This is a genomic window from Blautia glucerasea, assembly GCF_020537505.1.
Classification (GTDB): domain Bacteria; phylum Bacillota; class Clostridia; order Lachnospirales; family Lachnospiraceae; genus Blautia_A.
This window is the reverse complement of the sequence record NZ_JAJBMO010000023.1, coordinates 1-57,371: the sequence shown is the minus strand read 5'-3', so window position 1 is coordinate 57,371 and position 57,371 is coordinate 1. Positions and strand designations below refer to the sequence as shown.

Sequence of the window (57,371 nt, the reverse complement as noted above, 5' to 3'; positions counted from 1 at the left end):
ACAGACGGTATCAGGCCCAGGCTTTTCATAGTAAATGGAATTTTCCAGGAGAAACAGCATATAAGAAGTGTATGATACGGGGCGATGGGCGCCGCCGGAATGAAAGGGAGTAAGGCTATAATGGAAGAAAAGAAGAACTTACTAACCTATGCAGGACTTAAAAAACTGGAAGAAGAGCTGCATGATTTAAAGGTAGTAAAAAGAAAAGAAGTAGCAGGTAAGATCAAAGAAGCAAGAGAGCAGGGAGACCTGTCCGAGAATGCAGAGTACGATGCAGCTAAAGATGAGCAGAGAGATATCGAAGCACGTATTGAAGAGATCGAGAAGATCCTGAAGAACGCTGAGGTCGTAGTTGAGGACGAAGTAGACCTTGACAAGATCAGCGTAGGATGTAAAGTGAAAGTACATGACTTCGAATTTGAAGAAGATATGGAACTGAAGCTGGTTGGATCCTCCGAGGCAAACAGCCTGGAAGGTAAGATTTCCAACGAGTCTCCTGTAGGAAAGGCCCTGATCGGCGCACACACAGGCGATATCGTAGAAGTAGAGCTGCCAACCGGTATCATGAAGTACAAAGTGCTGGAAATCCAGCGTAATATCTAAGGGAGGCACAAAAGTGGCAGAGCAGAAGAATCAGGATCTGAATCAGCTGCTGAAGGTACGCCGTGATAAACTGGCAGAACTTCAGGCGAATGGCAAGGATCCATTTCAGATAACAAAATTTAACCAGACCCACCATTCACTGGAAGTAAAGAACATCTATGAAGCACATGAGGCTGAGCTTCTGAAAGACCGTAAAGAGCTGGATATAGCTGGTCTTGACGAGGAGCAGGCGAAGGAAGCTCTCAAGAAGGACTACGAAGAGAGAAGAGCCATCATGGACGCAAGCCCGGTTCACGTATCCATCGCTGGACGTATGATGTTCAAGCGTGTTATGGGTAAGGCTTCTTTCTGTAATATCCAGGATTTACAGGGAAATATTCAGGTATATGTAGCACGGGATGCCATCGGAGCAGATTCTTACGCAGATTTCAAGAAATCTGATATTGGCGATATTTTCGGCCTGGAAGGTTTTGCATTCAGGACCAGAACTGGAGAGATTTCCATCCATGCAGAGAAAATGACTCTTTTATCAAAGAGTTTACAGATCCTTCCAGAGAAATTCCACGGACTGACTGACACAGATATGCGTTATCGTCAGAGATATGTGGATCTGATCATGAATCAGGAGAGCAAGAACGTATTTGTCAAACGTTCCCAGATCCTCAAGGAGATCCGTAACTTCCTTGCTGGCCGTGATTTCATGGAAGTAGAGACTCCAATGCTGGTTTCCAATGCTGGTGGTGCAGCTGCCAGACCATTTGAGACACATTACAATGCACTGAATGAAGATGTTAAGCTTCGTATTTCCCTGGAGCTTTATCTGAAACGACTGATCGTAGGCGGACTTGAGAGAGTCTACGAGATCGGCCGTGTATTCCGTAATGAGGGCGTTGATACCCGCCATAATCCAGAGTTTACACTGATGGAGCTTTACCAGGCATATACAGATTATGAAGGAATGATGGAACTTACGGAATCCATGTTCCGTTACCTGGCAGAGAAGGTGTGCGGATCTGCGAAGATTTCCTATAATGGTATTGAGATTGACCTTAGCAAACCCTTCGAACGTCTGACTATGAACGATGCAATCAAGAAATATGCAGGAATCGACTTCGATCAGGTACCTGATGATGAAGCTGCCAAGAAGCTTGCTGCTGAGCATCATATTGAGTATGAGGAGCGTCACAAGAAAGGTGATATCATCAATCTCTTCTTCGAGGAATACTGCGAGAAAGAGCTGATCCAGCCAACATTCATTATGGATCATCCGATCGAGATTTCTCCTTTGACCAAGAAGAAACCTACTGATCCGAGCAAGGTAGAGCGTTTCGAGCTTTTCATCAACACATGGGAGATGTGTAACGCATACTCCGAGCTGAACGACCCGATCGATCAGCGCGAGCGTTTCAAAGCACAGGATGCTCTTGCAGACGCTGGTGACGAGGAAGCTAACCATACAGATGAAGACTTCCTGAATGCACTTGAGATTGGTATGCCGCCGACAGGTGGTATTGGATACGGAATCGACCGTCTGGTTATGCTTCTCACCGATAGCCAGGCCATCCGTGATGTACTGCTCTTCCCGACAATGAAGACCCTCGGTGGTGTAAAATCCGAAAATGGTGTAAAGGATAAAGAAGTTTCTACACCAAATTCAAAACCTGAAAAGATTGATTTTTCTAAGGTAAAGGTTGAGCCTTTATTTGAAGAAGATGTTGATTTTGATACATTCTCAAAGTCTGATTTCAGAGCTGTAAAGGTTAAAGAGTGTGTTGCAGTACCGAAGTCAAAGAAACTCCTTCAGTTCACTCTTGATGACGGAACAGGCACGGATAGAACCATTTTAAGCGGTATTCACGTATATTACGAGCCGGAAGAACTTGTTGGTAAGACACTTATCGCAATCACAAATCTTCCCCCAAGAGCAATGATGGGCATTGATTCTTGCGGTATGCTTCTGAGTGCAGTACACGAAGAAGAAGGCGAAGAAAAGCTCCATCTGCTTATGGTAGATGACCATATTCCGGCAGGTGCAAAGCTCTACTAAGAAGTACCGTTTTACCCTACAAAACGGGATGTACTTCATTTGTGAAAAAGCTCTGAAAATACACAAATACACCAAATTTACACCAAATGGTGCTTGAAACGGTGCAGAGCCTTAAAAATCGCATAATTTTCAAGATATATGGGCAGTTCCAATCGGGATTGCCCATTTTTTCGTTATAAACCGATGTTTGCACAGAAGATGGATAACAGTTAAGATGTTCCTGACGATACGATATTGTATGAGCTTAAAATCGGAGGAATAAGAAACAAGAAATGTATATGCGATTGACACCGAGAGAAAAAGAGATGGCAGATATGTTTGAGCAAATGAGCAAGGAAGAACAGGAAATAATGATTGAGTTTGCAAAAAGATTACGAACGGAAGACCCTAAAGAATTGGTAAAAGAAATAAATCAGCGATTACATATAGATGATGAGTAATCGGTCGTATGTTGCCCTTTGAGAGAAGAAAAATCTTTTCTTGATGGGCTTTTTTATTTTTACTGAGATTCGCAAACTACAAGAAAAAGCCGAAACTTCATATACTCTAATCACAGAGGAAGTGGAGGTTTTGATATGAGTAACAGTTTAGCGGCAGTACATCCCGAATTGATTGCCGAATGGTCGGATAGGAATTTACCGCTGACACCGGACAGCGTGACTTTCGGCTCGAATAAGAAAGTATGGTGGAAAGGTGCTTGCGGTCACGAATGGGAAACAAGTATAAAGGCTCGTTCCAGTGGCGAGAAATGCCCCATATGCTCCGGTGCGAGAGTGATTGAGGAAATTAACGATTTATGTACATTGAAGCCGGAATTGGCTTCGGAGTGGTCAGAGAAAAATGAAATCAAGCCGACAGAGGTATCTATCGGCTCACACAAGAAAGTGATATGGAAGTGTAAATTAGGACACGAATGGATAGCCACTGTAAAGAGCAGAACCATCAACAAAACAGGCTGTCCGTATTGCTCCCATAATAAAGTTCTTGCCGGATTTAATGACCTTGCAACCCTGTTCCCGGAAGTTGCAAATGAATGGTCGGACAAGAATGAAAAGAAGCCTACCGAAGTTATGGCGTTTGCAAACAGCAAGGCTTGGTGGAAGTGCAGAACCTGCGGTTATGAATGGAATACGCTTATCTCTACACGTTCAGGCGGCAGTAAATGTCCTTGTTGCAGTGGCTATACATTTATAAAAGGCAGGAATGACCTAAAAAGTACACACCCACAGATAGCCAAAGAATGGTCAGAGAAAAACTATCCTCTGCAACCGGATGAAGTCAATGCAAAGTCGAGGAAAAATGTATGGTGGCATTGCAGAAAATGTGGAAACGAGTGGAAATCAGTTATCAATGCCCGTGTGAAAGGAACGGTTTGCCCTGTCTGTGCAGAGCGAGAAGTGCTTGCCGGATACAATGATTTGGCTACGACAGATAAGCAGCTTTTGACAGAATGGAATTATGAATTAAATAAGTTGAAGCCGACGGAAGTTTCAAGAAATTCAGCAAAGAGAGCATGGTGGCAATGCAGATACGGTCATTCTTGGAGTATGAAGATAAACGAGCGTACTGTTCTCGTAAAAGGGTGCAGAATATGTGAGCAGGAGTATCTGTCATTGTTCCCGGCTCTTGTAATCAGTTATTATGCCAATTTGAAAGGATTGAAAGTTGAACTTGGCTCTGATAGGTTATTCGGCATTCCACTTGATGTATATATCCCACTGGAGCAGGTTGCCATTCAAGTGAATACGGACTCGGAGAAGATAGATATAATAAAGGAACATCTCTGTAAACAACGTGGAATCAAACTCATTAAGTTGCCGATGAAGTCAAACGAAGCGGAACCCGAATATGCACAGCGTATCAAAGCGGCATTTCAGAGCGTACATATATTTATATCTTCCGATACAGAAGAAGATGTTAAGATAATCAGGAAAATATTTAAGAACTGGAGGAACAGCCGATGAGAGAAAAGAAATATCACATTTATCTAACCGATGATGAGCAAAGCAGAGTGATACAGTCGCTTATCAATCTGAAAAACAACCTCATAGTACAAGGAAGATACACCGACGCAGTAGATGAAGTTCTTCTGAAAGTGCTGTCCGCAAGGAAAAAGAAACTGAAAATCAAATAATTTCAAGCATTTATGCCGTCTGTTTTTTAACCGAAACAGGCGGCTTTTTTGTTGTCAAAAATTTTTTGGATTTTTTTTCGGAAAAGCAGCGATTTTGGGTGTCCAAAATGAAGCCTTTTGTGCAATGAGTGAAGGGGTTATTTCCTGATGATGAAAACGGAAGCCTTTTCACCTGTTCTTTGACAACTGAATACACAGGTCGTTAAGACTTTAATTTTGATGATAGCCACTTTAGTGGGTACGCCAAAACTTCTGAAAATTTCAGAACAGCGAGAACTCCTGCTATGAGTATCGGATTGCAACCGATATGGCGATGACAGTCAGAAAGATAATGATACTTCTCTACGGAGCTGGCGGAGTACCCGGCAGAGGTTAGATTCCTATGATACAGATAAGCAGCCTGTTCCTTAACGACTTCCCGAAAGCGATATGCTTGGCAAGGGATATTGAGAATAAATATTGCCACGACCGTTTAGGAAATGAAACGGTCAAGTACATAGCCGTTTTTATTGGCTATGAATAAATCGAAAGGAGGACGCAAGAGGTGTCAAACTGCAAAACGATTGCCATATGCAATCAAAAAGGCGGAGTCGGAAAGACAACGACAACGGTTAATCTTGGCGTTGGGCTTGCAATGCAGGGTAAGAAAGTGTTGCTCATAGACGCAGACCCACAGGGAGATTTAACCACCTGTCTCGGCTGGAGAGATACAGACAATTTGGGTATCACGCTTGCAACGAAACTTACAGATGTGATTAGTGAAACGATGAATGACCCGACAGACGGTATCCTGCATCACGAGGAAGGCGTTGACCTTTTACCGGCGAACCTTGAACTTTCGGCGATGGAATATAACCTAATGAACGCTATGAGCAGAGAAACCACTTTGAGGAATTATTTAAGTCAGGTCAAAGACAGATATGATTTTGTTCTGATTGACTGTATGCCCTCACTGAGTATGGTAACACTCAATGCTTTATCTGCGGCAGACAGCGTGATTATTCCGGTGCAGGCACAGTATTTGCCGGCTAAGGGTATGACCCAGCTTGTGCAGACCATTTCAAAAGTCAAGAAGTATATCAATCAGGACATTAAGATAGACGGTATGCTTCTCACTTTGGTGGATAACCGCACAAACCTCGCCAAAAGTACGGTGGAAGCGTTGCGGGAGAATTTCGGAAATCAGATTAAACTGTATCGCACATCTATTCCGATTGCTGTAAAAGCCGCAGAAACTTCTTCCAAAGGAAAGAGCATTTTTGCTTATGAGCCAAACAGTACGGTGTCTAAGGCATACACCGAATTTACGAAGGAGGTGTTAGCTGATGGCAGGAAGAAAGAGCGACTTCACTCTCACGAAGCTCGATGATTTATTTACCACGCAGGCACAGAGAGATGAAGAACAGCTTTCAAAAATCCGAGATATTCCATTGGAGCTGATTGATGATTTTCCCGACCACCCGTTTAAGGTCAGGGACGATGAAGATATGATGCAGCTTGTGGAGAGTGTCAAGGAAAGAGGGGTTATTACTCCGGCAACGGTAAGGCAGAAAGAGGACGGCAGATACGAACTTGTTTCAGGACACAGACGAAAGCGAGCGTGTGAACTGGCAGGGTTTGAAACCCTGAGAAGTGAGATTGTAGACCTGAACAGAGATGAAGCGACCATTTTAATGGTTGAAAGTAATTTCCAGAGGTCAGAGATATTGCCGAGTGAAAAAGCCTTTGCGTATAAAATGCGTTTGGAAGCAATGAAAAGACAAGCAGGCAGACCAAGAAAAGAAAATGTGTCCCCAGTGGGGACGAATTTACGAACCGATGAACAAATTGCACAGGAAACAGGGGACAGCAGAAATCAGATACACCGATATGTGCGTCTGACAAACCTTGTTCCCGAACTGCTTGAATTTGTTGACGAGGGGCGTATTAAAATGCGTCCTGCCGTAGAACTTTCTTATCTCGATGAAGATTGCCAGCGTGATGTGGTTGACGAAATCGACCTGAATGACGCTACCCCGTCACACGACCAGACAATCCGTATGCGAAAGTTATTCAACGAGGGCAACCTTACAACCGAAGCAATCCACGCTGTTATGTCTGAGGAAAAGCCGAACCAAAAGGAAAAAATCGTGTTGAGGGGCGACAGAGTAAGACAGCTTATCCCGAAAAACATTCCCGTCAGTCAGACGGAGGATTTTGTCTGCAAAGCATTGGAGCATTACAACAAGTTTTTGCGTAATCGTGCAGAACGTGACAGCAGATAGCCTGAGTTACAGTTCCCCTTTCTCACACTCTAACCCCTTAGTTATACTTCTACCTACCGAAAATGATATATATTATCTCACTTGAATATAACTATCTCAAAGTATATGTCTATCTCTAAGGGGCAATCGCACAGTATGAACGGACTGGAGGTGTATGGTAAAATGAAAAATTAACGAAAAATCCGCATTTGTTTTTCGGCAGGTAAATCTTGTCGTAAGAGAAAATCCACAAAGGCACATCGTAGAGATACGGTGTGTTTTTCAATTTTTACAGGAGGAAACGCAATGATAAAGTCAAAATTCAAAAGAGTCACGTCGCTTTTCTTGGCGACCCTTATGTGTGTGACCACTTTTGCAGGCATTGGCTCGACAACAGCATATGCTGCTTCGGGAGAAAAAGCCGATGTTTATATGGTCGATTTCCCTCGTGATGGCGATGCTAATTACGATGGGGTATGGGGACACAGTAATTTGACCTTGAAAAATGGTTGGCATACCGGACGTTCCTATTTTACCAATCTTAAGGCTATTGGCTCATACTCAGGCAATGTTGCTTATTGTATTGAGCCGGGAATTTCGCTCAAGGTCGGTCAGACAATGAATAAGTATGACGAAAATTATTTTAATAACCTTGCATCCAATGGGGTTATTTCCGGAGATGAAATCCGTCTTTTCGTTGGTCGTATTTTACAGTATGGCTACCGTGGGACAATCTCGACATCTTGGAGGTCACAGAATGAAGCAGCAGCAAACAGCATTGCACAGGCTTATGCCACACAGCTTCTTATCTGGGAAACTGTTATCGGAGAGCGTGATGTGAACTTCAATCATGTAGCAGCCAGTGGTTGCAGCAATGTGAAAGATGTCATCAATGCAAAGCATCCGCTTCGCAATAAGATTTTCAGTTATTACAACAGTATGGTGCAGAGTGTACAGAACCATGCGACCATACCGAGTTTTTGTAATAAATCATCCGGTTCGGCAAAGACAATAGAACTTGAGTGGAACGGAAGCAAGTACACAACTACTCTGACAGATTCCAATAATGTGCTGTCCAAATATAATTTCAAGGCAAGTATCAGTGGAGTGAGCTTTTCAGTGAATGGTAACAAACTTACTGTTTCTATGGATACTGCACCGAGTAAGGAATTTACCATTACCGCAACGAAGAAAAATGCAGTCCGCAGAGGTGTGGTTGTATGGTCAGAGGGCAAACACGGTCAGAACTCCAGTGTGCAGGATGTTGTCAGCTATGCTCAGGAAGTAAGCGACAGTATCAACGGTTATGTGAAGATGAAAGTCAGCTATGGTTCTTGTCAGATTGTAAAGACCAGTGAGGACGGCAAGGTTGACGGTATCAACTTCACGATTACCGGAAACGGTATCAATCAGACAGTTACAACAGCTAATGGCGGTAAGTTCCAGATTGATAACCTTATGCCGGGTATCTATACTGTAACCGAGCAGTCATACGATAAGTACGAGCCGCAGGAAACACATAGAGTTACTGTTGTAGCAGGACAGATTGCAAAGGTCACTTTCAATAACAAATTGAAGCGTGGCGACCTTCAGGTAGTGAAGTCCTCAGAAGATAACCTTGTTGAAGGTGTGAAGTTCCATCTTTTCGGTACTTCTCTTTCCGGTGATGCTGTTGACCAGTATGCAGTTACAGACAAAAACGGTGTGGCAACTTTCAAAGATGTGCTTATCAGTGGTTCTGAACCATATACCCTTGAAGAAGTAGACACAGCTATCCGTTATGTCGTACCGAAAAATCAGACTGCACCAGTGAAGTGGAAAGAAGTAACCACAAGAAACTTCAATAACATTTTGAAGAAGTTTACTGTAACAGTCACAAAGAGCGACGCTGAGAAAGGCGAAGCACAGGGCAATGCCAAACTTTCGGGAGCAGTTTATGGTATCTATAAGGGCGAAACGCTTGTAGATAAGTATGTTACTGATGAAAACGGTCAGTTCACTACTAAAGAATATGTTTGTGATACCGACTGGACAATCCGAGAAATCACACCGTCAGAGGGATATTTGCTTGATAAGACTATCCATGAAGTAGGTGCAGACCCGAAACTTTATGAGGTGGAACACAACCTTACTTCCAATGATGTAACCGAGCAGGTAATCAAAGGCAATGTGGCTATCATCAAACATACCGATGACGGAGAAACAAAGATTGAAACACCTGAAAAGGGTGCTTCCTTTGAGATTTATCTGAAATCTGCCGGAAGCTATGATGCAGCAAATAAAGATGAGAGAGATACCATTGTTTGCGATGAAAATGGCTTCGGTCAGACAAAAGATATGCCGTATGGTATTTATACCGTACACCAGACTTCCGGTTGGGAAGGCAGAGAGATGATGGACGATTTTGATGTGTTCATTTCACAGAACGCACAGACCTACCGTTATCTTATCAATAACCGTAACTTTGAGAGCTTTGTCAATGTAGTCAAGGTGGACGCAGAAAGCGGAAAGAGTATTCCGTATGCAGGAGCAGGATTTAAGATTTACGACCCGCAGGGCAATCAGGTCAAAATGACATTTACTTATCCGACACCGACCACGATTGATGTGTTCTATACCGACGCAAATGGTTCTCTTGTCACACCTGAGAAACTGGATTACGGCAAGGGATATTCTATCGTAGAGGTACAAGCTCCATACGGATATGTACTTGATGATACTCCAGTATATTTTGATATTACCGAAGAAAATTCCACAGAGGAAGGCGGCGTAACTGTTGTGAAAGTCAATAAGCCGAATATGGCACAGAAAGGTACTATCACGGTTGAAAAGACCGGAGAAGTATTTAGTGGTGTCAATGTAAGTGGTTCTGAGGACAGTGATGTTATTTATCAGCCTGCTTATGAAGTGGCAGGACTTGAGGGTGCAGTTTATGAAGTCCGTGCTGCGGAAGATATTAGCACACCGGACGGTACACTCCGCTATTCAAAGGGCGAAGTGGTAGATACTATCACAACAAGCTCCGATGGATTTGTTAAGAGCAAAGAACTTTATCTCGGAAAATACGAGGTCAAGGAAATTACCGCACCTGATGGAATGGTAGTGAGTGGCGAAACACATACGGTTGAGCTTACTTATGCAGGTCAGAATATCTCTGTTACCGAAACTTCCACATCATTCTATAACGAAAGACAGAAAGTTCAGGTAAGCCTTGCAAAAGCCATTGAAAAGGATAAGACATTTGGTATTGGCGACAACGGAGAAATCAAAAACATCAGCTTTGGTCTTTATGCCGCAGAAGATATTGTATCTGCAAGCGGTACCGTTATTCCGGCTGATGGACTGATTGAGATTGTCAGCGTAAATGAAAATGGAACTGCTGTTATGAAGTCAGACCTTCCGTTTGGCAAATACTATGTCAAAGAGATTGCAACCGATGAGCATTATATTCTCTCTGATACGAAGTATCCGGTTGTATTTGAATACGCAGGTCAGGATACCGCAACGGTTGAAATTAAAGTGAATGACGGAAAAGAAATCAAGAATGAACTTATCTATGGTTCTGTATCAGGTAAGAAGATTGACGAGAATGGAGAAGCACTTGAGGGTGCTGTTATCGGTATCTTCAAAGCCGAAGAAACAGAATTTACAAAGGATACTGCACTTATGACGACTACCTCTGCAAAAGACGGTAGTTTTTCTTTTGCAAAAGTTCCTTATGGCAAATGGATTGTAAGAGAAATCGAGCAGCCAAAGGGATTTGTTCTTGATGAAAAAGCGTATGAGGTCAATATCAGCAAAGCCGAGCAGGTAGTTGAAATTGAGATTGTCAATGAGTATGTTCACGGCAATATCAGACTCACGAAGATGGACGCTGAATATCCAGATAACAAACTTACGGGTGCAACCTTTGAGGTATATAAGGACACCAATGAGAACGGAAAGATTGATGATGGCGATGAACTTATCGGAAATCTTGAAGAAACCGAAACCGGAATTTATGAGATGAAAGAGCTGCTTTACGGAAAATATATTGTCCGTGAAACAAAAGCACCAGAGGGCTTTCTGCTTGATAAGGGAGAATACTCTGTTTTCATTGAGAAAGACGAAACAACTTATTCCGTTGAGAATAAGGCTGGTGTTGGATTTATCAATGAAGCTATGCGTGGAACACTGAAAATCGTCAAGACATCTTCAGACGGTACTCAAAAGATGGGAGCAGGAACGAATGTGCAAGACAAACTTATCGCACTTCACGATGTGGATTGTCCGTGGCGACCTTCAGATTTGGAGCAGCGTTCCGGTAGAATTGTCCGTCAGGGCAATGAAAATCCGCAGGTAGATATTTACCGCTATGTAACAGAGCAGACCTTTGATGCATACCTCTATCAGCTTGTGGAAGGTAAGCAGAAGTTCGCAAGTCAGATTATGACGAGCAAATCTCCGGTCAGGTCGGCAGAGGATATTGATGAAACCGCACTGTCCTATGCGGAGATAAAAATGCTTGCAACAGGCAATCCGTATATCAAAGAAAAGATGGACTTAGACATTCAGGTACAGAAGCTAAAGATGTTAAAATCCAATTTTTTATCGGAGAAATATGGACTGGAGGATAAGGTCATCAAGTTCTACCCACAACAGATTGCTTACTTAAAATCCCGTGTAGAGGGACTTACCAAAGATGTTGAAACAGCAAAATCACACCCGAAACCGATAGACGAGCAGCCGCTTGGAATGATGGTATCGGGTGTTTCTTATTCCGAAAAAGCCGAAGCTGGTCAGGCAATCATCAATGCCTGCAAGTCAATGAACAGTCCCGATGCGATACCACTTGGCGAGTACCGTGGCTTTCAAATGGAACTGTATTTTGATACGGTGCAGCGTAATTATGTTGTGAAATTAAAAGGCGAAACAAGCAGAGATGTACCGCTTGGCGATGATGCTCATGGTAATATCGTGAGAATAGATAACGGCATAGAACGCTTTGAGGAAGCACTTGCTGATACGAAAAACAGCCTTGAAAATACGGAGAAACAGTTTGAAACAGCGAAGCAGGAAATCGAAAAGCCGTTTGCAAAGGAGGAAGAATTGAGGGCAAAAACTGCCCGACTTGACGAGCTGAATATCCTGCTCAATATGGATAAAAAGGAAAATGAGATTGTCGGCGGAGAGCCTGATGAGGGCGAAGCAGTCGGCGGCAGAAAGGAGAAATCGTATGAGAGATAAACAGGAAGGCGGTAGTCGATATGCCATTTATCGCACCTGAGTTAATCATTCAGGCGAAGCAGATGGACTTATTAACCTATCTGAGAAATTATGAACCGTATGAGCTGGTTAAGTTTTCAGGTAACACCTATTGCACCAGAACCCACGACAGTTTGAAGATTTCAAATGGGAAATGGATATGGTGGTCGAGAGGTATCGGTGGCAGGAGTGCTTTGGATTATCTGATTAAGGTCAAAGGGTACAGCTTCCTTGAAGCGGTGGAAACCATTATCGGACACACAGCGATTCAGGCTCCGGTCTATGAAAAGCCACAGCCAAAAGAGGAAAACAAACCGCTTCTTCTCCCTGAAAAATGTGCTTCCAACAGAGTTATTACAGAGTATCTTTTCGGGAGAGGAATAGATTTTGAAATCATCAATTACTGTATCTCTAATGACCTTATCTTTGAGAGTCTGCCGTATCACAATGTTGTGTTTGTAGGCTATGACGAGAAGAAAGAGCCGAAATATGCAGCCTACCGTTCCACGAATAAGCGTAGGATTATGGGCGATTGCAGTGGCAGTAAAAAAGATTATTCTTTTCGGCTTGGTAAGGAAAACTTGGAGGAAGTACACCTCTTTGAGTGTGCCATAGACCTGTTATCCTATGCCACGCTTGCGAAGTTGAACGGGCAGGGTTGGAAAGAAATGAGCTTTGTTTCGCTGTCCGGGGTGTATTCTCCGGCAAAGAAAATTGAGGACAGCAAAGTACCGATTGCACTGGAAAAGTATCTTGGCAGTAATCCATCTGTCAGGAAAATCCGTATCCATTTTGACAATGATATAGCGGGCAGAAAGGCAGCACAGACCTTAAAAACCATTCTGCCGGATAAGTATGAAATCGTTGATGAACCACCAAAAGCAGGTAAGGACTTCAACGATTTTCTTTGTATGCGGATGGGAATTTACAATAAAAAAACACACGAAAGGAATGAAGAACGATGAATGATACAAAGATTAAAGTTCTCTTGGTAGAACCGGAAAAGTACCCGAAGGAAATTGTAATCGACGACACTCTGGAAGCAATGCAGGAGGTTGTCGGAGGGGATATTGAGGAATATATGCCCTTTGATGATGACGTTGCAATCATCTGTAATGAGGAAGGAAAGATGAGAGGACTTCCGCTTAATCGTGCTGTTTATGTGCAGGACAACGATAAGAAAGAGATGGTTGATATTATCTGCGGCAAGTTCTTTATCTGTTATGCACCGCCTGAGAGTGAGAGCTTTCAGAGCTTGCCGGACGATATGATGAAGAAGTATAAGGAACAGTTCAAGTATCCTGAACGCTTTTCTAAGGATGTGGGCGGCAATATCGTGGCTGAACCTTTTAAGCCGAAATCAAAGGATTATGAGAGATAGTAGCCTGAGAACGGGGCAACCCGGAGGAGATGTTTATTCTTAGCGAGCAGACCATTTGGATAAACACAGTTTCCCAAACGGTAAAAGGCTCGTTAGGGGTTGCCCCTAATACCCCGTGAGAAAGGAGAACTTGATTTGAGAGAGTTATTACTTATTGCCGCCGGAACACTGCTCGGCAGTTGTCTTGGCGTTACGATGATGTGCTTATTCCAGATTAACAAAGATTGCAGAGTAAAGAGAAAGGAAGATACCGATTATGAGAAAGAGAAACATTCAGAAGATTGTACGCTTTAACCGCAAGGAAGCACAGGACTTGGCAGCAAAGGCAAAGAAGGCTTGTCTTTCCGAAGCAGGACTTATCCGTTTACTTATCAGAGGTTACGAGCCGAAAGAGAAACCCGATGACCGCTTCTATGATGTGATGAGAGAACTGTCCTCTATCGGTAATAACATCAATCAGCTTGCGGCTAAAGCGAATACACTTGGTTTCATTGACGCACCTATGCTGAAGAATGAAGCTGCAAAGTGGAATAAGTTCCAGTCAGAGATTGAGAGGACATATCTTCGTCCAAATCAGAGCGAAATGAAATGGCAGTAACAAAGTTGTGGTCGGTAACAGAAAGGCTCGGTCAGGTCATTGACTATGCAACCAATCCCGAAAAGACTTCTGCAAATATCAAAAGGGAGTTTTCACCTGAACAGTATCAGGCTCTTGCTGATGTTATTGCTTATGCAAAGGATGAAGAAAAAACAGAGCGAGAATTTTATGTTGAGGGTATCAACTGTAATGTGGCGATTGCCCGTGACCAGTTCATAACGGTTAAGGAACAGTACCAAAAGACAGACGGTATCCAAGCCTATCACGGATATTTGAGTTTCAAGGAAACAGATATATCTCCTGAGATGGCACAGAAAATCGGAATGGAATTTGCAAATGAAGTGTGGGGGAAAAGATTTCAGGTTGTTGTGACAACCCATCTGAACACAAAGCACCTGCACTGTCATTTTGTCATCAACTCTATTTCTTTTGTCGATGGCAAACATTTGTGGGGAGAGGAAAAAGCGTGGTTCAAATTCCGAAAAGTTGCAGACAGGATTTGTGAGAAGTACGGACTTTACTATGACCCGAATCCGAACCGCAGTAAGCAGTCGGATTATCTGACGATGAAAGAAAAGGCAGGTATGCCGACACGCTACTCGGTTGCAAAAGAAGCCATTGATTATGCTATCGACCACAGCAAGACCCTGAAAGAATTTCAGTTTGCTCTCAAGGAAATGGGATATGCCTATAACCTAAGTCCAAGCCGAAAATACTGGACAGTCATTCCAAAGGGATACGATAAGCCGATACGACTGAAAAATCTCGGAGCAGATTATACCAATGACCGGATTGTAGAGCGTATCAAAGAAAATCGTGACAGATGGGCAGAGATTGAGCCGTTCCAGAGGGCGACTTATAAACCAAGACAGTACCGTATGCAGACCAGAGGGCAGAAGCTGAAAAAGAAAGGCGGACTTTATGGGCTGTATCTGTATTACTGTTACAGACTCGGTTATCTGCCCAAGTATAAGAAACAGAATAACGCAAGACTTCATTATCTTTTGAAAGATGATTTGATGAAGCTCGATAAGATTACTGATGAAGTAAGGCTGCTCGGACGAGAAAATATTTCCACGGACGAACAGCTTTTTTCATATAAGACTTCCTTAGAGGAGCAGATGAAAAATCTGATTGCCGGAAGAACACATCTCCGAAAAAAGATAAGAACAAATATTGATGATGGTCAGCTTCAAGCGGCAAAAGATGAAATCGCTTCTATCAATGGAGAATTGAAGAAACTCCGACGGGAAGTAAAACTCTGCGAGGACATTGCGGAGAGGTCAAAGGTTATGGAAGAAAACCTTGAGCATATCGAAACAGAGGAACAAAAACAGCAGAGAAAGGAGAAATCACGCTATGAACAACGGTGGTGACGCAGCAGAGCAGGTCGTTAGGCTTTCGCTTGAAGGATTTGAAGTTGCTGCAAGATTAAGCGGTTCGGCGGCGAAGAATATCGCATTGCTTTTGGTATCGGTTCTGAAGCAGGAACAAAAGACGAAGGGCAAAGCAAGGCTTACCAATATGATTAAGTCAGGCAAGGAGCTGAAAGTCTTTTCCATTCCGCAAAAGGATTTGAAGAAGTTTATCGAACAGGCAAAACGCTATGGCGTTCTTTATTGTGTCCTCAGAGATAAGAACACAAAGGGAGAGAACGCTCCGGTAGATATTATTGCAAGAGCAGAGGACGCTTCTAAAATTCAGCGTATCGTTGAAAGATTTGAACTTGGCAAGGTGGATAAGGCTTCGATTGTCAGTGAAGCAGAGAAGGCTATCGCAGACCGTGAAGCGGTTGAGAAAGAAAAGCCGACCAAATCCAAGAGTGAAATCATTATGGAAGAAGCAGTCAGAAATCCAATGCAGAAAGAGGAGCGAGCAAACGCAAACCCCTCAGTCGCCAAAACAGACAAAAGCCCTCTGTCAAGGCAAAACTCAGAGCCGGTAGAAACGCAATCTGATAAGGGTGTTGCAAAGCCAGTGGAAAAGCCATCGGTCAAAGAGAAACTTGACCGTTACAAGGCACAGGCAAAACAGCAAAAAGAAGCAGAGCGTAAAGAGCCGGAGGTTAAGAAAGACGGTAAGAAGCCACAGCAGAAAAACGGTCAGACGGTACACCGTCAGCCGAAGAAGAAACCCAAAACAAAAGAGAGGTAATTCACTATGACAAATGATTTCAAACCCGCAAAGGCTGGCGGTAATCAGCCGAGATTATCCAAAGAGGAGTATGCAGAAAAGAAGCGAGCAGAAAAAGAAAAAGTCTATCAGATGATTGATGACGCTGCCCGTGAGATTGTGAATGACCCTGAGAAGTTCAAGAGCTTTCTTGATACGCAGAGTCGAATGGACAGATATTCCGCAGCAAATGCTCTCCTTATTTACAGTCAGTATCCGCAGGCGACACAGCTTAAAGATTTTGATGATTGGGGTAAGGACAATGTGAAGATTACCAAAGGGGCAAAGAGTATTTCTATCCTTGAACCAGTGGAATACACAAGAGCAGATGGTTCTCCGGGTATTTCCTACAATGTCAAAAAGGTATTTGATGTTACGCAGACAAATGGAAGAAAAGCTCCGGCAGTGTCAGCAAACCGTGACCCGAAAGCACTTATCACGACAATGCTTGATGTATCTCCGGTAGAGGTTGCGGCAACCGATGAACTTCCGTATCCGAATATGGCAGCTTTCTATAATAATGAAAAGCAGACTTTGTATGTGAAGCGGAATGTGGGCGACAGCGTAGCAGTTGCTCAGTGTGTCGCTCAGGAACTTGGACACGCACAGCTTTCCATCAACAGCGAAAGTTACAGCCGCAGGGATATGGGCTTTCAGGCAGTGTGTATCGGATATATGATTTGCAAGAAGTATGGCGTAGATATACAGAATTTTGCAATTAACCGTATTCCGGAGGGACTGGCTTCCAAAGAGCCGAAAGAAATCCGTGCGGAGCTTTCCAAGACACGAAATGCAATGGCAGAAATTCACAGTCATATCTCTGATGAAATGTTCCGCAAAAAGCAGGAGCGTTCAAAGGAATATGAGAGATAACGGAGGACAGATATGGAAAAAGAAAAACTCTACCACATTGCTTTGGGAGGGAGGGGACGCAAGTCCTGCAAAGGATAAGCTGAACCTTACCTCATGATGAATTTCTTTACCTTGGTGGAAATGAGCAGTCAACCCATAAATATGTGTCGGAGCTGTTGGGCAAGGAAACCATTGATACCAACACGTTCGGAAAGAGTACCGGAAGAAGCGGTAATTATTCCACCAACTATCAGATTAGCGGCAGAGAGTTACTTACCCCTGATGAGGTGCGTATGCTCGATAATCAGTACGCTATTTTATTTATCCGTGGGGAAAGACCCATTATGGATTTCAAATATGACATTATGAAACACCCGAATGTGGCACTTACCACAGACGGAAAGGCAAGTCCTTATAAACACGGAGAAGTCACAAAAGATATTGCTTCGATTGCTATTTGGGACATTGACCCTGCAACACTTCCTGAAAAGGAAATGGAAGAAACGAACTGGGAACTTCTTTCCGATGAGGAGATGGAAGCTCTGTTCATAAAAAATCAAACAAATTAAATTTTGGAGGTATTCAACTATGATTATTTTTAAGAAAAAAGCAACTGACATTCAGGAAACAAAGAAACTGCCTATGACCGGAAAGGTTAAGAAAGGCTTCCGTGCTTACTGCACAATGGTCATTGTCGGTGCGTTGGCACTTGGAATGACAACGACTGCATTTGCAGCGAATGACCCGCTTACCGTAGTCAATAATCTGTCTGACTTTATCTTCGGACTTATCCGTGCCATCGGTATGATTTTGCTCGGCTTTGGTATCGTGCAGGTCGGTCTTTCACTCAAATCTCACGACCCTTCTCAGAGAGCCAATGGCTTCCTGACTCTTGCGGGTGGTGTCATTATTACTTTCGCCAAAGAAATCCTTACTCTTATCACAGGTTAAGATAAGAGTTACACAGTTATCGAGGGGTGTGCCAAGTTAAGGTACACCCCTTAATTGTAAGGAGGTGCTTTGAATGAGTGATAACTGGGTAGTTCAAAATCTTGAAAATGCCCTTGAAACTTGGAATGAAAAACTGTCGGAAATATGGACGCTGATCACAACTACACCGCAGAACTTTAAGGGCGGGAATATCTGGAAGGTTATCGTTGACATCAACGGTGCAGTTCAGGCTATCGGGTTTGCATTGCTTGTGTTGTTTTTCGTGATAGGTATGGTAAAGACCTGCGGAAGTTTTACAGATGTGAAGAAACCGGAACACGCACTGAAACTCTTTGTTCGTTTTGCACTGGCGAAAGGTGTTATCACATACGGAATGGAGCTTATGCTTGCACTATTTAATATCGTGCAAGGTACGATTTCAACCATTATGAATGCTGCCGGATTTGGAACTCCACAACAGACGACTTTGCCCGCAGAAATGGTAACGACCATAGAGGATTGCGGATTTTTCGAGAGTATTCCATTGTGGGCGGTAACGCTTATCGGAGGATTATTTATCACGGTGCTGTCGTTCATTCTGATAATGACGGTGTACGGAAGATTTTTCAAGTTGTATATGTACACAGCACTTGCACCGATACCGCTTTCCACATTTGCAGGAGAACCGACACAGAATGTCGGCAAGAGTTTTATCAAGAGCTATTGTGCAGTTCTGCTTGAGGGAGCAGTCATTGTACTTGCTTGTATTATTTTCTCCGTATTTGCTTCATCGCCACCAGTAGTGAATCCTGATGCAGCAGCAGTTACGCAGGTGTGGGCATATATCGGGGAATTGGTATTTAATATGCTTGTTCTTGTCGGTGCAGTAAAAATGTCTGACCGTATTATCCGAGAGATGATGGGACTTTAAGGAGAGATTTTGAGATGAACCAAAGAGATTGTAAGAAATGCGTTTACTATGGCGGTAAACGAAAAGGCAAAGTCTTTTGCCTGAATGATAAATGCGTGAGGGAGAAAGACCGAAACCGCAGGAAAGGAAACAGATATGGAAGTAAAAATTAACCGAGAAATCAGAAATTATACAGAGTCAATGTTTTTTGGGCTGTCGCTCAGACAGTTCATTTTTTCTGTTCTCGCTTGTGGCGTTGCGGTAGGACTGTATTTCTTGCTCAGACCGTATGTTGGCACGGAAACCGTATCGTGGGTGTGCATTTTGGGTGCTGCTCCGTTTGCGGCACTTGGCTTTGTGAAGTACAACGGTATGACCGCAGAGAAAGCAATCTATGCGTGGATAAAATCGGAGTTTTTAATGCCGAAGAAGCTGGTATTTCACTCCACCAATGTTTATTACGAACTGATGAAGCCAAGCATTGAACAGAAGCAGAAGGAGGTATTGAAGTCAAATGATTAAGACTCTTACAAATTTGTTTAAGCAGGATAAAGAAAAATTTGTTGTACCGAAAGGGGTGCAGGACGTGATTCCCGTGGCAGCTATCTTTGATGATGGCATTTTCAAAGTGGGAAAGGATAAATATTCAAAGACCTACCGCTTTACGGATATTAACTATGCAGTGGCGAGCCGTGAGGATAAGGAAGCGATGTTCCTTGAATATTCCGAACTTCTGAACTCTCTTGACAGTGGTGCAACGACAAAAATCACAATCAATAATCGTCGGCTCAACAGACTGGATTTTGAGCAGACAATTCTTATTCCGACAACCGGAGATAATCTGGACGAATATCGAGAGGAATACAATAAAATGCTTCTTGATAAGGCAACGGGTGCAAACTCCATTGTTCAGGATAAGTATATTACCATTTCCATCAACAAAAAGAGTGTGGAGGACGCAAGAACTTATTTTGCCCGTGTCGGTGCAGATTTGATTGCTCACTTCGGCAGGCTTGGAAGTAAGTGTGTGGAACTGGAAACAGACGAAAGACTTCGTATTTTCCACGACTTCTATCGTGTGGGAGAAGAAAGCTCTTTCCACTTTGATATTAAGGAAACAAGAAAAAAGGGACACGATTTTAAGGATTATATCTGCCCCGACACAATGGAATTTGAAAAGGACTATTTCAAGATGGGAAACCGTTATGGAAGAGTCCTTTTTCTTCGTGAATATGCGTCCTATATCAAAGACAGTATGGTAGCGGAACTTACGGATATGAACAGAAATCTGATGATGTCCATTGATATTGTTCCCGTTCCAACTGATGAAGCAGTAAAGGAAGCAGAGAACCGTCTGCTTGGTGTGGAAACCAATATCACAAACTGGCAGCGTAGGCAGAATGCCAATAACAACTTCTCTGCAACTGTTCCGTATGATATGGAGCAGCAGAAGAAAGAAATGAAAGAGTTCCTCGATGACCTTACGACCCGTGACCAGAGAATGATGTTCGCTGTTATCACAATGGTTATTACGGCAGACAGTAAGGAACAGCTTGAGAATGATACGGAAGCGTTGCTTACCACAGCAAGAAAACATCTTTGCCAGTTTGCAACACTGAGATTTCAGCAGGTAGATGGACTCAATACGGTAATGCCGTTTGGAACAAGAAAGATTGATGCGTTCAGAACACTTACAACAGAGAGCCTTTCGGTATTTATCCCATTCAGGGTGCAGGATATTTTCCACGAGAACGGTATCTATTACGGTCAGAATGTTATCAGCAAAAATATGATTATCGCAGACCGTAAGCAGCTTTTGAATGGTAACTCCTTTATTCTCGGTGTATCTGGTGGCGGTAAGTCATTTGCGGCAAAGGGAGAAATCATCAATCAGGTGCTTTCTTCAGACGCAGATATTATCATCATCGACCCTGAGCGAGAGTATTCACAGCTTGTCAATGCAATGGGCGGAGAGGTAATCAATATTTCTGCTACTTCCGACAATCACATCAATGCAATGGATATGAATAAGGATTACGGCGACGGTGCAAACCCTGTCATTTTGAAATCCGAGTTTATTATGTCCCTTTGTGAACAGCTTATCGGAGGAACAAATCTCGGAGCGAAGCAGAAGTCTATCATTGACCGTTGCACGGCAAGCGTGTATCGCAGTTATCAGCAAAATGACTATCAGGGACATATACCGACCTTGCAGGATTTCAGGGCAGAACTTTTGCAGCAGGACGAACCGGAAGCAAAGGAACTGGCACTTGCCATTGAACTTTTCACACACGGTTCTCTGAATACCTTTGCAAAGCAGACGAATGTGGATACCAATAATCGCCTTATCTGCTATGACATTCTTGATTTGGGTAAACAGCTTATGCCGATTGGTATGCTTGTTGTCCTTGACTCTATCCTGAACCGTATCACACAGAACCGTGCAAAGGGTAAGAACACCTTTATCTTCATTGATGAGATTTATCTTCTGTTCCAGCACGAATACTCTGCAAACTTCCTCTTTACCTTGTGGAAGCGTGTGAGAAAATACGGTGCATACGCAAGTGGAATCACTCAGAATGTCGATGACCTTTTGCAGAGCCACACAGCGAGAACAATGCTTGCAAACTCAGAGTTCATCATTATGCTGAATCAGGCTTCCACAGACAGGCTTGAGCTTGCAAAACTTCTGAATATTTCTGACCTCCAGATGTCCTATATCACGAATGTGGAAGCAGGACACGGACTTATCAAGGTGGGAAGTTCGCTTGTACCGTTTGCAAACAAATTCCCTAAGAACACGAAACTTTATAAACTGATGACAACCAAACCAGGCGAAGCATAAGGAGGGATTTACAATGTCTAAGATTCAATTTCGCAATGCTGCACACAGAGATTTTGTATTGGAAAATCTGGATAAGTGCAAAGTCAACGACTGCTATCACAGAGCATTTTTCTATGTGATGGGTATTTCAGAAGAAACAAGAATGAACATCGGAAAGATGTTTGATTTTAAGAGGGATTGCATCATACCGGAAGGTATGCACGGCGGTTGGCAGACAAGTGGCACAGTCAAGGTTTGCCACCTTGCCTTTAATCTTTGGAATGGATTTACGGAAGAAGGCAGGGAAAATCTCTATACACCGGAGGAACTGTTCTGTTGCGGATATGCTCCGTATTTTATGGAGGGTATCAAGTTGAGGTATCCGGAGTATTGCAGAGATTTGACTCCACCTAAGAGAAACGATATGGAAAGGTAAGAGAAAATGAGCAGAAAAATCTATATTATTATTGCGATGGTATTTACGGTAGTGTTGTCTGTAAGCACCTTCTTTATTATCCGTAATCACATTGACTCTGCCAAGCAGAATGAAGTCTATGATAACCTTGCGGAGATTGTGGAGGACGAGCCGCCAAAGGAAAATGAGGGCGTGACGTTTTCGGAAGATAAGGATTATCTTGCGGAATATTTTGAACTTTATCGGCAGAATGAGGATATGGTGGGTTGGATAAAGGTTGAGGATACCAATATCAACTATCCGGTCGTGCAGTCTGTAAATGAGCCGAACTTCTACCTGAAGCACAAGTTTGATAAGACCTATTCCGCTTATGGCTGTCCATATGTGCAGGAAAATTGTGATGTGCAGAAACCTTCAGACAACATCATTATATACGGACACCATATGAATGACGGCTCGATGTTTACGGGACTGATGAAGTACAGAAACAAGAGCTTTTGGGAAGGTCATAAGACGATTACCTTTGATACACTGACGGACAGACACCAGTATGAAGTGATTGCAGTCTTTAAGACAGTCGTTTATACAGACAGCTCCGATAGCTTTAAGTATTATGAGTTTACGGACGCAGAAAATGCGGCAGAGTTTGATGCGTATGTTGCTAAGTGCAAGGAACTTTCTTTGTATGATACCGGAGTATCGGCAGAGTATGGCGACAAGCTTATTTCTCTTTCTACTTGTGAATATTCAAGAAACAATGGCAGGCTTGTTGTTGTCGCTAAGAGAGTGGATTAAACCCCACTCTCTATTATTTTTCGAGAAAGGAGGAAACCGATGGCTGATATAAAAACAAGAGATACAAGCAAAGGTACAATCAAGACCATAAATAAGGCAGCAGTTGCCACGGAGCGAATGAAGAAAGCCTATGTGATGACGAAAGATAAGGCAGAACATTCCACCAATGCTTCGGAAAATTCCGCAGAGGAATATGCTTCCGATAAAATCGAAGCGGCAACGGATAGGGCTGTTCACGAAACTGCATACCGTGCGGATAAAGTCGGCAGATGGGGTGTGCGTGAAACAAGGCAGAATTATCAGAAAGCCAAAACGGGGATTGAGAATTTTAAGACCAAGCGTGCAGAGAAGCAGCTTCAAAAACAATCGGTCAATCCTGTCGGAAAACAGAGTATCCGAACTCTGGAACATACGGAGAAAACAATTAAACAGTCTGCAAGGTCGGCAGGAAATACGACAGTCAAGACCGTATCGAAAGGTGCAACCAATACTGTTCAAAGGTCGGTCAAGACCGCAGAACAAACGGCAAAGACTTCTATTAAGACCACAAAAGAAGCTGCCATTATAGCACAGAAAACAGCAAAAACAACAGCCAAAGCGACACAGAAAGCGGCTCGGACGGCAAAGAAAGCGGCGAAAGCCACAGCAGAGACCGTCAAAGCCACAGCGAAAGCTACTGTTGCGACAGTCAAAGCGATTATTGCAGGGACAAAAGCACTTGTAGCAGCAATCGCCGCAGGCGGTTGGATAGCGGTTCTGATTATTATGATTGTCGTGCTGTTTGGTGCTGCCGTAGCAATGTTTGGAGGAGGAAGTGACAGTAATTCCTATACTCCGGTAAGTGCAGAGGTAGAAGCCTATGAACCCATCATACAGAAGTATGCCAAAGAGTACGGCATTCCTGAGTATGTGGAACTTATCAAGGCGGTTATGATGCAGGAAAGCGGTGGCAGAGGACTTGACCCTATGCAGGCAGCAGAGGGAAGTTTCAATACAAGGTATCCGCACGAACCTAATGGAATTAAAGACCCTGAATATTCTATCCAGTGTGGAGTTCAGGAATTGAAAGCGGCTCTTACTTCGGCAGAAGTGGAAAGTCCGATAGATATGGAGCATATCAAACTTGCCTTGCAAGGCTACAACTTCGGTAATGGGTATATTTCTTGGGCAAAAACAAAGTATGGCGGTTATTCTTATGCCAATGCAGTGGAGTTTTCCACTCAGCAGGCACAAAGGCTTGGTTGGGACAGTTATGGAGATACCCAATATCCGGCTCACGTTCTGAGATACTATCCGTATGGGCGAGCCTTTACTGCCGGAGGTAATCAGGCGATTGTTGAGGTTGCCTTGACACAGCTAGGCAATCAGGGCGGACAACCTTACTGGAGCTGGTACGGCTTTAATAGTCGAGTGGAATGGTGTGCCTGCTTCGTATCTTGGTGTGCTGACCAATGCGGGTATATTGAAAGCGGACTTGTTCCGAAATTTGCAGGTTGCGTGGATGGTGCAAACTGGTTTAAGTCAAATGGAAAATGGCAAGACCGCACTTATGAACCAAAGGTAGGAGATATTATCTTCTTTGATTGGGAAGGCGACGGTACAACAGACCACGTTGGTATCGTAGAGAAGTGTGAGAATGGCACAGTTTATACCGTAGAGGGCAACTCAGGCGACGCCTGCAAGCAAAGACAGTACGCAGTCGGAAGCAGCAATATCTATGGATACGGTATTCCGGCATATTAAAAATTCCAGACGGTGTCTGGAAAATTGAAAAGATGGCTGCTCAGTTGAGTAGCCATCGGGTACATTATGAGAAATCAGTTGTTTCTCTGTTATTCAGGAAAATATGGTGTGTGTGATAAGTGAAGCTGAAAAGCATATCGGCATTTTCTTTACTGCCGTCTAAAAAGGAAATATCATCGGCAAGGATAAAAAGAATTGCTAACAGCTTCTTGATATATCCAGTGTAGCAGGCATAATCTACATAAATGTTGGCGATATATCCCTCGGCAAATTCTATCAGGTCAGCGTCAATTTCAAAGCTATTGGATAGTTCGTAAACGGTCTTGATGAATTTGTCCTTGTCAGCAATTCGCTCCTTACTGGGAACACTTCTGCGGTTCTTCTGTATAAATTTCAAAAAATCATCAGCTTCCGTAAAGTCAGGAGTGATTGTGTTGCCAGTTCCAAAATCTGTTTTGTAATCCTCAAATTTCTCTTTTTCAAACCGATTACTGAATATTATCTTTTGTTCGTCCATTCCTTTTTACCCCTAAGTTTATTCTATGGAGATTGTTCAATTTGGCTCTTGGGTTGTGATTTGTCTTTCGCCATTAACAATCGTGAATTACTACTTTTATAGTATAACATAAAAAAAGTTGGGAATCATCACTAATAGTTGGTTTGACTTCCTTTGGGTGCGTGTGATTTGAAATCTACTTAACCTATACTATCAGTTATGGAAACACACTAAGGGAGGTGATGCGATGAAGCTCGATACAATCGGCAAGAATATAAGGAAGTTCCGACTTGCGAGGAAATTACGCCAAGAAGATTTGGCTGAGAAAACAGATTTGACAACAAATTATATTGGTATGGTTGAGCGTGGAGAGAAAATTCCGTCACTCGAAACTTTCATAAAGATAGTAAATGCTTTAGGTGTATCATCGGATATGGTTCTTACAGATGTTCTGGAAACGGGATATACAGTCAAGAACTCAATGCTGAATGAGAAGCTTGAAAAACTTGCCCCTGAAGATAGAAACAGAATTTATGAAGTCATAGATACACTTGTGAAGCAGTCAAAGCAAATACTTCCATAAAACACAGAAGTTCGTCCTAATCGACGAGCTTTCTTTTTTCAGTATAAAAAATTTCAGCTATCGACAAATTTTTCGGGACTTCGACAGAGAGAATATGCTATAACAACAACTGTCAGTGATAGACACATACTAATAGACATAGGAGGAAGTAGAAGTGAACGACATTTTCAGACAAATAGCAAAAGAAAATGGAACAACCGAAAAAGCAGTAAAAGAGGAAATGCAGTTTGCCATTCGGGAAGCAATGAAAAGTGCTGAACCGGAAGCAATAGCTTTTTGGAAAGCAGTTGCACCGGACGGAAAAGAGCCGCCGATAGAAAAGGTCATAGCAATGATTGCATTGAATGTTAATAATAGAATGTATAATCGAGGTGCTTCGGCATCTCTTTTTTATTATTCTTTAAAAGAGTCGTATTAGGTGTTTGTAAAAAGTGACACCTTAGTGTCTGAAAGGTTACATTTCTGTCCGGAATCTTGAAATGCCTGAAAATTTAATATATAATGTTAGATGACTAACCGTAACGAAGAAGAATTATAAGATGAAGAGGTGTTACTGATGAAGATATGCTATAACAAACTTCAAAAACTTATGATTGACAATCAAATGAAAAGACAGGATTTAATGCGTGCAGCCGAAATCACATCATACGCTGCAACGAAGATAAATAAGAATGAGCCAGTATCTCTTGAAGTACTGATGAGGATATGTCAGGTGTTTCACTGTGACATCGGAGATATATGCGAAGTTATTTTAGATGAAGATTAAAACACGGAGGTAATTATAGATGGCAAGGGCTGCTAAACCAAAGAAAGAAATATCAATGGAAGAAGCACTTTGGAAAAGTGCTGATAAACTGAGAGGTTCTGTTGAGCCTGCGGAGTATAAGCACGTTGTTCTGAGTTTATTCTTCCTTAAATTTGCCAGTGACAAGTTTGAGGAATGCCGTAATAAGATTATTGCTACACACGGCGAAAAGTATGCGGATATGAAACCGTTTTATACTCAGGAAAATGTATTCTATCTTCCTGAAGAAAGCCGTTGGAAGTACATTATTGAAAATGCAAAGCAGGACGATATTGCCCTGAAGATAGATACAGCACTTTATACGATTGAAAAGAACAACCCGGCACTGAAAGGTGCTTTGCCGGATAACTATTACTCCCGCTTACATATTGATACTGCAAAGTTAGCTTCTTTGCTTGATGAAATCAATCGTATCAATACAGATGATAAAGAGAACGACATTATAGGTCGTGTATATGAGTATTTCCTTAGTAAGTTCGCTCTTGCAGAAGGAAAAGGTAAAGGAGAGTTCTACACACCAAAGTGTATTGTAAACCTGATTGCCGAAATGCTTGAGCCTTACGATGGAATACTTTATGACCCTTGTTGCGGTTCGGGCGGTATGTTTGTGCAGTCCATCAAGTTCGTAGAAGCACACAGCGGTAATAAAAAGAAAGTGTCTATTTACGGTCAGGAATACACAAATACCACTTTCAAACTGGCAAAAATGAACTTAGCTATCCGTGGTATTTCTGCAAATCTTGGAGAAATGGCAGCCAATACATTTACCAATGACCAGCACAAAGACCTTAAAGCAGATTTCATTATGGCAAACCCGCCTTTCAATCAGAAGCAGTGGAGAGCCGAAAATGAGCTTGTAGATGACCCTCGTTGGAACGGCTATGAAGTTCCGCCGACAAGTAATGCAAACTATGGTTGGATACTGAATATTGTTTCCAAACTCTCTCAAAACGGTGTAGCAGGTTTCCTACTTGCCAATGGTGCATTATCTGATGATGGTACAGAGCTAAAAATCAGACAGCAGCTTATAGAAAATCATTTGGTAGAAGCAATCATTATTCTTCCGAGAAACCTTTTCTATACCACAGACATCAGCGTTACCCTTTGGGTACTCAATAAGAATAAAAAGGCTCGTGTTGTGGAACAGAATGGAAAGCTAAAACGCTATCGTAATCGAGAAGATGAAATACTTTTTATGGATTTACGACAGATGGGAAGTCCTTATGAGAAGAAGTACATTGAATTGACAGAGGAAGATAGAGCCAAAGTTACAAGTGTATATCATAACTGGCAGCAGGAAGGCTATGAGGAAACTTATGAGAATGTGCCGGAATTTTGCTATTCTGCTTCTTTTGATGAAGTAAAGGAAAAAGGATTTACTCTTGTACCGAGCAGATATATTGAGTTTGTCAACCGTGATGAGAACATCGACTTTGATACCAAAATGAAATCATTGCAGGGAGAACTCAAAGAACTTCTTGCTCAAGAGGAAAAATCTAAATCAGATTTGCTTGCTGTATTTAAGGAGTTGGGATATGAAATCGAATTATGATATTTTAGGAAACCATATCCGACTGATTGATACTCGGAACAGAGAAAGCATAACAGACAGAGTTTTGGGAATTAACATAGACAAGTTCTTTATGCCGTCGGTTGCAAATGTCATTGGTACGGATTTGAGTAAATATAAACTGATAACAAAAGGAAAGTTTGCGTGTAATCCAATGCACGTTGGTCGTGATGAACGACTTCCGGTTGCATTGTATGATGAAGAAGAACCTGCTATTGTTTCTCCGGCGTATTTTATGTTTGAGGTAGTAGATAACAGCATTTTGAATGAAGATTATCTGATGATGTGGTTTCGCAGACCGGAATTTGACCGTATTTGTTGGTTACATACTGACGGAAGTGTTCGTGGTGGGATTACTTGGGACGATATTTGCAGACTGGAATTGCCTATCCCGCCTATTGAAAAACAGCTTGAAATAGTGAACAGTTATAAGGCGATTACGGAGAGAATTGCTTTAAAGAAGAAGATAAATGATAATTTAGTAGCTGTTGGAACTGCTTCTATCCAAAAGAATGTCGGCAGAGGTGCATTGATAAATCTGACCGAGGCAGAAATGGATAGCTTGACATTTCCAGAGGATTTTAAGGTTAAAACCGTATCCGAGTTTTGTGCTGAAACAAAATCCGGTTCGACACCATCCCGTATCAATAATGAATACTGGGAAAACGGAACGATTTCTTGGGTCAAATCTGGCGAGGTGCATAACAATATCACTTTGCAGACAGAAGAATATATTACCCCGTTGGGATTAACCGAAAGTTCCACAAAACTACTTCCCAAAGACACCGTTTTGATGGCGATGTATGGTGTTACAGCAGGAGAAGTTGGGTATCTCGCAATCGAGGCAACTACCAATCAAGCAATCTGCGGTATGATATGTCGCTCAAAAGCAGAAGCAGCATACTTGTACTTCTCGCTTATTCAAAGTCAAGCGAAGATAAGCAGACTTTCTAATGGTGGAGCACAGGATAACCTTAGTAAAAACTTCATTGACAACATAAAGATTGCAGTTCCTCCGTCCGAGTTCATCGAAAAGTTAAATCTTGCCGCAATCGTTGAGCAAATGACTTTGAATACAAAAGAAATTACCCTACTTGAAGAACTACAAGCCACGGTTTTAGCACAGCTTTCAAGCCACTAAATTATCATTTACAATAGAACTCCCATCAGTGGCGGGAGTTAAAACAAGGGACTGCCACTGGTAGTCGTTCTCTTAAAAAATAAAAGGAGAATTGACTATGAAACAGAACCTAATCACAGATGTTATTCAAGGAATGTTACCTTACCTGAATAACGCACAGACAGAAAGATTGCAGGAGGTGTTGCAACATACACTTTTTGATTATGAGGTAACAAAGACAGAAAAAGATAAGGAGCTTTCAGAACAGAATTTAGTAGAGTCTTTCATATCGGCAAAGCGTATTGAGGGCTGTTCTGAGAAAACCTTGAAATACTATAATGCAACGATACAGTCAATGCTTGATGGCATTGGAAAGGGTATCAAATATATCGTAACTGACGATATTCGTTGTTATTTGACCGAATATCAAGCTAAGAAAAAATCAAGTAAAGTTACGATAGATAATATAAGGCGAATACTTTCCAGTTTTTTCTCTTGGCTTGAGGACGAAGATTATATTTTGAAAAGTCCGGTCAGGCGAATACATAAGGTTAAGACCGGAACAAACATTAAAGAAACCTACTCTGATGAAGCACTTGAACTGATGAGGGATAATTGCACGGAACTCAGGGATTTGGCAATGATTGATATGCTTGCTTCAACGGGTATGCGTGTCGGAGAAATGGTGTTGTTAAATCGTGAGGATATAGATTTTAATGAAAGAGAATGTGTTGTTTTCGGCAAAGGCGATAAGGAGCGAATAGTATATTTTGATGCAAGAACAAAAATACATTTGCAGAATTACTTAAATAGCCGAAAGGACGACAATCCAGCACTTTTTGTTTCATTACAATCTCCGTATAATCGAATGAATATCGGAGGTATTGAAGTGAGATTACGACAGCTTGGAAAACGCTTGGGATTAAATAAGGTACACCCTCATAAATTCAGGCGAACACTTGCAACAATGGCAATAGACAAAGGAATGCCAATAGAGCAGCTTCAGCAGCTCTTGGGGCATAGAAGAATAGATACGACATTGCAATATGCAATGGTCAAGCAGAGCAATGTGAAAATTGCTCATAGAAAATACATTGGTTAAGGTGGTAGGAATGGAAAAAGGATATAAGATATTAGGTAATTACATTCGACTTGTGGACGAGCGTAATAAGAATTTAGCCGTAACAAAGTTGCTTGGCGTAAGTATAAGTAAAAAATTTATTCCTTCAATCGCAAATATTGTAGGAACTGATTTATCGAATTATAAGATAGTCAGAACGGGACAGTTTGCATACGGACCCGTTACTTCACGAAATGGAGAGAAAATTTCTATTGCTTATTTAGATGAAGAAGATTGTATCATTTCAAGCTCTTATACAGTTTTTGAAGTTGAAAATAAAGAGGAACTTGACCCTGAATATCTTATGCTTTGGTTCAGCCGACCAGAATTTGACCGTTATGCAAGGTATAAGTCACACGGAAGCGTAAGAGAGATTTTCGATTGGAATGAGCTTTGTATGGTGGAACTTCCAGTACCGGATATTGAAAAGCAGAGAAAAATAGTGAAAGCCTACAAGACGATAACCGATAGAATAGATTTGAAACAGAAGATAAATGATAATTTAGCGGCTTAATCAACCAAACGAGTTAAAAGCAATGACTGAAGTGCTTCCAGCTTTTTGATTTCAGACTCATTGGTAAGCCTTTGGTCAAAAAATGGCTGTATTATATTGTTGAATTTCAACATTGTTTCACTATCAGGTGTCGTAATAGGGAAATTCTTTAAATTAGCTTGGTTAATCTTAGGTTGTGCGGCACCAGTAACAATCGGTGCCATATTGGTATTCGCCAAGAATAGATACAAGCTATCCTCATTAAAGCCAGCTTTTCCTTTTAGTATGTGTGCGTGATTGTTTGCCCAAAACTTTCCTGAGATATGTTGTATCAACGGGTGTCCATTTTCATCGACAACATAAATACCATCTTCACTAACAAGAAGATATTCTCCATCAAAGATATAGTCATCGACATAATCAACAATGGAAACTGCACCATAATATGGATATATTCGTTCCATATCAGCTCGCTCTAACGAGGACAGTGGCTTACGCATTGAGTCGAAGAACTCCGCAATATCTTCAACGCACCCTGTTTCCCAATTAGATGGGCAAACACCGTCAAATGGGGCATAATCAACAAACCAAGACCTAAAGATAGCTTGAACTGAGTTGAGTAAATTATCATTTACTGCAAGGAGTGTGAAAAATGGATAAAGAAAAGTTAATCAAACTTGCAGAGGATTTATATCAAAGTGCATTTGACGCTAATGCGTATTATGCAATTATGATGCAGTATAGAGAAATGAGCAAGAAGTATAATAATGAAATGAATCTTTCGCCTGCCTTTTATCAAGTAGTGTATGGGGCGTTGCAAAAGGCTTGTTTTATGGAAATTGCAAAATTGTATGATAAAACAAAAGACGTTGTTTCAGTTGGTTTGCTCTTAAAGTATTGCAGAGATAATTTGGACTTATTTCCAGAATATAGAGATATAGTAACAATTAAGGAAGATGGTAGAGAATATTCTTTCCAAGTGCCATATCAGCATCATTTGAAACCAACGGAAGAATGTTTCTATGAAAATGAAGTGAACAGCCAAAGAGAAATTCTAAAACTGTTTGATACACCTGATTTTGAAAAAATACCAGTACGGGTTAATCTGACATTTTCAGAGTTTTTAGAATTATATCAAAAGCGTTTTTGTTCTCTTAGCAAGAAACAAGAGAATATTCGTGTTCAAAGAAATAAAATATATGCTCATAATGACGAAAAACATATTTTAACAGAAGAAAAGGTGTGGGATAAAAATCCAGTTACATATCCTGATATTCAGGAGTTGATAGATTTTGCTCTTGATTGCACAAGGCTAATACTTGGGGCATTGACTGGAGTGAGCCGTGCAGTAAGTTATGGAAATATAGATGATATGGAGGGAACTCTAATGCTTGCAAAATTGGGACTGAAATATCAGGATTATGAAATGGAACAGCGACATAAGCAAATATTGAAAGAGATATATGCCGATAAAAAGGAGTGAACGCAATGGCAAATTTTAATGAACACGCATTGGAAATGTCAATAATGGAGTTGTTCAAAGACGAGGAATACACCTATGTCAGCGGCGACCAGATACACAGAGAAAGGACGGAGGTTCTGCTTACGGACGACCTGAAGCAATACCTCTATAATCGCTATGCGAAAGACGGTATCACACCGAGTGAGGTGGATAGTGTCATTCTAATGCTGCGTAATATTTCCGGTACGATTTATGAAGCAAACAAAGCTGTATTTAAGTTGCTCTGCGATGGATTTATTCTTAACCGTGAGGATAGAACGCAGAAAGACCTCTATATTGAACTTATTGATTTTGACACTCCCGAAAACAATATTTTCAAAGCGGTTAATCAGTTTGAAATTGAAGGCGTAAATAATCAGTTACGTATTCCTGATGCACAGTAAATGAGAGGTGTAAATGTAAATATGTTTTATGACGATTTAAATACAGAAGAACAAGTATCATACCTTATTAAACCAATCCTTCAAGTCCTTCAGGAAGCAGGTGGACAGTTAGAGCGTTCTGAAATTAGAGACAGAATTAGTGAGTTAGATGAGCATATTGCTGAATTTGAACAGAAACTATATACATCTAATAAAACAGGAAATCAGTACAAAAAATTTGATTTTAAGTTTAATTTTGCTATTAAAGAGCTTAGTTATGTCGGACTCATATCTTATGTGAAATTCAATCCAAAGATTATCTATGGTATTTTGTCTATTGTTCTTATCGTAGGAATGTTTTTTACAGGATGTGCATCCAAAAATAATGCAAGTCAACTGAATACAAATGTATCTAACTTGCCAATCCACCAGATGCACGCATCTTTTGTATATGATACTGATAACATTCGCGAAGCTGTTGGTATCTGTGATTACGTATTTGTAGCAAAGGTTGTCAGTTGCGATGGAACCGAGTATCGAAATGTTATAACGACTGAAGATGAAAAAGGAAATCCTAAGGAGGTCGGTTCGCCTTACACTAATTATACTATTCAGGTTCTCGAAAATATAAAAGGTGAACTTATTACAGATAAACCTATTCCTATTGTTAAACAAGGCGGAATTTCAGAAAAACAAGATGCTATTTATCTGTTTGAGAATGATTCACTGCCTTCCGAAAATTCCATTTATATCTTTTTGGCATATGCACAAGAGGATGGTTCGTTACTAATTTCTGGTCCAAATTCAAATGTAATGTGTAACGATTCGAATATGTATTCTATTAATTCTGTCTCAGAGGAAAAATCAGTTACAGAATACGATGAGTTTATTACATATAAAGATGCTAATGATAATGAGATTATTCCAGTTGATCGAGAGCGTTATAAATCTATATATGAGACTGACAATAATTAATCATTATTTCTGAAATATATAGATTAAAGATGGCAGGTAGGTGCTTAACCTATCTGCCATCTTTTCGGTTTTATACCTATATGTAGAACAGTTCGTGCATGTTGGGCTACCATTCGTGCATAGAGGGATTGAAAAAAATTAAATACTCTGTTATATTAAGCACATACCATGGTAAACAAATAAAGTTGTCTGTAATTGTCAGACAATTAAGGAGGGGGGGGGTGAAAACGATGGACAATAAGCAAGTAAACAAGGCACCCCAGAAAAGTGCCCGTCTCGTACTTCAGGCAGTGACTGCTATTGCTCGAAGTAATGCAAATTCATTGTGCCGTGGTTTGTTGTATGAACCAAAAGTACCAACGCAGTTAAAAAAATAAGATTGGGAGGAATTGACTATGATGTTAAAAAGTTTAAAACAGAAGATTGCAAAAGTAGGTATTGGTTTGTTTTGTGCAGGATGTGTATTTCTTTCTTCAGCAGCATATTCTCAGGCGGCATCTTACACCGCTTATGCACTTAAACTGAATAAGACTAATAACTTTACCTCTATGCATGCAAAAACAACATCCGATGATTACATCACAAATGAGGTAACAGCAATTACCAATACCTCTTACGCAAATTTCTGGGCTGTCAATAACAGCAAGAGTAAAATATCTAATAAGTATAAGCAGGGTGTTGGAACAGGATCTTGTAATTTAATCTTTACCAAGAGCGGTTATAATTCTACTAACACACAGGTCGGTATGGGAATGGAAAATTATCAATCTCAATTATCAACTGCATTTGTAAGTGGAAATGTAGATTTTAGATAACAGAAGGGATGGGCATAAACCTCTTCGTGGGTTTATGCCCTTTTGGTAAAGATTATGAAAAAAATGGTTCTTATAGAAATCAAACATTGTATTGATCGTGCAGAATATAAAGTTGTTTTTATTGCTCTAATGATTTTAAATATTGCTTCGTATATTTTATGTGTAAAAAATGATATAGGAAAAAGTTATCAATTTATTCGTTCAGCAAATGAAAATTTCGTATTACAGGGCACTGAAGCGGCATATATTCCATATATAATGTATCTGTTATTGCCTGTTTATGCAACAATTATTGCATCACTTTCCTTAATAAGAGAAGAAAAAAGCAATAGTTCAATCCTACTTATTCAAAGAATCGGGAAAAAGAAATATTTAGCAGGAAAATTATTTGGCATTCTGATTGTAACCTTTTTGACAATAACAATACCAATGCTCATAAATTTATTATTATGCCACTTGACATATCCAATACATGGATATGACAGTGCTTGGGGAGAACCTGATTACGCTATAGGTTTGGTATCATATAACGCTGACAATTTTCTTGATATGGTGAGATTGCAACATCCAACTTTATATAATCTAATATACATTTTTAATTACGGAATTTTTGGCTCGGGATTAGCTATCTTAGCTTATGCTCTTTCATATTATAACAAAATGAAAGTTCTATATTTCGCAAAGATACCTGGTGCTTTGTTTATATTCTATATTGTTTTTAATTTGATTGTTTCTGTCTTTGGGCTAAATGAATTCTCTATACAAGGTTATATTATGCCTAATGTTCATGGAAATATAATAGGAGAAATTGTTCTGATATTGCTTATTTTTGGATTAAGTATTGGCATTATACAGAGAAAAATAAAAAATTATGAAGTTATATAAGAAAAAAATTTTGAATGTTAATGTTGGAAAATGCTTACTAGTATCACTTATAACATTTGTAATTAGATATTTTTATGCTAATGTGTACTTGGGGTTTCATAATAGTCTGGTTACAATAACAGAAGGAGTACGTTCACAAATATATTTTGGGGGAATACTAATAGATCATTCGTTTGACCTTATATCTTTATCATTTTTTGCGATTTTGTTTATCCTTGAGATTTGTTATCTTACAATGGACTTATTTAATGATGCAAATGATAACATGGTAATTCTACTTCCTCGTTATGGGAAAAAACACATAATTTATAAGGATATATTAATAAAAATGATATTACGTGACTGTATTGTAGTTGTTTCCGATTATTTGTTTTTTCTTTTTGTAGAGCATACCTCTAATGGCTTAGAAGATTTCAAAGTTATTTTTATGCTATTGATAGAGATTTTTCATTTGCAAATGATTAGTTATTTGTTTTCATTTTGGAAAGATTCAATTATAGGATACATCGTTGCATTTATTGTATTTTTTATTCCAGTAATGGTGTGTGGATTTTATTTTTCAATGGGAAATGTTATATGGAAAATTTGGCATTATTCCTTGCTACATATTCCTTTATTTAATTGGCATAACAAGCTTATTATATATTATGTCGAAGAAAATTACGAATGGACTACAAGCAATATAGATTTATTGAATTTTAAGTCAAGCTGTCTCATTTCAGTTATATCATCCGCTGTTTTGGTGTGGATAGGTAAATTTCTTTGCGAAAAAAAACAAATATTGTGAGGTGAATGATATCCATGAATTTATATGTAAAATCTATTTCAAAGTCAATTAAAGGTGAAAAAGTGCTTGATGATATCAGTTATACATTTGAATCTGGTAAAATATATGGAATATATGGTAAAAATGGTTCAGGTAAAACAATGCTACTCAGAGCCATTGCAGGTTTTATAAATACAGACAAAGGATACATAAAATATAATCACAAGGCATTACATAAAGATATGGATGTTTTACCAGATTTAGGAGCTGTTATTGAAAATATTTCTTTTTGGAGTATGTATTCAGGATTTGAAAATTTGAAAATGCTTTCCAATATAAAAGGAATTGTATCAGATGAAGAAATATATGAAATAATGATATACTTTGGTCTTGATCCCAAATCAAAGAAAAAAGTAAATAAATATTCATTAGGAATGCGTCAAAAACTAGCTCTTTGTCAAGCACTGATGGAACATCCAAAAATTTTGCTTTTGGATGAGCCAACTAACGCATTGGATCAGCATAGCATTGATTTATTTCGTGAACGTATATTGGAAGAAAAAAAGAATGATACCATTACTATACTGACAAGCCATAATAAAGAAGATATTGAAATATTAGCGGATGAGAAGATATGCATGGAATTTGGTAAAATTAAGGAGTTGATGTAATGAAGAAATTTGTATTAACTATCTGTGTTGTAATCATTTGTATGGTGACAGCCTTATTCTATGGAAAGACTGGGATAAAAACAACTACAGGGGTTCATGATCCTGATATTGCTTTATCAGAAAATACAGCTATGGAAATTTTCTATACAGGAGGGCAGAAAACTTCTTACTTTAACAATGAAAGTAATTACTCATTGGATGATATGGAAAAAGATTCTTCTTTAATAGCTCGTATAACTGTAACAAATTCTCGTGAAATGAGTTTACGATCAACAAAAACAATGGTAAAAATAGAGGAAATCTATAAGGATAATTCTGCTAATCTTTCAGTAGGTGACTGTATTTACATTATAGAACCTGTATCATTTGTTAGAGGTGAAGAATTTTACACTAACGGATGGCAATATCTGAAGACCGAAGATACTTATTTAATATTTTTAAAAAATCTAGGATGTATTGATGGGTATAAATACACCAAAGAGGAAGAAAATTCATTTATGCCTGTATCGGAAATATATTCAAAGAGAAATCTAACTCATGATGAAAGTTGTGTGGTTTTTGATTCGGCGGAAACTCTCTATTCAAGTATATCTATGTTTGCATTTTTGACCTCAGAAAAAACTATAGTAGATAATTATGAGAAAATATGGAAAAACATTACAAATTCAGGTAAGTATGAATGATTTAATTATTTATGAATGAATCTCTCCTATTCTATTTCCTGTGAGAAGCGTATCAATGTTAGAAATTCATGGAGATACTGAATTAAGCAATATGGAATCATTCAATCTTAAAGAAACTAAAAATGGAGATAATAGAAATTGAATAAAAAGAAATTGGCAAAGAGTGTTGTAGGCATTGCTTTAATTGTAAGTGTAGCTATACTTATCGTTGTATGTGTTGGAAAAATAAAGCACATTCAGAATAAAAAAAATATTATTGGTACATGGAAGAATGCAAATGCAGAGGAAGTGTTTACCTTTCAAGAAAATGGAGGACTTGTTGTAAACAAAGATATGCCCGAATTGGGTATTACCTGTGGCAATGCATTATATAGCATATCTTCCTCAAATATGATTTTTGTGGAACAGAGAGATAATAGCGTGAATTTTGAGATAGAAGTAGATCAAAACGAATTAACAATCTTCTTTATGGGTCATAAATATTGGGAATTAACAAAATAGCAATTGCATATAAAGCGATACTCATGATATCCATAACCATAAAATATAGAGCCGATGAATCACTCGTTATTTCGATTGTGAGTTATCGGCTCTATTTCATTATTTATGGAAGGGCTAAAGAAATATCGTATTTTATAGAAATACTTTTGACAGATTTCTTCTCATTTTTATGTTCTTTTATCAAGTGCTATACCATTCCATATTCATCGCATTCACCCAATCTTGCATTTCTGAATCAAGATACAAACGGGCATATTCTAGTGGATTGTCAATCGCCAGTGCATCCAACATTCGTTGAGAGTTAGGAGTAGTAATCAATCCATCTTCTGCCTTGCCACAGTCAATCCGAAGTATGTAGCCATTGTAATAATTGATGTCTATGATGTTGTGATATTTATTATATTCTGCATGAACGATATTCATATTGCAAAGTCCTTTCTCTTATCTGTTTCAGTTGTAGAAGCATCTTGACCAGTTCCAGCCGATTATGTGATTTATATAATGTTATTAGCTGTTACCGGATTTTGCTTCCCTTGTTTTTGCCCTTATGAGGTGTCGTAACACAAGGGAAAAGGATATAACATAAGGGAAAGTCTAAGGGAAAGCTCACTTGCCAAAACTGTAGTAAAATCAAGGCATTGCGGATTTTATCGTAACACTTTATAATACCAGTTAGGTGTTAAAGAATTGTAGGTATCAAAATTCCCATTTATTGGGAAGTCGCTGAGAACGAAAAATCGAAAGTTATGGAGGTACTTTATGAACGAGAGAGAAAAAATTATCCGATTATGGTTTGATATGTGGATTAAGAAAGCAGATTTAGGAATTGACAATATTTTTACAGATGATGTTGTATATACTGAGAGTTGGAGTCCTAAATATGAAAACCGCAAAACGGTAAAGCACTGGTTTGACGAATGGAATACACGCGGAAGTGTTCTTGTCTGGGAGATTAAGCAATTTTTTCATCAAGGCAATCAAACAATCGTGGAGTGGTATTTTAAAAGCAAAATGAATAATGGAAATGTTGAAGAATTTGACGGAATATCTTTAATTGTATGGACACAGGATAACAAAATAAAATCATTAAAAGAGTTTGGTTGCAATCTTCATAATTACAATCCATATCGAGATAGTGATATTCCCGTATTTCGAGAAGAAAAAGCAAATTGGTTTTGAGAGGACTATAAATTCAAGTTTGTCGAGCAAAGGAGGTGCTGTAACAGATGGATGAACATTCCTATGACGATATAATCAATCTGCCGAATCCGACATCGAAGAACCATCCTCGTATGTCACTTCACGACAGAGCAGCACAGTTTGCACCTTTTGCGGCACTTACAGGACACGATGCAGCCATTAAAGAGACTGCAAGGCTAACAGATGAACGGTTAGAGTTAAGCGATGAAGTCATTATGAAATTAAATGACCAATTAAATATGATTAGAGATAATATCGGCACAGAACAGGAAATATCAATAACTTATTTCGTGCCTGATGATAAAAAATCCGGAGGAGCATATCTCACGCATTCCGGCATAGTGAAAAAGATTGATGAATTTGAACGCAAACTGATTATGCAGGATGAAACAGTAATTCCGACTGAACAAATCAGCGTGATACAGGGAGAAATGTTCAAAGGACTATATGAGTAATAGCTTGGAAAGGGCAAACAATGGAAACAAAGCCGAGAATATTATACTTAAAGAAAATATTAGAGGAACGAACGGACGAGGAACATCCGCTTTCGACGACGCAGCTAATCAATATATTGAATGATGAATACGGAATATCTGCACATAGAACGACGGTCACAAAAGATATTGCTGCACTTCAGGAGTTTGGAATGGATATTGTTACTATCCATTCTACTCAGAGCAAATACTTTGTAGCCAGTCGTAAGTTTGAATTGCCGGAACTGAAACTGCTGATAGATGCAGTGGAGTCATCGAAGTTTATTACAAAGAAGAAAAGCAAAACGCTGATTGAGAAGATACATACGATGACCAGTCCGGGGCAGGTGGCAAAGTTGAAGCGTAATAACTATGTGGTCAATCGAATTAAGCCGGATAATGAGCAGATATATTATATCATTGACGCTATAAACGATGCCATCAATACAGGTAAACAGATTTCTTTTCAGTATTATGATTATACCGGATTAAAGAAAAAGGTTCTGAAGAACAAGGGCGAAGTGTATAAGCTCAGCCCGTATAAACTTCTCTGGTGTGGGGACTATTATTATGTTCTCGGATATTCAGAGAAGAAAAGCAAGGTTATCAATTTCAGGGTAGACCGTATTGCTTCCAAGCCGGAGATATTGGATAAAGATATTATTCCTATGCCGGATGATTTTGATATTGAGAATTACACAAAGGAAGTTTTCTTTATGTTCTCAGGCGAGAAAGTTCTTGTGGATTTACGGTGTGATAACAGCTTGATGAAAACAATGGTTGACCGTTTTGGAGAAGATGTGACAACCCTTGCGTATGATATGACTTCTTTCAGAGTACAGACCGAAGTATCAGCCAGTCCGACCTTTTTTGGTTGGGTGTTTGGCTTTAATGGCAAGGTACAAATACTTGCACCGGAAAGTGTGAAAGAACAGTACAGGCAGATGATTGCACAAGCCGATGAGGGTATGCAGCAAAAAGAAAACAAAGAACAGGAAATCTAACACTCCAAAGCATACGATGTCAAGAAACGGCAGAATCTTCTTGAAAAGCTCGCAGTATGAATATGCCGAGGGCGTGGAGTTTGAAGTTTATCCGTCTGCGGATACAACCGACCCAAACTATTATTGTGAAAATTTGTTAGCCGTGAACGAAAAAGCTGAGTAATAAGGACAGCAACTGCGAGTTGCTTGTTTGAGATAATGCGTGAGACTATAATAAAGGTGTAAGGGAGGTACTGCATAATGGATACAAAACAGGTTATACTTGAACTTCGCACTCAAAAGGGAATGTCGCAGGATGAGCTTGCAGAAAAAGTTTTTGTAAGTCGTCAGGCAGTTTCACGTTGGGAAAACGGAGAAACAGTTCCGAATACGGAAACATTGAAATTGCTGTCAAAAGTATTAGATGTTTCCATAAATACACTTTTAGGCTCACCGAGAAAGCTTATTTGTCAATGCTGCGGAATGCCGCTTGAAGATGATGATATTATCGGACACAATCACGACGGTTCTTTCAACGAGGACTATTGTAAGTGGTGTTATGCCGATGGAACATATACTTACAATGATATGGACGATTTGATTGAAGTTTGTGTTAAGAATATGGTAAGCGAGAATTTCACGGAGGAACAAGCCCGTTCTTATATGAAAGAGCTGCTTCCTACTTTGGATTACTGGAAGAAATATGATGAGCTTAGTGATAACGGTCAGTTTGAAGAATTCAAGAAAAAGTTAATCAATGAAATTAACGAATTGAATGTTGACGGAATGCCAAAGGTGGAAAAACTGAATACCCTTGTGGGAAAGTATGTGAATCTTGAGTACCGGCTTCCGAATGGGCAAGCGGCTAAGTTTTTGAATGAGGCAAAGACATATCTGGGCAATCAGCTTGAATGTGAATACGGCGGCGATAGATGTTTCGGCGTTGTTGCAGATATGGATTTTATTCTTATTTGCACTTATGAAGAAGACGGTAAGAATCCGGAACTTGTATTGTATAAGAAAAGATGAGGATAGAGAAAAATAGTAAGCCATTGGAGTTAATGATTTCAGTGCAAGCAAAGAAATTTTGAGGTGTTAGCAAATTGCGACACCTCTTTTCTTTTGCGAAAAACCTACTTGAAAAATTTTTCGTATCAGGTATAATAAAACTATCGAAAGCAAACTGCTTCCGATAGAAAAGAAAGCGAGGTGCAGGTATGAGAAGCAAGAGTCCTGAACTTATGAGTGAGATAAAAAAATATATCGAGGATTATTACCTGCAAAACAGACAATCCCCATCGACTACAAAGATTGCTGAAGCTGTTGGTATTGCCAGAGGTACAGCATACAAATACTTGGTAGAAATGGCTGAGAAGAATATGATTGAGTACGACGGGCAGGAGATTCGCACCAATGTGACCCGTAAGTACAGTGGCGAACAGACACAGACACCGATTGTAGGTTCTATTCCTTGTGGTAGTCCTCAGTATGAGGAAGAAAATATTGAAGAATATGTATCACTTCCTACTGCTATTTTCGGCAAAGGAGATTTCTTTATATTAAGAGCAAGCGGTCAGTCTATGATTGAAGCAGGGATTGATGACGGCGACCTTGTGGTTGTCAAAAAGCAGGTAGAAGCCAATGAGGGCGATATAGTAGTTGCCCTTGTGGATAATCAGAATACATTGAAACGTTACTTCAGAGATGATGAGAATAAGAAAATCATTCTCCATCCGGAAAATAAGAAGATGAAAGACATCATTGTAGATGAGTGCTGCATTCAGGGTGTGGCTTGTCACATCATCAAAGAACTATAGCAGAGGACAGACGAATGAGAACACTTGAAGGAATTCGCTATCTAATCAATTTGGATAGTGCGGAAATACAACAGAACTTTGCCGGAGGAGTTGCACCGCCGGACAAGGTGGAGTCGGAGGTGGACACAACTTGAGTATTTATATGTCAAGAGCCGAGTTGGAAGAAATCAGCGAAGGCTTGATAACAGCTTATGCTAATAAGTTTAGCAATCGAGTGATTCAATCCATCGACATAGAACATTTCATTACAGAATTTCTTATGTTACGAATTGAATACGCTTCTTTCGCAGAAGATGATGCAGGCAGGATTGGTTTTCTGGCAGATGGAGCAACACCACTGCTGGTACATCAGGACGGAAAAATTATTCCCTTTGTTTTCCCGAAAGATACCATCGTACTTGATAAATTTCTTCTTGCTGAAAAGGAGCAGGGACGTCGCAGATTTACAATGGCACACGAAGCGTCACATCATATCTTGAGTAAGATGTATGCAATGCCGAGTGAAGGACGCTTTCATGCAGAGTATGACAGTGAGCGTAGTTATTCCAAAGAGGAACTGGCTCAGATGTTTGCGTCTGTTGAGTGGCAGGCAGATACAATGGGAGCTTCGCTTCTTATGCCGAGAAGAATTATTGAAAATGCCTTGGCGAAATATAATCAGTCAAATCCGATAAGAGTTTATGGCGATAATACCATTACTTCAAAGGATAAAGCAGTTATCCGCAGAATGGCAGCTTATATCGGAGTATCTTATACAGCCTTGGTTATCAGATTGAGAGATATGGGGCTATTTGAGTATCACAATATCCTTGAGTACATTTCCAATGAGTTAAATTTGGGAGGTGTTTCACAATGAGGTTACAGACTCAGGTAGCACCTGAAATACAAAAGAGATTGCTTCTGTCAAGAGTAGAAGCAGAAAGTCTGAAAGAGCGTGATATTCTCTGCCCGACTTGCGGGTTCAGGATACAAAGAGTTTTTTCAGACGCAACCGGACATTTGAGTGTGAAGTGTCAGAAATGCAAGAATGTCCACATTTTAAATCTTGCTTACTTCCGCAGAATCCGTAGGAACGGATATGGCAGGAATTGCAGGCGATGAAGATAAGATTACAAGTAAATATCGAAACGATTTCTAATCGAGTAAGCGGAGATAAGCAATTTATTTGCTAAACTACCAAGCACCGTACGAAGCCGGATAAGTGAAGAATAGAAATATTCTTTGCTATCCAGATTCGACGGTGCTTTTTTTGTTGCTGTTTTATTCGATTATGCTTCGTGCAGTATTAGGTCTTTTCCCTTACTTGGGAAAGGACTTTTATGTTTTATACCGTTTGGCAGTGCCAGATAGCTAAATACCCGTAATCTCCGAATTTTTGATTTCAAACCAATTCAAAAATTCAAATTCAAGGAGATTACGGAAATGACAAAGAACAACAAATTAAATAATCAGGAAGAACTTTTTGCAAGAGATTGCAAACTTATGAACCTCAAATATGAATATGACGGATATACCGGCACAGAAAAATGGGCAGTTATTACTGAACTTACCGAAGAAGAACTGTGGGATAAATATCCGGATATTATCAGCAGATACACTCCATTTGTCCTGCTGTCTATGGCACAGGGAAAAGTGATTATTGACGATAACAGAGAAACTCATAGATGTGAAATGCGAGATGCAAGACATTTAGATGCTTTTTGTTATGAAGATGATTTATTTGAGCAATTCCATAATGAAGCATTCTTAGATTTTGTTGACCCATTTGAACTCAGAGAAGCAGAAGAAATTGCAGAAAGGAAAGAATTACAGCGTCTGCGTGAAATTGAGAAAGTTAGAATAGTGCTTTCAATGATGAAACCAGCTCAGGAACGAAGATTGTATAAGCTTGTCATTGAGGGTAAAAGTTGTCGTGAAATAGCAGCAGAAGAAGGAACTTATCACAGTTCTGTCAGCAAGTCTATTGAAGCGGCAAAGAAGAGTTTTAAGAAAATTTATAAGAACCTCTGATTTTGGGTGTCCAAAATGAACCCTTTTGTGCAATGAGTGAAGGGGTTATTTCATTCCGGATACGAATGACACTTCAAAATATTTAGAAATGTGAGGTTTTACATATGAAAGAAAAAACAATTTGCCGTGGGGATTTATTCTACTACGACTTCGGAACACGAACAGGTTCGGTACAAAGCGGAACACGACCGGTACTTGTAATTCAGGCAGATGATTATAACAGAAACGCACCAACAATTATTGTGGCTGCTGTAACAGGCGTTATCAAGAAAAGATACCTGCCGTCACATATCCTGCTCGGTCAGGAGTTTGGACTCAAGAAGCCGTCAATGGTTCTACTGGAGCAACTTCAGACAGTAAACAAAGATGAACTCAGAGATTACATCGGAACGATTGAAGATGAGCAGCTTTTAAGGCGGATAAATATAACGCTTAAAAAGACTTTCGGACTTTGGATTTATAAGGAAGAAAAGAAAGAAAATATCCGTTGCCTTTGCCAAAAGTGCCTGAAAGATTATATTCACAATCCTGATTATATCGTGCGTCGCCTTGACCCGTTTGCTAAGGTCAAAGACCATTGTGATAAATGCAATCAAACCGGTTGGGATTATGTGATTACCGAAAGACAGTGCAACGCAAGAGAAAAGGGGTGTCAGAATGTCTAAGAAAAGATATGAAATTGTAAGTTATGACATCCCGCTTTGGTTAAAACCTGTTTTATCGGTAACGGAAACTTCAATTTACACAGGGATAAGTGCCAATAAGATATATGAGATGTCAGAATCGGAGGACTGTCCTTTTGTGATATGGATAGGAAGCCGCAGGGTAATCAAGAGAAAATCCTTTGAGGAATACCTCGAAAGGCAGTATTCAATATAGTAAAAAGTCAAATCTGCGATGAGTCCGATTGCATAATGGGCTTATCGCAGAAAAATGAATATACTGATGCCATCAATACAAGGAGGACGAAATGCAAAGCAAAAAAGAAATGCCATTAGAGCATAAGCCTATATTAACCATAAGAGAAGCGTCTTTTTATACAGGAATCAGTGAGAAAAAACTGATTGAAATAACAAATCTATATGCCTGCCCATTTGTATTGTGGATGGGTAATCGCAGATTTATCAAGAGAAAAGCATTCGAGAAATTTATTCAGACATCGGAATTTAAGGGAGGTGCAGATGATGAACAGATTGAGTGATGAGTGGTTTTCCAGTAAAAGCGAGAGCGTTCCGTTGTGGCATAAGATAGCACTTTCTATTGATGAAATGTATGTATATACGGGCATTGGTAGAGAAACAATACGAGAACTTACAAAGCAACCGGAAGCAAAACAATTTATATTGAAAATTGGGAAAAGAACTCTAATTAAACGCAAACAATTTGAAGAATATTTAGACCAGATGTGTTCTATTTGAGGGGAGGAATGTAGATGTACAAAATAGATGGTTCTGAACTTTATGAATATCAGCAACAGCTATTGCAACCACCGGAGGATATACCGATTTGGGAAAAGAAATGTCTTACGGTCGAGGAAGCGGCTGCTTATTCAGGTATTGGAGAGCGAAGATTAAAGGCATTATTGATGGATAAGGATTGCAGTTTCAGAATTGCAAGAAGCGACAGGCTTTTAATTATACGAGAGAAGTTAGAGGAGTTTATTGACTCAAGCACAGAATTCTAGGAGGTAACACAATGGCAAATACTAAAAGAAAAGATAAATCAAGAAAGGTTCTCCGCAAAGGGGAATCGCAACGTCCAGACGGTACTTATCAATTCCGATGGACAGATGAGAACCGTAAAAGACATTGTATTTATGCAAGGAACTTGGATGATTTAAGATATAAGGAAGATGAAATTGACAAGGACAAGAAAGACGGTATCAAGGCAGAAGCTCGCTATACATCACTTAACGATATGTATGAACTTTGGAGAGATTTGAAACGTGGAATAAAGAATAATACTTTTGAGAATTACAAATATATGTACGAGACATTCGTGCGTAATCAGATTGGTTCTCAATTCATAATGTCTATAAAAAAGACTGATATAAAAAGATATTACAACAGTCTTGTTGATGAAAGACATCTGAAACCCGCAACGATTGATAGCATACATACCGTTCTGCATCAGGTCTTTGAAATGGCAGTAGATGATGATTATATCAGAAGCAATCCAACGGACAATGTTTTGCGTGAATTGAAAAAATCACATTGTTTTAAGACTGAAAAACGCAGGGCATTAACCAAACCGGAGCAGGAACTTTTTCTTAACTATCTGAAGAACACACCGGAAGCACAGTATTGGTATCCAATATTTGCGGTTATGGTCGGAACTGGATTGCGTGTGGGCGAATTGACCGGACTCAGGTGGTGTGACATAGATTTAGAGGAAAGCATTATAGATGTGAATCATACGCTTGTTTATTATGACCACAGAACCGAAGGAAGCAAGAAAGGTTGCTATTTCAATGTGAATACAACCAAGACACCGGCAGGTATGCGACAAGTTCCAATGCTTGAATTTGTGAAAGAAGCATTTTTAATGGAAAAAGAAAGGCAGGAACTTCTTGGACTGCATTGTGAAGCTACGGTTGATGGATATACGGATTTCATTTTTGTAAACCGTTTTGGTCAGCCACAGCACCAAGCAACGCTCAATAAAGCAATTCGTCGCATTATACGAAACTGTAATGATAAGCAGTTTTTAGAAAATGATAATCCGGTGGTTTTACTTCCACACTTTAGCTGTCATTCTCTCAGACATACATTTACCACAAGAATGTGTGAAGCCGGAGTGAATGTGAAAGTCATTCAGGACGCACTCGGACACAAAGATGTATCTACTACATTGAACATCTATACAGATGTAACAAAGGAATTAAGAAAGTCAGAGTTTGAGGGGTTGGAATTACAATTTAATCAGTAAATAGTCAGAGAATCAGAAAGAGAGCATATGCCGTAGAGATGCGGTGTGTGCTTTCTTTACTTTATGACGAGAAAGTGGTAGAATGAAACACAGGACTGATAGCAATGCTATAAAACCCAAAACTAAATAAGGATATACACCATTTACACCAATTTTTACACCAAACCTCATTTTTACCTTCACGAAACAAGTGGGAATGGTGTAAAGCTGTTGAATAAAAGCCCATTTATAGGCGGTAAGATTTACAAAATGGATTTAAGTCGTGAGTGGACGATTTCGTCCCGACAATGAGATCTCTTGATGCTGACAAGGCTTCCTCAAAGTCAAAAAATGGCACTGATTCAGCACAGGCTGCACCTGCAGTTGAAGAGAAAATTGATTTCTCCAAGGTACAGATTGAGCCGCTGTTCACTGATTATGTGGACTTTGATACTTTCAGCAAGTCAGATTTCAGAGCCGTTAAGGTTAAAGAGTGTGTTGCAGTTCCGAAGAGCAAAAAGCTCCTTCAGTTTACACTGGATGATGGAACTGGCACAGACCGCACCATTTTAAGCGGAATCCACGCATTTTACGAGCCAGAAGAACTGGTTGGCAAGACACTGATCGCAATTACAAACCTGCCGCCAAGAGCAATGATGGGAATTGAATCCTGCGGAATGCTTCTCAGTGCAATCCACGAGGAAGAGGGAGAAGAAAAACTTCACCTTCTGATGGTTGATAACCACATACCAGCTGGTGCTAAACTGTATTAATAAAAGAATATCAAAAAATAACACTATGCTTTGTACCAATTTTCGAGAGTTTGTACCAATTTTGTACCAATCATTCGGAGATTTTTGAAGAAGTATGGTAAGATATGTGAATGGAAGAGACTGGAATGAGAGTTCTGGTCTCTTTTTTTGTGTATTCAAATTTGCAACAAGGTGTGAAAGTTTAAATATGCTCATAGAAGGGAGAATTGGAACCAGAGCAGGTTCGGAACATTATGGACAGTATGATAGGAAAATTGTATGACATGGAACTGGAAGAACTGGGACGGAGCGCCTGGCAGGATGAAAAATTACTGTCAGAAGTCAGAAAACTTCTGGAAAAGAACAAGGTTTCTATCCAGGTGGAAGATAAAACTGGACGTGAGGGTGTTGATCTGGCATTTGCAATTGCTGAGATAGGAGAAGAAATTGGTTTTACACAAGGGGGTGTGATCCATTTGGTCACACCCTCCCTAGCTTTGGGACTATTCAGAAAAAATGAAATATCTGGAAATAAACAGGACAATCGTGGTAAAATATGGTATGATAAATTTTGATTAAACAGTCGTTCATTATTTATGCTTGGGAAAAATTACGGGATTCGGGTGAGAACATATGATTATAGATGAAGTCCTGTATGAGCGCTTCTGGAATGGGGAGAAAACAGCGGCAGATGAGTTGGTGCATAGGCATGGGGATATGCTGGTACTGTTTTTGAACAGTTATGTGAAGGATATCCATGAGGCGGAGGATCTGATGATTGAGGCCTTTGCGCAGATGTTTGTGAGGCGGCGGTCGGTATCGGAGGATGGCAGTTTCCGCGCCTATTTATATAAGACAGCAAGGCGTCTTGCAGGAAATGCGATAAAAAAACACAGAGTATATATTGGATTGGAAGAACTTCCTTTCGAGCTGCCGGGGGAGGCTCTGGCTGAGACAAGCCTGTTTGAAAATGAACGGAAGAAGCAGCTTTATGAAGCTATGGAAGAACTAAAACCGGAATACCAGGAAGCTCTGTACCTGGTTTACTTCGAGGACATGAGCTACCAGGGCACTGCAGAAGTTATGGGCAGGTCAGAAAGCCAGATTAAAAATCTGGTTCACAGAGGGAAAAAGAGTCTGAAAGAGCTTCTGGGGAAAAATGGATTTGAGTATTAGAAACCGTCACAGATGAAATGTGGCGGTTTTTTCTATGGAAAAAATAAAATATTTTAAATTTTTTCATTTTTAGTGAGAGGATTTTGGATTTGGTGCCTTTTATATAGTATAGAAGAAAATGGAAAGGGGCAGTGGGAGAATGGGATATGGTTCGGTAATACTTCAAAACGGTGCAGGCGGTTACATTCTGATCGGACTTGGGGCATTTATACTGGGAACGGCAGTAACATTATTCTGTCTTCGGATCAGACAGAAGCAGCGCCCTCACGGAGAGCGGAAAAAACATGGAAATGGATTAGAAAGCAGGAATATGGAGGGAGGAACAAAATGAAGAAAAACGAATTAGCAAAAAAGAGCCGGAAACTATTTTCCGCGATCCTGGCAGGAGCAATGCTCACCACATCTGCGATACCGGAATCTTTTGTCTGGGCGGCAGAGGACGTGCAGGGATTCGGAGACGGCGAAGACAATGAGGATGTGATCTTTGAATCAGTAGAAGAATTTGTGGCAGAGGATGCCGTGGAAGAAGGCTTTACGGATGGAGTTGCTCTTTTTAGCAGCGGCAGTGAGATGGCAGTGGGAACAGCGGCTGCGAATACGATTTCGCCGGGGACGGGAGAGGTAACAATCACTTCTGGAGGAACGTATACGGTACAGGGAGGAACATATCAGCCTAGTAAGAGTGGAGTCATTACTATTGATACTACAGAGAAAGTTACTCTGGAGATTACTGGAAACATTAATATGTCAGGGGATGATAAGGGCTGTTTTATTAGTATAGAAAATGCTTGTAAAGAGTTAACGATTATTAATAAGGATACGGTGAATGTTGATAATAATTCTTTTCTGATCAATAATAATAAAGATGCAACAGTTACTTTTGAGGGCGGTACTTATGAGGGTGTAACGGATTTTGCAATACCCATAATTGGAAATGGAGGGGTTGTCAACCTTAAGAATGTTAAATTTAATGCAACTGGTTCTATTTACTATTATGGAAATATTGTACAAAATTATTGGTTCGATCTTAAAGGAACGATAAATATTCAGGATGGAACGATATTGGATAATGGAAGTGGAGATGTGCCTTGTATTCTCGGAGGAACTGTCAATATGTATGGCGGAACCATTACATCGTCAAAGATAAAAGGTGATAGCGGAATAACGGCACCAAACATTAAAGTTGTTGGCGGAAAAATCTCAAATTTTTATGAGGCAATCGAGAATAGTGGTGATGAAAATGTATCAATTACGATTGGAAATGTAACCTTTGAAAATAATAGTAGAGATATTTTGTTGGGGAAAAACAGCGAAAAAAAACTTATCATACAAGATGACTTCCAAGGGACTGCAAGTATTTATCTATTTGGTACTGTTGAATACCCATATATAATTACAACCCCTGGAACATCTCCGGAGATGTGCACAAGGATTACTTATGCTGATGGCTCTCATTCTATAAGTTATGATACAACTGAAAAGTGTCTGTACGTAAGTGATCATCTTCATTTATGGAGTTATTCAACAAGTGCTGATAAAATCATTGCAACATGTACGGCGAAGCCAGATTGTGAATTTAATCCCGGTAAATTAGATTTAACCCTGGCAGCAGCTGATGCATACTATTCCGGCAATACTTATACCGGAGCAACCGTGACAAATGGCATTGCTTATCAGACAGATAATGAAGCGGATATCGTATATTATCTGAAAGACGGCACGAAGACCAACAGCAGCAACAGCGGTGCTGCAAGTGAAGGTGCCGCACCGGTAAATTCGGGACAATATACGGTAAAAGTCACGCTTGGCGGCCAGACCATAAGTGCTGATTTTGAGATTAAAAAAATGGAAATTGATCCGACAGTGACCATGGATGACTGGACCTATGGACAGAAGGCGAACACACCAAGCATAACAGTTAAGTCAGGTGAAAGTGACATCACGGCTTTATACGACGCCTCCGGATTTACCTGTACATACTATACAGATGCCGGCTGTACAGATATAACGACCGCAGCAGATGGTGCAGCCACAAATGGAGGAGTACCAAAGAATGCAGGTACTTACTATGTGAAAGCGGTTGTGCCGGAGAATGGAAACTATGCAGGGGCAGAAGCGGAAGCTTCCTTCACGATCGCACCACTTCCGGTAAACTTAACCTGGTCGAAAACAGATCTGATTTATACAGGAAGTGAGCAGAGTGTATTGGCGACGGTTGCGAATGCACTGGAGGGCGATTCTTTTGCAATTGCCTATGAAGGCAATACACAGACAGAAGCAAGTGACAGCTATACTGCAACGGTAACAGACCTTGGAAATGATAACTATACACTTACCGGTGCCACGGGTGTTTCCCAGAACTGGAGCATCAGCTATCTGCAGAGTTCAGCGGCTGCGCAGGTTTCCGGAACGAAAGGTAACAATGACTGGTACATAAGCCTTGTGAAACTTGTACCGGACAGCGGATACCAGATATCGACAGACAAAACAGACTGGAAGGATTTGCTTGGGGATTACACGGATCAGGGAGAACAGTCTGCAGGATATTATCTGAAAGAGACTGCAACAGGTGCCGTTACCGATAAAAAAACAGTAACCTTCAAAATTGACACCGGAATGCCGTCAGGCAGTATCCGGATCGAGGAAAATACATTTGACAGTTCCCTAAAGAATATTACTTATGGTTACTGGTTCAAGGATAATGTTTCTGTTGATATCACAGGTACGGATAGTGTCAGTGGAATTGCTTCTGTAGAATATCAGGCGGTCAGTGCGGAGGAATCCTATGATGCAAACGGCACATGGAACGCGGCTAATAAACTTTCCCTGACAGAAAGCGGCAAATATGTGATCTATGCACGCATTACAGACATGGCAGGAAACCAGACAATCATCAATTCGGATGGAGTGGTTGTATTTAAAGATTCTGTAGTAGTGGATTCTTCCATCGGCTACACAAGAACAACCAAAGCTTCCGTGGACGCGGAAGTAATGCTGAATGGAAATACAGTAGCGTCTGTAAAAAATGGAGAAACCACTTTAACGGCAGGAACGGATTATACAGTTTCCGCAGATAAAATCACGTTCAGCGGAGAATATCTTGATACGTTGGCGGTTGGAGCTTATACTCTGACTGTTGCATATCATCCCCAGGGAGTAACGGAGTATACAGGCGGTGACAAACCTGCTGACAGCCAGATTACAGTAAATGTCAGCCGTCAGACAGCAAGTGTAAAAATCACAGGTACGCTGGGTAAGGAATACGATGGACAGCCTGCAGATCTGGCATATACAACAAACAGCAATGCCAATGTCAAAGTTGAATACAACGTAAATGGAACCTGGCAGACAGAAGCTCCGACACATGCTGGTACTTATGAAGTAAAGGTAAGTGTACCTGAAAACGGTGATTTTACCGTTGCTTCAGATACGAAGACCTATACCATTAAGCCAAGAGAAGTGGTAATCTCTGGAATTGTCGCAAATGAAAAGGTATATGATGGAACTGCGAATGCAGAACTGGATTACCGCAAAGCGGTATTTACAGGCTTGGTTAAGGGAGACACCCTTACGGTAAGTGCAGAAGGCACATTTGCTGACAGTAATGCAGCCAAAGGAAAAACAGTTACGATCACAAATCTGGTACTGGGCGGCGTTTCAGCAGATAACTATGTTCTGGCTGCTAACGGACAGCAGACAAGTACCACAGCTGATATCAATCCGAAAGAGATTACCGTTACCATCACACCAAACGGTGGAATCTACGAAGGAACCATTACCCCGGCAACAGCCATTTTAAACGGACTGGTAGGAAAAGATGATCCTGCAATCATCCTGACTTATACTGGTACAGCAAATGATGGTACACCAGCGGATGGAAAAGTACCGTCTAAGGCAGGAACTTATACGGTGACTGCTTCCATCAACGACAGCAACTACAGCCTGAAAGAAGAGGGACGTTCTGCTAAATTTATAGTAGAAAAGGCATATCCACAGTTAAGCATTTCCGCTGTGACAGACAAGAATTATGGAGAAGAAGCCTTTAAGCTGGGAGTAAGCAATAAAGGTGACGGTTCTAAATCCTATGCGAGCAGTAATGACAAGGTTGTAAAAGTCGATGAAAATGGAACCGTAACCATTGTTGGGGCTGGGAAAGCAACCTTAACAGTTTCCCTTGCAGAGTGCGCGAACTATACTAAAGATCAGAAAGAAGTTACCGTAACTGTTAAAAAGATTAATCATAGCCTTGTGGTGACGAAGCTTACTTATGAAGTAACTTACGGAGATCCAGTGTTCAAAATTGCAGCAAATGCAGAAGATACAGAGTCCGGTATTCATTTTACAAGTGATAACGAAAATGTTACCACAGTAAGCGCAGACGGAACTGTAACCATAAAAAATGCAGGAACCGCTAAGATTACAGTTTCCATGGATGAAAGCCAGAATTACCTTGCGGTTTCCAAAGAAGTGGTTGTAACCGTTGCGCCGAAAGAAGTAACCGTAACCCCAGGCAATGCTTCCAAGATTTATGGGGAGAAAGACGGAAAGCTGTCTTACCATGCAGAAGGTCTGGCAGATGGCGACAGCCTTTCTGACATTACTTTGACAAGAACTGAGGGTGAAAATGTAGGAATCTATGAGATTACAGCAGCCCAGAAAAAAGGTGCGAACCCGAATTATAATGTGAAGTTTAATAAGGGAACCTTTACAATCAATCCGAAAGAGATTACCGTTGCAATCACACCAAACGGCGGAACCTATGAAGGAAACATTACCCCGGCAATCGCAGCTCTGAATGGTCTGGTAGGAGAAGACAAACCAGAGATTATTTTGATTTATACAGGCAAAGCAAACGATGGAACAGAAGTAAATGGAACCGCGACACCGGTTCTCGCAGGAATTTATACGGTAACCGTGTCTATTACAGACAGCAACTATAACCTGAAAGAAGAAGGCGCAACCGCAGAGTTTGTTGTCACAAAAGCAAACCCAGGGCTTAGTGCAGCTGCCGTGTCAGATAAGAGTTATGGTGAGGGAGCCTTTAAGCTGGAAGTAAGCAATAAAGGCGATGGTTTAAAAGCTTATGCAAGCAGTAATGACAAGGTTGTAACTGTCGATGAGAACGGTACGGTAACGATTGTTGGAGCAGGAACGGCAACTTTGACGGTATCTCTTTCTGAGAGTGCGAATTATACTGCAGACAGGAAAGCGGTTACAGTAACCGTTGCTCCAAAGGCGATAACGGCAACAGCTGATAATCTAAAGAAGATCGTTGGCGGGGCAGATCCTGTCCTTACCTATACAGCAGACGGTCTGGTAGGAGAAGACACCCTGTCCGGAATTACTGTGAAACGAAAAGCTGGTGAAAAAGTGGGAACCTATGCGGTCACAGTTTCCCAGAAGACAGGCGCCAACCCGAATTATAGGATTACATTTAAGAAAGGTACTTTCACAATCCAGCAGGCTGACCAGTCAAAACTGAAAGGAAAAGATGTTTACCGTCTGAAACTCCCGGTATTTTTGGCAAAAGGAAAAGCAAAGAAGAACAGCATTGTTCTTTCCTGGAAGAAATATACTGGTGCAACAGGCTACGATGTTTACTGGCGCTACTGTGATGGCAGTATAAATTATAAAAAAGTTGGAACTGTCAAAAATGGAAAACTTTCCATAACCCATAAGAAGCTGAAGAAAGACCGTGAATATAAGTACTTTATTGCTGCTTATAAAATGGTGGAAGGAAGAAAGATCTATATTGCCAAATCCAATGGCGTACATGTTGCCATGAAAAAGGCTGCAACAACAAACGTGGCTTCCATTAAAGTGAATAAGAAAAAGGTTACTTTGGCAGTTGGAAAAACTTTCACGTTGAAGTGCGAGATCAAAGCCGAAAACAGCAGCAAAAATCTGGTTTTCCACACCAGTTCCTACCGCTATTACACTACCAACAGCAAAGTGGCAACAGTAAGTAAAGCGGGAGTAATCAAGGCAAAAGGCAAAGGCACCTGCAGTATATACGTGCTGGCAAACAACGGGGTGTACAAAAAAGTGAAGGTAAAAGTGAAATAAGGAGAATGGAAATGCGAACAGAACAGGAAAGGATGGAACTGATTCGTAAAAGAACATTGGAAATACGAAAAAAAGAGAAAAAACGCAGACAGCGGATCATTGATATGGGATGTGCAGCTGCCTGTGTGCTCCTAATCATCTGTCTGGGCATGTTAATGCCTCAGATAACTGCTCAGACAGAGGGTACAAGGATGGATGGTGTCTTTGGGGGAGCTGCCAGCATTTTTGGCACAAACAGTGCACAGGGGTATATCGTGATGGGAATAATCTGCTTTTTCATAGGAGTCTGCGTAACAGTCCTTTTATATCGGTTACATAGAAAAGCAGAAAGGGATCATTTCGATGAATTTTGAAATTATTGATAACCTGTTTCAGGTTCTGGTATTGTTTAGCGCAATGGCAGCCTCTGCCGTAACCGCCTGTAAGAGGAAAAGCAGAGATTTTCTGCTCCTTGCAGGCGGCTATGGCTGCTTTATGATGGGGACACTTTACTATGTACTGCATCTCATCATTACCGGGGATATCCCACAGATCTTTTATGTGGCGGAAATCTCCTGGCTGGCGGCATATCTGTTCTTTCTATCTCTTTCTTTATCCAGAAGAAGCACAAAGGGAAATTTTCCAGGTGTTATTTCCATTTTCTGTGCGGTGTTGATTATGTGTTTGATTTTTGTTTTTCAGATATTCGGGCCAGCGTTGCTTTTTTCTCTTTGCTTTGCCGTTACAGAAGGGACAATTGTTCTTAGATGTATGGAAGTGATCAGAAGAGAACGAAAGAAACATCTGCTGGACTCAATCCTGCTGCTTGTATCCTGGCTGCAGGTTGCATTATACATCGTATCTGAATTTTTATCAGATTATACCCGGTTTAATTTTTATTTTGTGGTAGATATGGTGCTGACACTTACGATGGCGTCCATGTATTTTGCCCTTCTAAGAGAGGTTGAGCGTGAATGAGTTACTATATTGAGAATATTTTCCTGTGTTTGGCAGTTCCGCTTATCTTAAGCATGCTATTCCGAAAAGGGAGGCAACGGACATTTACCACATTTGTGATTCTTGGAATGGGATGTTGCCTATTATCAGCTTATGTGAGCAGCTTTTTTGCCGGATATTACCATGCATGCACTGCCGCCGCTGTAATGGAAATTACTCCTGTGTGCGAGGAAGTGATGAAGTTTCTTCCGCTTTTGTTTTATCTGCTGGTATTTGAACCGGATAAACAGGAGGTGATATCTCCGGCAATCGGAATCGCGGTTGGATTTGCTACATTTGAAAACGTATGTTATCTTACAGAAAACGGTGCAGCTGATTTTTACGATATTCTGATCCGTGGAGTATCGGCTGGTTCCCTTCATCTTCTGTGCGGAATTGCACTCAGCTGTGGAATTGCTTATGTATTTCGAAAGAAGTGGATTATGGTTACTGGGACCATCGGTGCACTTGGGGCCTGTGTGGTTTTTCATGGGATTTATAATATACTGATCACAGCAAAAGGCAGATGGAATCTGATCGGATATCTGTTTCCGATATTTTTAATCTTTGCCCTTCTGGTCGTTAAAAAATCGCGGTTTTATAAGAAAATTGAATTTGAATAAAATCAATCTGAAAGAGGCTGTCGCCCAATAAAATAGCAAAAATAAATGCCCTTGCAAGTAAACTTGCAGGGCATTACAGACTGTAGACAAAGCCCTGCTTTTGCAGGGTTTTGCTATTGTTGGAACCGCTT

64 protein-coding genes and 1 pseudogene are annotated in these 57,371 nt (G+C 40.4%); 62 read left to right on the top strand and 3 right to left on the bottom strand.

The window, feature by feature from the left end; translation table 11 throughout:
• Positions 1-120 precede the first annotated feature (120 nt).
• From greA to LIQ05_RS15285, 24 genes are all read left to right on the top strand, one after another.
• On the top strand, positions 121-603 hold the full coding sequence (gene greA, locus LIQ05_RS15395; RefSeq protein ID WP_226822075.1) for a transcription elongation factor GreA: 483 nt from the start codon (positions 121-123) through the stop codon (positions 601-603).
• 13 nt (positions 604-616) lie between these two features.
• Positions 617-2,650, top strand: coding sequence for a lysine--tRNA ligase (gene lysS / locus LIQ05_RS15390; RefSeq protein WP_226822073.1), 2,034 nt, complete (start codon positions 617-619; stop codon positions 2,648-2,650).
• Between the two features lie 305 nt (positions 2,651-2,955).
• Positions 2,956-3,090, top strand: coding sequence for a hypothetical protein (locus tag LIQ05_RS19730; RefSeq protein ID WP_264292785.1), 135 nt, complete (start codon positions 2,956-2,958; stop codon positions 3,088-3,090).
• A gap of 135 nt (positions 3,091-3,225) precedes the next feature.
• Positions 3,226-4,614, top strand: coding sequence for a zinc-ribbon domain-containing protein (locus tag LIQ05_RS15385; RefSeq protein ID WP_226822071.1), 1,389 nt, complete (start codon positions 3,226-3,228; stop codon positions 4,612-4,614).
• Positions 4,611-4,784 carry a hypothetical protein gene (locus LIQ05_RS15380; RefSeq protein ID WP_002587789.1) on the top strand — a complete coding sequence of 58 codons (174 nt, stop codon included), beginning with the start codon at positions 4,611-4,613 and terminating at the stop codon, positions 4,782-4,784. The genes LIQ05_RS15385 and LIQ05_RS15380 overlap by 4 nt, the downstream gene beginning before the upstream one ends.
• A gap of 544 nt (positions 4,785-5,328) precedes the next feature.
• The gene (locus LIQ05_RS15375; RefSeq protein WP_055157031.1) at positions 5,329-6,153 is read left to right on the top strand and encodes a ParA family protein; all 825 of its coding nucleotides are present in this window, start codon (positions 5,329-5,331) and stop codon (positions 6,151-6,153) included.
• A complete protein-coding gene (locus tag LIQ05_RS15370; protein WP_008789316.1) occupies positions 6,110-7,048 on the top strand; it encodes a ParB/RepB/Spo0J family partition protein in 939 nt (312 codons plus the stop codon). The genes LIQ05_RS15375 and LIQ05_RS15370 overlap by 44 nt, the downstream gene beginning before the upstream one ends.
• 285 nt (positions 7,049-7,333) lie before the next feature.
• The gene (locus LIQ05_RS15365) at positions 7,334-12,253 is read left to right on the top strand and encodes a SpaA isopeptide-forming pilin-related protein (protein ID WP_226822069.1); all 4,920 of its coding nucleotides are present in this window, start codon (positions 7,334-7,336) and stop codon (positions 12,251-12,253) included.
• A 20-nt stretch (positions 12,254-12,273) separates the two neighbouring features.
• Positions 12,274-13,236 (top strand): DUF3991 and toprim domain-containing protein, encoded by a 963-nt coding sequence (locus LIQ05_RS15360; protein ID WP_226822067.1) that lies wholly within the window; start codon positions 12,274-12,276, stop codon positions 13,234-13,236.
• On the top strand, positions 13,233-13,652 hold the full coding sequence (locus LIQ05_RS15355; protein WP_118048411.1) for a DUF3846 domain-containing protein: 420 nt from the start codon (positions 13,233-13,235) through the stop codon (positions 13,650-13,652). Before LIQ05_RS15360 ends, LIQ05_RS15355 begins: the two co-directional genes overlap by 4 nt.
• Positions 13,653-13,787: 135 nt before the next feature.
• Positions 13,788-13,946, top strand: coding sequence for a DUF3789 domain-containing protein (locus tag LIQ05_RS15350; RefSeq protein WP_087203228.1), 159 nt, complete (start codon positions 13,788-13,790; stop codon positions 13,944-13,946).
• A complete protein-coding gene (locus tag LIQ05_RS15345; protein WP_002594670.1) occupies positions 13,909-14,250 on the top strand; it encodes a plasmid mobilization protein in 342 nt (113 codons plus the stop codon). Before LIQ05_RS15350 ends, LIQ05_RS15345 begins: the two co-directional genes overlap by 38 nt.
• Complete coding sequence (locus tag LIQ05_RS15340; protein WP_148336038.1) at positions 14,241-15,626, top strand: relaxase/mobilization nuclease domain-containing protein; 1,386 nt, start codon at positions 14,241-14,243, stop codon at positions 15,624-15,626. Before LIQ05_RS15345 ends, LIQ05_RS15340 begins: the two co-directional genes overlap by 10 nt.
• The gene (locus tag LIQ05_RS15335) at positions 15,610-16,404 is read left to right on the top strand and encodes a PcfB family protein (protein WP_226822065.1); all 795 of its coding nucleotides are present in this window, start codon (positions 15,610-15,612) and stop codon (positions 16,402-16,404) included. The genes LIQ05_RS15340 and LIQ05_RS15335 overlap by 17 nt, the downstream gene beginning before the upstream one ends.
• Positions 16,405-16,410: 6 nt before the next feature.
• Entirely contained in the window at positions 16,411-17,295 is an 885-nt protein-coding gene (locus LIQ05_RS15330) for an LtrC-like protein (protein ID WP_226822063.1), read from the top strand.
• A gap of 143 nt (positions 17,296-17,438) precedes the next feature.
• A complete protein-coding gene (locus tag LIQ05_RS15325; RefSeq protein WP_226822061.1) occupies positions 17,439-17,843 on the top strand; it encodes a type IV secretory system conjugative DNA transfer family protein in 405 nt (134 codons plus the stop codon).
• A gap of 19 nt (positions 17,844-17,862) precedes the next feature.
• The gene (locus LIQ05_RS15320) at positions 17,863-18,225 is read left to right on the top strand and encodes a hypothetical protein (RefSeq protein WP_055215118.1); all 363 of its coding nucleotides are present in this window, start codon (positions 17,863-17,865) and stop codon (positions 18,223-18,225) included.
• 73 nt (positions 18,226-18,298) lie between these two features.
• Positions 18,299-19,135, top strand: coding sequence for a hypothetical protein (locus LIQ05_RS15315; protein WP_226822059.1), 837 nt, complete (start codon positions 18,299-18,301; stop codon positions 19,133-19,135).
• A gap of 14 nt (positions 19,136-19,149) precedes the next feature.
• On the top strand, positions 19,150-19,287 hold the full coding sequence (locus LIQ05_RS15310; protein WP_017144064.1) for a hypothetical protein: 138 nt from the start codon (positions 19,150-19,152) through the stop codon (positions 19,285-19,287).
• On the top strand, positions 19,271-19,636 hold the full coding sequence (locus LIQ05_RS15305; protein ID WP_023920514.1) for a PrgI family protein: 366 nt from the start codon (positions 19,271-19,273) through the stop codon (positions 19,634-19,636). Before LIQ05_RS15310 ends, LIQ05_RS15305 begins: the two co-directional genes overlap by 17 nt.
• On the top strand, positions 19,629-21,959 hold the full coding sequence (locus LIQ05_RS15300) for a VirB4-like conjugal transfer ATPase, CD1110 family (RefSeq protein ID WP_055062744.1): 2,331 nt from the start codon (positions 19,629-19,631) through the stop codon (positions 21,957-21,959). Before LIQ05_RS15305 ends, LIQ05_RS15300 begins: the two co-directional genes overlap by 8 nt.
• A gap of 13 nt (positions 21,960-21,972) precedes the next feature.
• Complete coding sequence (locus LIQ05_RS15295; protein WP_002594682.1) at positions 21,973-22,374, top strand: DUF6075 family protein; 402 nt, start codon at positions 21,973-21,975, stop codon at positions 22,372-22,374.
• A 6-nt stretch (positions 22,375-22,380) separates the two neighbouring features.
• Entirely contained in the window at positions 22,381-23,148 is a 768-nt protein-coding gene (gene srtB / locus LIQ05_RS15290) for a class B sortase (protein WP_117825230.1), read from the top strand.
• A 39-nt stretch (positions 23,149-23,187) separates the two neighbouring features.
• The gene (locus LIQ05_RS15285) at positions 23,188-24,891 is read left to right on the top strand and encodes a lysozyme family protein (RefSeq protein WP_226822057.1); all 1,704 of its coding nucleotides are present in this window, start codon (positions 23,188-23,190) and stop codon (positions 24,889-24,891) included.
• Between the two features lie 64 nt (positions 24,892-24,955).
• Here the strand turns inward: LIQ05_RS15285 and LIQ05_RS15280 are convergent, their stop codons facing one another.
• Positions 24,956-25,408, bottom strand: coding sequence for a hypothetical protein (locus tag LIQ05_RS15280; protein ID WP_226822055.1), 453 nt, complete (start codon positions 25,406-25,408; stop codon positions 24,956-24,958).
• A gap of 226 nt (positions 25,409-25,634) precedes the next feature.
• Between LIQ05_RS15280 and LIQ05_RS15275 the strand changes: the two genes are divergently transcribed.
• The 7 genes from LIQ05_RS15275 to LIQ05_RS15245 all read left to right on the top strand — a co-directional run bounded on the left by LIQ05_RS15275 (position 25,635) and on the right by LIQ05_RS15245 (position 31,099).
• Positions 25,635-25,970 carry a helix-turn-helix domain-containing protein gene (locus LIQ05_RS15275; RefSeq protein WP_002594686.1) on the top strand — a complete coding sequence of 112 codons (336 nt, stop codon included), beginning with the start codon at positions 25,635-25,637 and terminating at the stop codon, positions 25,968-25,970.
• 154 nt (positions 25,971-26,124) lie between these two features.
• Positions 26,125-26,388: a hypothetical protein gene (locus LIQ05_RS15270; RefSeq protein WP_226822053.1), complete on the top strand. Its 264-nt coding sequence runs from the start codon at positions 26,125-26,127 to the stop codon at positions 26,386-26,388.
• Positions 26,389-26,526: 138 nt separating this feature from the next.
• Positions 26,527-26,736: a helix-turn-helix domain-containing protein gene (locus LIQ05_RS15265; protein WP_002587820.1), complete on the top strand. Its 210-nt coding sequence runs from the start codon at positions 26,527-26,529 to the stop codon at positions 26,734-26,736.
• A gap of 19 nt (positions 26,737-26,755) precedes the next feature.
• Positions 26,756-28,327, top strand: a complete 1,572-nt coding sequence (locus LIQ05_RS15260; protein ID WP_002594689.1) for a type I restriction-modification system subunit M — start codon at positions 26,756-26,758, stop codon at positions 28,325-28,327.
• On the top strand, positions 28,311-29,486 hold the full coding sequence (locus LIQ05_RS15255; protein ID WP_226822051.1) for a restriction endonuclease subunit S: 1,176 nt from the start codon (positions 28,311-28,313) through the stop codon (positions 29,484-29,486). The genes LIQ05_RS15260 and LIQ05_RS15255 overlap by 17 nt, the downstream gene beginning before the upstream one ends.
• Before the next feature lie 97 nt (positions 29,487-29,583).
• Entirely contained in the window at positions 29,584-30,567 is a 984-nt protein-coding gene (gene xerA, locus LIQ05_RS15250) for a site-specific tyrosine recombinase/integron integrase (RefSeq protein ID WP_002594691.1), read from the top strand.
• Between the two features lie 10 nt (positions 30,568-30,577).
• On the top strand, positions 30,578-31,099 hold the full coding sequence (locus LIQ05_RS15245; RefSeq protein WP_015530032.1) for a restriction endonuclease subunit S: 522 nt from the start codon (positions 30,578-30,580) through the stop codon (positions 31,097-31,099).
• Here LIQ05_RS15245 and LIQ05_RS15240 read toward each other — a convergent pair.
• Positions 31,096-31,680, bottom strand: coding sequence for a restriction endonuclease subunit S (locus LIQ05_RS15240; protein ID WP_226822084.1), 585 nt, complete (start codon positions 31,678-31,680; stop codon positions 31,096-31,098). The two genes, LIQ05_RS15245 and LIQ05_RS15240, sit on opposite strands and share 4 nt — an antisense overlap.
• Before the next feature lie 50 nt (positions 31,681-31,730).
• Here LIQ05_RS15240 and LIQ05_RS15235 point away from each other — a divergent pair, with 50 nt between their 5' ends.
• From LIQ05_RS15235 to LIQ05_RS15190, 10 genes are all read left to right on the top strand, one after another.
• On the top strand, positions 31,731-32,561 hold the full coding sequence (locus LIQ05_RS15235; protein WP_226822049.1) for a hypothetical protein: 831 nt from the start codon (positions 31,731-31,733) through the stop codon (positions 32,559-32,561).
• Between the two features lie 5 nt (positions 32,562-32,566).
• The gene (locus tag LIQ05_RS15230; protein ID WP_226822047.1) at positions 32,567-32,983 is read left to right on the top strand and encodes a type I restriction endonuclease; all 417 of its coding nucleotides are present in this window, start codon (positions 32,567-32,569) and stop codon (positions 32,981-32,983) included.
• Positions 32,984-33,004: 21 nt separating this feature from the next.
• Complete coding sequence (locus LIQ05_RS15225) at positions 33,005-33,937, top strand: winged helix-turn-helix domain-containing protein (protein ID WP_226822045.1); 933 nt, start codon at positions 33,005-33,007, stop codon at positions 33,935-33,937.
• Between the two features lie 98 nt (positions 33,938-34,035).
• Positions 34,036-34,314, top strand: coding sequence for a cyclic lactone autoinducer peptide (locus LIQ05_RS20395; protein ID WP_306787648.1), 279 nt, complete (start codon positions 34,036-34,038; stop codon positions 34,312-34,314).
• Positions 34,315-34,332: 18 nt separating this feature from the next.
• Positions 34,333-34,752 (top strand): hypothetical protein, encoded by a 420-nt coding sequence (locus LIQ05_RS15215; RefSeq protein ID WP_008397010.1) that lies wholly within the window; start codon positions 34,333-34,335, stop codon positions 34,750-34,752.
• Positions 34,753-34,806: 54 nt separating this feature from the next.
• Positions 34,807-35,637 carry an ABC transporter permease subunit gene (locus LIQ05_RS15210; protein WP_008397012.1) on the top strand — a complete coding sequence of 277 codons (831 nt, stop codon included), beginning with the start codon at positions 34,807-34,809 and terminating at the stop codon, positions 35,635-35,637.
• On the top strand, positions 35,624-36,424 hold the full coding sequence (locus LIQ05_RS15205) for a hypothetical protein (RefSeq protein WP_008397014.1): 801 nt from the start codon (positions 35,624-35,626) through the stop codon (positions 36,422-36,424). Before LIQ05_RS15210 ends, LIQ05_RS15205 begins: the two co-directional genes overlap by 14 nt.
• Before the next feature lie 14 nt (positions 36,425-36,438).
• Positions 36,439-37,074 (top strand): ABC transporter ATP-binding protein, encoded by a 636-nt coding sequence (locus LIQ05_RS15200; RefSeq protein ID WP_015559483.1) that lies wholly within the window; start codon positions 36,439-36,441, stop codon positions 37,072-37,074.
• Entirely contained in the window at positions 37,074-37,757 is a 684-nt protein-coding gene (locus LIQ05_RS15195; RefSeq protein WP_008397017.1) for a hypothetical protein, read from the top strand. The genes LIQ05_RS15200 and LIQ05_RS15195 overlap by 1 nt, the downstream gene beginning before the upstream one ends.
• Positions 37,758-37,895: 138 nt before the next feature.
• Positions 37,896-38,258, top strand: coding sequence for a hypothetical protein (locus tag LIQ05_RS15190; RefSeq protein ID WP_008397018.1), 363 nt, complete (start codon positions 37,896-37,898; stop codon positions 38,256-38,258).
• Positions 38,259-38,438: 180 nt separating this feature from the next.
• On the opposite strand, the gene LIQ05_RS15185 is transcribed toward LIQ05_RS15190, so the two are convergent.
• Positions 38,439-38,681, bottom strand: coding sequence for a DUF6061 family protein (locus LIQ05_RS15185; RefSeq protein ID WP_008397019.1), 243 nt, complete (start codon positions 38,679-38,681; stop codon positions 38,439-38,441).
• Between the two features lie 336 nt (positions 38,682-39,017).
• Here LIQ05_RS15185 and LIQ05_RS15180 point away from each other — a divergent pair, with 336 nt between their 5' ends.
• The 21 genes and pseudogenes from LIQ05_RS15180 to LIQ05_RS15080 all read left to right on the top strand — a co-directional run bounded on the left by LIQ05_RS15180 (position 39,018) and on the right by LIQ05_RS15080 (position 57,240).
• On the top strand, positions 39,018-39,437 hold the full coding sequence (locus LIQ05_RS15180) for a nuclear transport factor 2 family protein (protein ID WP_003864537.1): 420 nt from the start codon (positions 39,018-39,020) through the stop codon (positions 39,435-39,437).
• Positions 39,438-39,484: 47 nt separating this feature from the next.
• Entirely contained in the window at positions 39,485-39,913 is a 429-nt protein-coding gene (locus tag LIQ05_RS15175; protein WP_008118560.1) for a hypothetical protein, read from the top strand.
• A gap of 20 nt (positions 39,914-39,933) precedes the next feature.
• Positions 39,934-40,935, top strand: coding sequence for a helix-turn-helix transcriptional regulator (locus tag LIQ05_RS15170; RefSeq protein WP_044681693.1), 1,002 nt, complete (start codon positions 39,934-39,936; stop codon positions 40,933-40,935).
• Positions 40,936-41,175: 240 nt separating this feature from the next.
• Positions 41,176-41,943: a zinc ribbon domain-containing protein gene (locus LIQ05_RS15165; protein WP_002594697.1), complete on the top strand. Its 768-nt coding sequence runs from the start codon at positions 41,176-41,178 to the stop codon at positions 41,941-41,943.
• 188 nt (positions 41,944-42,131) lie between these two features.
• On the top strand, positions 42,132-42,731 hold the full coding sequence (lexA, locus tag LIQ05_RS15160; protein ID WP_002587849.1) for a transcriptional repressor LexA: 600 nt from the start codon (positions 42,132-42,134) through the stop codon (positions 42,729-42,731).
• A 130-nt stretch (positions 42,732-42,861) separates the two neighbouring features.
• On the top strand, positions 42,862-43,587 hold the full coding sequence (locus LIQ05_RS15155) for an ImmA/IrrE family metallo-endopeptidase (RefSeq protein ID WP_002594700.1): 726 nt from the start codon (positions 42,862-42,864) through the stop codon (positions 43,585-43,587).
• A gap of 566 nt (positions 43,588-44,153) precedes the next feature.
• Entirely contained in the window at positions 44,154-44,741 is a 588-nt protein-coding gene (locus LIQ05_RS15150; protein ID WP_226822043.1) for a sigma-70 family RNA polymerase sigma factor, read from the top strand.
• 104 nt (positions 44,742-44,845) lie between these two features.
• Positions 44,846-45,406 carry a type II toxin-antitoxin system PemK/MazF family toxin gene (locus LIQ05_RS15145; protein ID WP_226822041.1) on the top strand — a complete coding sequence of 187 codons (561 nt, stop codon included), beginning with the start codon at positions 44,846-44,848 and terminating at the stop codon, positions 45,404-45,406.
• Positions 45,399-45,620: an excisionase gene (locus LIQ05_RS15140; protein WP_002587855.1), complete on the top strand. Its 222-nt coding sequence runs from the start codon at positions 45,399-45,401 to the stop codon at positions 45,618-45,620. The genes LIQ05_RS15145 and LIQ05_RS15140 overlap by 8 nt, the downstream gene beginning before the upstream one ends.
• A 91-nt stretch (positions 45,621-45,711) precedes the next feature.
• Entirely contained in the window at positions 45,712-45,942 is a 231-nt protein-coding gene (locus LIQ05_RS15135; RefSeq protein WP_008789355.1) for an excisionase, read from the top strand.
• Positions 45,923-46,159, top strand: coding sequence for an excisionase (locus LIQ05_RS15130; protein ID WP_226822040.1), 237 nt, complete (start codon positions 45,923-45,925; stop codon positions 46,157-46,159). Before LIQ05_RS15135 ends, LIQ05_RS15130 begins: the two co-directional genes overlap by 20 nt.
• 14 nt (positions 46,160-46,173) lie before the next feature.
• Positions 46,174-46,425 carry an excisionase gene (locus tag LIQ05_RS15125; protein ID WP_226822038.1) on the top strand — a complete coding sequence of 84 codons (252 nt, stop codon included), beginning with the start codon at positions 46,174-46,176 and terminating at the stop codon, positions 46,423-46,425.
• An 11-nt stretch (positions 46,426-46,436) separates the two neighbouring features.
• Positions 46,437-47,669, top strand: coding sequence for a tyrosine-type recombinase/integrase (locus LIQ05_RS15120; RefSeq protein ID WP_226822036.1), 1,233 nt, complete (start codon positions 46,437-46,439; stop codon positions 47,667-47,669).
• A gap of 365 nt (positions 47,670-48,034) precedes the next feature.
• Positions 48,035-48,421: pseudogene (locus LIQ05_RS15115) on the top strand (hypothetical protein); the annotation flags it as partial.
• Positions 48,422-48,684: 263 nt separating this feature from the next.
• Positions 48,685-48,975: a hypothetical protein gene (locus tag LIQ05_RS15110; RefSeq protein WP_226822034.1), complete on the top strand. Its 291-nt coding sequence runs from the start codon at positions 48,685-48,687 to the stop codon at positions 48,973-48,975.
• 58 nt (positions 48,976-49,033) lie between these two features.
• The gene (locus LIQ05_RS15105; protein WP_118575144.1) at positions 49,034-49,576 is read left to right on the top strand and encodes an RNA polymerase sigma factor; all 543 of its coding nucleotides are present in this window, start codon (positions 49,034-49,036) and stop codon (positions 49,574-49,576) included.
• A 139-nt stretch (positions 49,577-49,715) separates the two neighbouring features.
• Positions 49,716-49,907 (top strand): hypothetical protein, encoded by a 192-nt coding sequence (locus LIQ05_RS15100; protein ID WP_226822032.1) that lies wholly within the window; start codon positions 49,716-49,718, stop codon positions 49,905-49,907.
• Positions 49,904-55,642 (top strand): MBG domain-containing protein, encoded by a 5,739-nt coding sequence (locus LIQ05_RS15095; protein WP_226822030.1) that lies wholly within the window; start codon positions 49,904-49,906, stop codon positions 55,640-55,642. Before LIQ05_RS15100 ends, LIQ05_RS15095 begins: the two co-directional genes overlap by 4 nt.
• Before the next feature lie 11 nt (positions 55,643-55,653).
• Positions 55,654-55,995: a hypothetical protein gene (locus tag LIQ05_RS15090; protein WP_226822028.1), complete on the top strand. Its 342-nt coding sequence runs from the start codon at positions 55,654-55,656 to the stop codon at positions 55,993-55,995.
• Positions 55,985-56,599 (top strand): hypothetical protein, encoded by a 615-nt coding sequence (locus LIQ05_RS15085; protein ID WP_196027539.1) that lies wholly within the window; start codon positions 55,985-55,987, stop codon positions 56,597-56,599. The genes LIQ05_RS15090 and LIQ05_RS15085 overlap by 11 nt, the downstream gene beginning before the upstream one ends.
• Positions 56,596-57,240 carry a PrsW family glutamic-type intramembrane protease gene (locus LIQ05_RS15080; RefSeq protein WP_226822026.1) on the top strand — a complete coding sequence of 215 codons (645 nt, stop codon included), beginning with the start codon at positions 56,596-56,598 and terminating at the stop codon, positions 57,238-57,240. The genes LIQ05_RS15085 and LIQ05_RS15080 overlap by 4 nt, the downstream gene beginning before the upstream one ends.
• Positions 57,241-57,371: the final 131 nt, after the last annotated feature.

Bases quoted from the DNA above. Each gene is read 5' to 3' on its own strand.
- LIQ05_RS15195 (WP_008397017.1), top strand. From the start codon at position 37,074: ATGAAGAAATTTGTATTAACTATCTGTGTTGTAATCATTTGTATGGTG.
- LIQ05_RS15100 (WP_226822032.1), top strand. From the start codon at position 49,716: ATGGGATATGGTTCGGTAATACTTCAAAACGGTGCAGGCGGTTACATT.
- LIQ05_RS15090 (WP_226822028.1), top strand. From the start codon at position 55,654: ATGCGAACAGAACAGGAAAGGATGGAACTGATTCGTAAAAGAACATTG.
- LIQ05_RS15130 (WP_226822040.1), top strand. From the start codon at position 45,923: ATGATGAACAGATTGAGTGATGAGTGGTTTTCCAGTAAAAGCGAGAGC.
- LIQ05_RS15170 (WP_044681693.1), top strand. From the start codon at position 39,934: ATGGAAACAAAGCCGAGAATATTATACTTAAAGAAAATATTAGAGGAA.
- LIQ05_RS15245 (WP_015530032.1), top strand. From the start codon at position 30,578: ATGGAAAAAGGATATAAGATATTAGGTAATTACATTCGACTTGTGGAC.
- LIQ05_RS15370 (WP_008789316.1), top strand. From the start codon at position 6,110: ATGGCAGGAAGAAAGAGCGACTTCACTCTCACGAAGCTCGATGATTTA.
- LIQ05_RS15265 (WP_002587820.1), top strand. From the start codon at position 26,527: ATGAAGATATGCTATAACAAACTTCAAAAACTTATGATTGACAATCAA.
- LIQ05_RS15210 (WP_008397012.1), top strand. From the start codon at position 34,807: ATGAAAAAAATGGTTCTTATAGAAATCAAACATTGTATTGATCGTGCA.
- LIQ05_RS15175 (WP_008118560.1), top strand. From the start codon at position 39,485: ATGGATGAACATTCCTATGACGATATAATCAATCTGCCGAATCCGACA.
- LIQ05_RS15200 (WP_015559483.1), top strand. From the start codon at position 36,439: ATGAATTTATATGTAAAATCTATTTCAAAGTCAATTAAAGGTGAAAAA.
- LIQ05_RS15385 (WP_226822071.1), top strand. From the start codon at position 3,226: ATGAGTAACAGTTTAGCGGCAGTACATCCCGAATTGATTGCCGAATGG.
- LIQ05_RS15255 (WP_226822051.1), top strand. From the start codon at position 28,311: ATGAAATCGAATTATGATATTTTAGGAAACCATATCCGACTGATTGAT.
- LIQ05_RS15235 (WP_226822049.1), top strand. From the start codon at position 31,731: ATGGATAAAGAAAAGTTAATCAAACTTGCAGAGGATTTATATCAAAGT.
- LIQ05_RS15095 (WP_226822030.1), top strand. From the start codon at position 49,904: ATGAAGAAAAACGAATTAGCAAAAAAGAGCCGGAAACTATTTTCCGCG.
- LIQ05_RS20395 (WP_306787648.1), top strand. From the start codon at position 34,036: ATGTTGGGCTACCATTCGTGCATAGAGGGATTGAAAAAAATTAAATAC.
- LIQ05_RS15330 (WP_226822063.1), top strand. From the start codon at position 16,411: ATGACAAATGATTTCAAACCCGCAAAGGCTGGCGGTAATCAGCCGAGA.
- LIQ05_RS15225 (WP_226822045.1), top strand. From the start codon at position 33,005: ATGTTTTATGACGATTTAAATACAGAAGAACAAGTATCATACCTTATT.
- LIQ05_RS15125 (WP_226822038.1), top strand. From the start codon at position 46,174: ATGTACAAAATAGATGGTTCTGAACTTTATGAATATCAGCAACAGCTA.
- LIQ05_RS15360 (WP_226822067.1), top strand. From the start codon at position 12,274: ATGCCATTTATCGCACCTGAGTTAATCATTCAGGCGAAGCAGATGGAC.
- LIQ05_RS15340 (WP_148336038.1), top strand. From the start codon at position 14,241: ATGGCAGTAACAAAGTTGTGGTCGGTAACAGAAAGGCTCGGTCAGGTC.
- LIQ05_RS15275 (WP_002594686.1), top strand. From the start codon at position 25,635: ATGAAGCTCGATACAATCGGCAAGAATATAAGGAAGTTCCGACTTGCG.
- LIQ05_RS15260 (WP_002594689.1), top strand. From the start codon at position 26,756: ATGGCAAGGGCTGCTAAACCAAAGAAAGAAATATCAATGGAAGAAGCA.
- LIQ05_RS15310 (WP_017144064.1), top strand. From the start codon at position 19,150: ATGAACCAAAGAGATTGTAAGAAATGCGTTTACTATGGCGGTAAACGA.
- LIQ05_RS15110 (WP_226822034.1), top strand. From the start codon at position 48,685: ATGGAACTGGAAGAACTGGGACGGAGCGCCTGGCAGGATGAAAAATTA.
- LIQ05_RS15355 (WP_118048411.1), top strand. From the start codon at position 13,233: ATGAATGATACAAAGATTAAAGTTCTCTTGGTAGAACCGGAAAAGTAC.
- LIQ05_RS15135 (WP_008789355.1), top strand. From the start codon at position 45,712: ATGCAAAGCAAAAAAGAAATGCCATTAGAGCATAAGCCTATATTAACC.
- LIQ05_RS15120 (WP_226822036.1), top strand. From the start codon at position 46,437: ATGGCAAATACTAAAAGAAAAGATAAATCAAGAAAGGTTCTCCGCAAA.
- LIQ05_RS15180 (WP_003864537.1), top strand. From the start codon at position 39,018: ATGAACGAGAGAGAAAAAATTATCCGATTATGGTTTGATATGTGGATT.
- LIQ05_RS15365 (WP_226822069.1), top strand. From the start codon at position 7,334: ATGATAAAGTCAAAATTCAAAAGAGTCACGTCGCTTTTCTTGGCGACC.
- LIQ05_RS15165 (WP_002594697.1), top strand. From the start codon at position 41,176: ATGGATACAAAACAGGTTATACTTGAACTTCGCACTCAAAAGGGAATG.
- lexA (WP_002587849.1), top strand. From the start codon at position 42,132: ATGAGAAGCAAGAGTCCTGAACTTATGAGTGAGATAAAAAAATATATC.
- LIQ05_RS15380 (WP_002587789.1), top strand. From the start codon at position 4,611: ATGAGAGAAAAGAAATATCACATTTATCTAACCGATGATGAGCAAAGC.
- LIQ05_RS15315 (WP_226822059.1), top strand. From the start codon at position 18,299: ATGAGTGATAACTGGGTAGTTCAAAATCTTGAAAATGCCCTTGAAACT.
- LIQ05_RS15150 (WP_226822043.1), top strand. From the start codon at position 44,154: ATGACAAAGAACAACAAATTAAATAATCAGGAAGAACTTTTTGCAAGA.
- LIQ05_RS15145 (WP_226822041.1), top strand. From the start codon at position 44,846: ATGAAAGAAAAAACAATTTGCCGTGGGGATTTATTCTACTACGACTTC.
- LIQ05_RS15080 (WP_226822026.1), top strand. From the start codon at position 56,596: ATGAGTTACTATATTGAGAATATTTTCCTGTGTTTGGCAGTTCCGCTT.
- LIQ05_RS15105 (WP_118575144.1), top strand. From the start codon at position 49,034: ATGATTATAGATGAAGTCCTGTATGAGCGCTTCTGGAATGGGGAGAAA.
- LIQ05_RS15300 (WP_055062744.1), top strand. From the start codon at position 19,629: ATGATTAAGACTCTTACAAATTTGTTTAAGCAGGATAAAGAAAAATTT.
- LIQ05_RS15295 (WP_002594682.1), top strand. From the start codon at position 21,973: ATGTCTAAGATTCAATTTCGCAATGCTGCACACAGAGATTTTGTATTG.
- LIQ05_RS15345 (WP_002594670.1), top strand. From the start codon at position 13,909: ATGAGAAAGAGAAACATTCAGAAGATTGTACGCTTTAACCGCAAGGAA.
- LIQ05_RS15335 (WP_226822065.1), top strand. From the start codon at position 15,610: ATGAACAACGGTGGTGACGCAGCAGAGCAGGTCGTTAGGCTTTCGCTT.
- srtB (WP_117825230.1), top strand. From the start codon at position 22,381: ATGAGCAGAAAAATCTATATTATTATTGCGATGGTATTTACGGTAGTG.
- LIQ05_RS15205 (WP_008397014.1), top strand. From the start codon at position 35,624: ATGAAGTTATATAAGAAAAAAATTTTGAATGTTAATGTTGGAAAATGC.
- LIQ05_RS15285 (WP_226822057.1), top strand. From the start codon at position 23,188: ATGGCTGATATAAAAACAAGAGATACAAGCAAAGGTACAATCAAGACC.
- LIQ05_RS15085 (WP_196027539.1), top strand. From the start codon at position 55,985: ATGAATTTTGAAATTATTGATAACCTGTTTCAGGTTCTGGTATTGTTT.
- LIQ05_RS15215 (WP_008397010.1), top strand. From the start codon at position 34,333: ATGATGTTAAAAAGTTTAAAACAGAAGATTGCAAAAGTAGGTATTGGT.
- LIQ05_RS15140 (WP_002587855.1), top strand. From the start codon at position 45,399: ATGTCTAAGAAAAGATATGAAATTGTAAGTTATGACATCCCGCTTTGG.
- LIQ05_RS15185 (WP_008397019.1), bottom strand. From the start codon at position 38,681: ATGAATATCGTTCATGCAGAATATAATAAATATCACAACATCATAGAC.
- LIQ05_RS19730 (WP_264292785.1), top strand. From the start codon at position 2,956: ATGGCAGATATGTTTGAGCAAATGAGCAAGGAAGAACAGGAAATAATG.
- LIQ05_RS15320 (WP_055215118.1), top strand. From the start codon at position 17,863: ATGATTATTTTTAAGAAAAAAGCAACTGACATTCAGGAAACAAAGAAA.
- xerA (WP_002594691.1), top strand. From the start codon at position 29,584: ATGAAACAGAACCTAATCACAGATGTTATTCAAGGAATGTTACCTTAC.
- LIQ05_RS15230 (WP_226822047.1), top strand. From the start codon at position 32,567: ATGGCAAATTTTAATGAACACGCATTGGAAATGTCAATAATGGAGTTG.
- LIQ05_RS15305 (WP_023920514.1), top strand. From the start codon at position 19,271: ATGGAAGTAAAAATTAACCGAGAAATCAGAAATTATACAGAGTCAATG.
- LIQ05_RS15280 (WP_226822055.1), bottom strand. From the start codon at position 25,408: ATGGACGAACAAAAGATAATATTCAGTAATCGGTTTGAAAAAGAGAAA.
- greA (WP_226822075.1), top strand. From the start codon at position 121: ATGGAAGAAAAGAAGAACTTACTAACCTATGCAGGACTTAAAAAACTG.